The sequence below is a fragment of the Flavobacterium phragmitis genome (assembly GCF_900112575.1).
Taxonomy (GTDB): Bacteria; Bacteroidota; Bacteroidia; order Flavobacteriales; family Flavobacteriaceae; genus Flavobacterium; species Flavobacterium phragmitis.
The window spans coordinates 1-57,671 of the sequence record NZ_FOMH01000020.1; the positions used below are offsets into that span (position 1 = coordinate 1).

Genomic DNA, 57,671 nt, shown 5'->3' on the forward strand with positions numbered 1-57,671 from the left:
GCCTTGGTAGGCCGTTACCCTGCCAACTAGCTAATGGGACGCATGCTCATCTTCCACCGTTGTGACTTTAATAATGTGTTGATGCCAACTCATTATACTATGAGGTATTAATCCAAATTTCTCTGGGCTATCCCTCTGTGGAAGGCAGATTGCATACGCGTTACGCACCCGTGCGCCGGTCTCAAAAACCGAAGACCTATACCCCTCGACTTGCATGTGTTAAGCCTGCCGCTAGCGTTCATCCTGAGCCAGGATCAAACTCTTCATCGTATATTTTAATAATGTATATCCGACGCTTCTCTAGTGGTCATATTCGGATCTTCCGATTCCGTTACTCTTATTCTGTTTGTTCCGATTCTCATCGGAACGGCTGTCAATTCAATATGTCTACGAACGTAATCTCTTTTTCTTTCGCTTGTTTCTCAAAGCGGGTGCAAAAGTAGCACCTTTATTTAGATTTACAAGTATTTTGAAAAGAAAATTTTCAAACTTTTTAAAAACTTTTTCTTAACTTTCTGATAATACAAAACTTAAGAATTAAAAAACAAAAAACCTATTAAAGATTTTACCTACAATTATAGATTTCAGATAAAAAATACATCGAAATACTTGTTGATTTTATTAAGTTCATAATCTTAAACCATAAATCGTACCTAATCGTTAAAATGTGAAGTTTACATTTTAGACAAAACAGTATGGCAGATATTTAGGAAATAATTTCAGCAATCTTTCAATTGAACTTGTTACTGTTTCTATTTCAAAAAACTCAGGCAAATTTTACCGATATTGACAGTTAAAGTCTTGTCGTAGAATACTGATGCATTCTATTTTTGAAAAGTTAAAAAAGGCAAATAATAAAACACCGAAAAAGAACGACTTGAAAGTTTAGTTCGAAACATTACTATTCTATTTTACTTTGTCTTCTAAACTTTTGTCCAGAAACTGAATACTCGAAACAATTAAAAGATAAAAATCTTGAAAATGTCATATGATTTAGATTTCATTAATTAATGAGCTATTTTACTTCGACCTAATTGCTTTGATAAGTTTGGCATTACGTTTGTCTGCTTTTAAATTCTGAAGTGACAAAACAGCCCATATTGCAGCAGGAATCCATCCTATAAGAGTAATCTGCAGAATAAGACATAATAAGGCTGTTAAGATTTTTCCTCTCAACAGAAAAGACAACGAAGGAAAAAATATAGCAATTAAAGTCAACATAGGTTTTGGTTTTTAAAATAATAGCAATTAAAAGCACGAGAAAATAAAACTATCTTAAAGCATTAGTCTCCAACAAACCTTTTTTGTTTCAAAAACAACATTAAATAATTATTCAAAGTTCAGTACCCCACTCCACAAAGTGTTCATTCGAAAATCTAAACACGTTAAGGCAAATGTCTACGACTTTTTTAGACATAAATGGAAAAAAAATCAGAGATTTTTCTGAGGTATCAAATTCTAATAACTACAAAAAAAATTGCGCAAAGTCAGAGTAGACTGCGCAACTTTTCATGAGGAACTTCTTAGGAGAGCGGGGCAAAACAGTTAATACTTTTAAAATTAACCACAAATTTGGTAGTGATTTTATACAAATTACCTTCTTACAGCATTTCCTTTTTTTAACCCATCTGTTACTAAATTCTTGAAAGACATTTTAAAATTAGGCCGTTACTTAAAATGTACCATTTTTTCTAAACCAATTCATCTATTTAATTATTTAAAGTTGGCCATTTTCAAGTTAACATTTTGATTATTAAGTATCAAAAATTAACGTCATTCATTTAATAAATAGAAATTCACTTCGGGATAAAATGTCTAATTTATCCCTCATATCATTCTTGTGAAACTGAAAGAGCCACTATTCTCAATGAAAAATTAAACTTTGTTACTTTATTAAAGAAGATTCAACAAAATTAAAAATTACATCAGCAGGCACTGCCAGAGAGCAAGTACGGCTGAACCGGGCTATATTAACTCCCATAAAAGTTCCATCGTCTTTAAAAACAGGACCTCCGCACTGGTAAGGCAGCAACTTTGCATCATGAGCAAAAACAGACTCAAAATTATCAAACCGTTCACTCCTTCCTCCCTTAAATTTATTCGAAGGATGATCGCTTAAGGGAAATTTCTCCAGCACCGCGGTGCAAATAAACTCTTCTTCGTTTCTTAATCCTTTTATCGAAATAGTATCGCCGACCATATACTGCATTAATTCTTTGCCATAATCTTCGGGCTTTACAACAGCAATACCATTAATATATTTCACCTGATCCTTTACCTGCAAACCTGCTTTTACAGCTGGACTATCGGGACCTAAACTGGTAATCGTTATATTGCCGTTAATAAAATTGGCACCTGCACCCAGATAGCCTTTAGCTGGTTTAACGGTAAATTTAAAAACATTCGATCCTAAAGAACTTAATTCACTTTTATTATCACTTAAAAAACTGATAAGGAGCGTTCCAAGATTTTCAAATGATTCAGTATCTTTAGTTTTAGAGATTCCTTCCTTATCCGTTTTACTGATTTTTAAAAGTGCTAAATCATCTGGCAAGCTAGTGGCAAAAACTTTTGCATTGTATAGTTTGCCATCAATTTTAACTAAAACAGCGTTTGTCAGCAGACTGCTTTTGGTAACAATCCATGAAGAATTTCTTGATTTATTTTCAGGTATAATAAGTGTGCCAAAAGCTATTACTTTTGTCTTATCAGCCTTGCTTACTATTTCTACTATACCTTTTGTTGCTAAATTATGCGGTGCTGTATTTAGATTATTTATAAGTTTATCCTTTAAGGTATCAGATGTAAACTGTAATTTATCTGAAGGTAGTTCTGCATAATTTATCGGTAGCTGCAAATATTCCCAATATTCCCTGAAAAGGTTGATCGGTGACTCGTAATTAATATCTTCATCTATAGCTATACGGCTGTGAATTGCAATAACCCTTCCCAAATTATCAAAAAGCGGACCTCCAGAATCTCCTGGTTCCATTTTGCAAGTTGAAACCATAAATCCCCACGGATCCAGCACGGTTGCAATTTTACCTACGCGTATTGTTGGAACATCTTGATCTAGTGTTGTCGGATAAGCTATACTGACACACAAATTATCAATGCTCATGCTGTCAGACCAGCCCATTTCTGCAAAAGGATAAGTTCCTGAATCAATAATCTTAAGCATTCCTATATCTGGTCTTCCCTGCATAGATTTAATTCCCATTCTTCCCATAGCTTTAGCTCTCACTGTTTTTCCATCAGGAAAACGTACCCTGTAAAAATTACCCGGATGAATTGCATGAGCCGCAGTTAAAATAATTCCCTCTGGTTTCACGACAACACCAGAAAACTGCGGACTATTTTGTTTTGCGCTTAGACTATCGATACCCCACAGCTTTACAGCTGCAGGGTACGATTTTTCTAAAACTTTCTTGACCGTTTTGTCCTGAATTTCTGTATTCTGTGCCATTAAAACGCTGTTGGTTAACAGTACGAATACAAATATTTTTTTCAATAGAAAAAATGCTATTTTTTTACTTTTCACTTTCAATTGCTTTAGCTAGCTGGTCTTTTAAGGATTCGCCAAAACCAGTATATTTCTGAATTATTTTACCTTCTCTGTCAATTAAAAATAAAGTTGGTATACCCACAATCATAAATTCTTTTAATGTTTTTTCTTTGTCGGGGCTTAACACCTGTGGCCAAGGCATATTTTCCTGTGCCATAGCTTTGCGCCATGCTTCTTCATTAGAATCTACGGAAACACTCAGCACGTCGAATCCTTTGTCTTTATATTTAGCGTAAAGTTCTTTTACTGCAGGAATGGCTTTTCTGCAGGGACCACACCAGCTTGCCCAAAAATCAATCAGAACATATTTACCTTTAAAAGACTCTATGTTGATTACTTCTCCATTAGGAGAAGGATAGGCAAATGCTGGTATCTGACTTTTATTTTTTAACGAATTTCTAATATTCTTTTTGGTTTGATACTCTTTATCCAGATATTTCAGATTTTCGGACTGCGGATATTTTTTAAGTGCCTGCTGCATGTTTGATTCAAAAAATGCACTGTCATTATCAGTAGGATACAAACTCAGTAAATAAGCGATGGCCGGGCTGTCGGAGTTAACTTCAATAAATTTCTCCAAACGAAGCTTATTAAATTCTCCTGATTTTTTGATAAACCCGTCACTCTTTATGTATTTTCTCCAAGTTGAATCCTGCTGAGCAGTACGGTTTGCCACAAGCCATTCATCATTCAATATTTTCATTTCTTCAGAAGCTAGATATTGATTATAATCTGCCGCATTAATAATTTTAGTTGGTTTAGAATTACTTTGAAGCTCAACAAAACCTGAATTTTTCATTTTAAATTTAGACGTATCATAACCACGAGCCAAAACTTTTACGTCTGCATCGGCCCAAAAAGATGCGGTCTGCCATTTTAAAATATCTAAGGAATATAAAGTTTGTTTTTTATTCGTTTTTAGTTTGAAATCTCCCTGCTCATTTACTATTGCTGAATCGATAAGTTTTCTTTGATTTCCAATGCCTTCATATAACCAGATTTTATTGTATTTTTTAAAAATCTCTGGGTTTAGATTCTGAACATGTCCGTAAACAGCAATTGATTTCTCTGATTGTGCCTGTAAGACAAATGATGCGAAAAGGAAAAGAATAAAACATAGATAAAAGGAATATATTTTTTTTAATGGTATCATATCAATTTATTGTTTAAATATTTCTTTTAATGTTTGATCTAGTTCTTCGTGCCCAGAGCCTTTCCAACGTTTAACCAATCGCCCTTCTTTATCTAATAAAATTTGTGTAGGATATGCCTCTATACTATACATTTCAACAACATCCTGTTTTAGATTAATTTCGTTGTTAATAACATTTGTCCAAGTTAAACCATCTTTTTCAATAGCTCCTTTCCAATTTTTTTCAGCTAACTCCTGACTTTGAACCTTTTCACTTGCGACTCCTAAAATTTCAAAACCCAATGCTTTATATTTAGTATATAATTCTTTTAAATGAGGATTAGCTGCACGACACGGACCACACCAGCTACCCCAAAAATCTAACAGTACATATTTTCCTTTAAAATCTGAAAGTTTAACCAGCTTACCATTTACATCAGGTTTAGTAAAATCAGGCATCGCACCACCATCACTTATTATTTTATTGGCCTCAATTTTAGATTTTATACCCTGACCATATCTGGTATTTTTGTATGTTGGAGACAAGGCATTGAATGCCTGTTCCAACTCGCTTTCAGAATAACTTTTGGATGTTTGATTTAAGTAATAAATGCTGGCAAGTAAATCGGGATTTTCTTTAATAAAAGCATTTTTACCATCTTCAATAGCCTTTCGGTTGGCCATCATCTTTTTTACATGCTTCTCGGTCTCTTCTTTAATACCCATCATACGTATTTCTGTGAATTGCTGTTGAAGCGCCATCATTTCTTTTATGTTTTTGGCTTGTAGTTTTCTTAGTTTTGTAAAACCGTCATTATGGATATCGCCTGTTACTTCAGCCAGATGCAGTTCCTCTACATTACCATTGACAGTAATATTCGCTCCTTTACTAAGTACAATTTCTAAACCTGGAGCTGGCATATACATACCTGTTTTACCTCCTCCTAAATAGATGTTGCGATCGTAACTTGTTCGTAATTGTGTAACAATAGGCTCATCTGCAGCTTTACCACTTAATTCAAATACGTCATTTTTTGCCTGCACTGTAATATTTCCTTCAGGCCCGGGAACAATTATCTGTTCGTTGCCTTGTCCTTTAATTTTTCCTTTAATGGTAAAGTCTTGTGCACTAACTGCAACTGCCGCTGAACACATTATCATTGAAATTATAAACTTTTTCATTTATTTCGTTTTATTGTTTTTTGCTATTAATTACTTATTATTTTATCCCGATACATTTGTAGCGTATCGGGATAAAATCGATTACCTGACAATAAATGGTTTCCAAGCCATGGCTTTAATTTTACCAAAACCTGTGTATTTTTTTTCTGTACCAGCTATTATTGCCCCATTGGTTTCATTTACCCCCATTTGGTAAACCGATCCTATTTTTGTACTTTCATTATATGTTGCGATATATAAAATTTTACAAAAATTCTTAGGATCGTATATAACTCCTGTAGCTCTATTTTGATTGTAATATTTTTGCAGAGAAATTGTAGTTATGGTTTCGCCAGCCGGTGGAGTCCAAAGTTTATCTGTAGTGCCAGGCGTGTATTTAAATTGATATAAACTATTAGGAGAACTATAGTAAAACACTTCGCCGTATGCCCCTGCGGTAATAGCATTAACGCTGGCTATTTCGGGACACGAACTCATATTATATTTACCTCGTCCAATTGTAGTGGTCTCTCCGCCTATAAAATTTGCGGTCAATAAAAAATAACTGCCACCACCATCTTTCATAAGAATATGTTCAAAATTGCTGAATCCTAAATCAGAATCGATTAATTCTAAACCAACGTTCTTAACATCAAACGCTGCCGTTGCTGCCTGTGCCGTTGCAATAGGAATAATCTCTGCACCTCTGGAAACCACTTTTACAAACCTCTTATTGGTCTGGTCGTATAAAATGGCATCAAAAGCAACGCTCGTTGCAGTCGCCATCCAAGGCGCTAATTTTCCATAACTGCCGGCTAAGGCATCATTAAATGCTCTGTCTCCAGGTGCAATAATGGTATAATCAACTAAATGCAGCTGATTGTTGTTTATTAGAAATTCCTTTCTGGCTATGGTTGCAGTAACAAATTCGGGAGTTTTTACCGCTGGAGGCGTCCAAAATAATTTATCATTAAAAACAGCCATACTCCTAAATGTTGCTGGGTCAACGCGAACCGCATCATTAGAACTTTGAATATATAAGGCATGAGCTCCCGTAAGGTTAGCAAGTGAATAAATCAGTGAACCTGGTTTACCGGATATCGGAGCTCCATTAGCATTTGCATATAAGTCATAATACACCCGTTCATTAGTGGCAGTTTTAGAAATTTCATTATTAGTTATCAAACCAACATCTGTATTACCCTCTTTTTCATAGAGCACCATCCAACCTTCGGCTAAAGAAGGAGTAACAGCCACAGGAAATTTTGCAAATGTTTTTACCCCTGTATTTGTATTGGTTACCGTAAAAAGAACCTCCCAAACTAATTCATTGGCAGTAATCTCTTTATGAAGATGTAAAGTAGTTGCTAAATCATGTCTTTCCTGAATATCTCTGTTAATCTGGGCAGGGTACATTTCCCAGCTGAAACTTAACTCCTTGAATTGAGGGTTTTCAGGATTTACTTGTGTACCCTTATAGATTACTTTGGGTTGCAACGTTAAGGTATCATAACGTAAAATAGAATAAGAGGTTTCCATTTCAGAAACATCAATAGTTACTTCATCTAACTTTTGATATTCATAATTTCCTTTATCATCATAACAGGAAACCATGGTAATCATTAGAAACAAGAAGCTGTACAACTTAAATATATTTGCTTTTCTCATTTTTTAATTTTTAAAATTAGTTCCATCCAAAAATTATGGGAAAACAACTAATACATTATTTTCATCTCTCAAAGGCTGACTGTGCTCTTGATTGTACTTTATCAATTCGCTTTTACAGCGATTTTGATAATACTGGGCACGCGTATAACTAATTTCATTAGGAGGAACCGGTGTGCCTGTGTAACGAACTTTGAATACTGGCGCTTCACCGATTATCGTTGTTATAAATTGAAATTTCACGTCAGAGTAGACACCGAAAAAGGTAGACAACCTGTAATAAGGAAGCGGGTCTACATCCCAATGAGCTGGTTTACTAAATTTGTCCCTGAAAACAATTTTTAAATCAGAACGTTCTGTAATTCCTTTTTTAAAGTTTTCATTTTCTTTAAGACCAAAAACAATCTTAGCAGACTTATTTTTAAAATCGGAAGAACGATAAATATAAACAGGAAAAACATCTTGATAGGTATTTGCTTTCAGTACATAGTCCTTTAACTTATAATGAACTCCTTCTAAAATTGCAGTGGTATCTCCACCTATTGGCTTTAACCTGAAAGTTCTGTCTTGAGCACTAGCGAACCCAGTTAGTCTAACAGAAAACATTATACTGTCGACGCTGTTAAGTGATTTAAAAGCATAGTTGTACTCCAAACTATCTGGTTTCATAGTATTAGTGCCTAACCATAAGTTCAATCCACTGAAATCTTCAGGAAATACCGATTTGGGTTCCTCTTCACATGCTATAAATAGCAAGGAGCAGATTAGTATTGCAAATGTTATATTTTTCATAGTGATGAAATGTGTTTTTTAATTATTGATTATCTACTCTGCCAGGTGCGTTATTAAGCTCACTTATTGGAATTGGCAGTTTGTAACCTTTAATAGCTATTATATCATTAATCGGCGAACGAGGAATACGGCTTGAGTTTAATCTTTTATGAAAAAAGAACAGCTGTCCTTCACCTATAACATCCTTTCTAAACTCTTGTAATAAAACAGTATCAAATACAGCACGATCAATATTCATTGTGGTTAACCCTCTATGTATTCGTACTTCATTAATCATTGCTGAAGCCCTTGTAATATCTGTGTCTTTGAGAGCTTCTGCAGCAATAAAGTACATTTCAGATAATTTAAGAATTGGCATTTTATTTCTATAAGCAGTCGGCCAACTTGTACTTTCTAACTGTTCGTACTTTCTTAAAAAATAATTCCCTTCATTGTTTGCTCTGTACCAGTAGAGATATCTGTAATCGTCTGAGTTACTATCGTAATATTCGGTTCTGGTTGCAGGAAACATATAAAAAACATTACTGCCACCTGTTGTGGTAAACGAGTTTTGATAAATAGTATTCATTCGCACTATATTTAAAGCAAACAAATGTTCCGTAGAAAATGTAAGGTCTGCATTATTTGCATCTACCAAGCTATTTTGAGTAATCCAAGGGAATTTTGCAGAATTTATTACCTCCATAGCATTCGAGACTGCTTGAGTATGATCATGTTTGTAGAGATAAACTCTTGCCAAGAGTCCTTTGACCGCATAATAATTTAAATGCACCTGACGATTCATTAAATATCCATTATCATCTGCAATAGTAATTTGCCGGCCTGTTACTATAGGATCGTTTTTCAATAACTCTGCTGCTTGGTTCAAATCATTAATAACATTAGTAATTACGGCATCTACTGAAAGCTGCGGCGCAATTTCCTTACTCGCTTTTGTGAAATAGGGAATCGATAATTTGTTTGGGTTTTCCTCGTAGCTTGCCCCAAATACACGAAGAAGGTCAAAATGAATCCATGCTCTTAGCGCTAAAGCCTCTCCTTTTATAATGTCAAAATTATTATCTCTAAAGACTCCTTTTTTAGCATCAATTTCTTCTAATAATTTATTATCATTAGCTATTGCATTATACATCTGATTCCAAATAGCATCAATTCTGTTTAAGGAAGTCGTGCTGTTTTTATAATCATAGGTTTTATCAAAGTCATAAGAAATACTTTGAAAATCCCATTCAGCCCCTAAAACTCCCATTAATCCGAAAGTCATTTCTCTTCCGTATAAGGGTTCGTAGGCCAAAGTCGTGTAAACGCCTGCCAATGCCTCTTTGAAGCCACTTTCGGATGAAAATAAATTACTATCGCGAACTTGGGATTTGGGTTCAACATCGAGCCAATCTGTACAAGAACTCAAAACTAACGATAGAGTTAAGACTATTATTTGGGGAAATATTTTATATACTTTCATGATTTAAAACTTTATACGTTAATATTGCATCAGTTAAAATGATGCTTGGACAGAAAAAGAAAACGTTCTTGCAAAAGGAAAATCTAATCCTCGTTCGGCTCTAATGGTTGACATTCTTGCTAAATCGTTGCCAAATAGTGTAACTCTTAGTCTGCTTAACCTCGCTTTTTCTAAAAAGTTCTTATTTCTAAAATCATAAGAAATATTAACAGAATTCAACAGTAATTCATCAAGATCTTGGACAAAACGGGAGCTTGGGTTAGTTCGGGTTGGAGTACGTCCAATTGCTTTAAAGAAGACATTGTCTCCTGGATTTTTCCATGTATCAGTAAATACACGTTCATCCACATTATATTGAATATCCACATTCTCTACCCTATCCACTAACGTTTGATTATAATATTGAGCCCCTAGACGATATGAAAATGCGCAATTGATGCCAAAACCTTTGTATTGTGCATTAAACCCAAAACTTCCTCGAACTTTAGGGGTAGATTCTCCTACAGCCACCTGATCATTTGGATCCCAGACATAAGTTAGCTCTCCATTCTTTTTTACAAAAATTTCGCTGCCTGTAGCAGGATCAATTCCCATGGAGCGAACCGCCCAAATAGCAGTAGTAGATTTTCCTTCCTGATATCTTACAAAGGGTTTTGTAGATGTGCCTCTATCAGCTTCTAATTCATCATTAACCGAATTTAGCGCATCTGAAATTTTGACTAATTTGTTTTTATTAGATCCAACGTTTAAAAACAAATTAACAAAACTATTGCTGGAAGGATTACTCCATACTTTATAGTTTAAGGTGGCATCGACACCATTATTTCTTATTTCGCCTAAATTTTCTGAAATAGTGCTAAACCCAACTGATCCCGGCATGGACACCGGTGTAAGCAGATTATTAGTCAGACTTATGTAATAATCAAATCGTAAAGATAATTTACTCCATAACCCTAAATCCAGACCAAAGTTATAATCTTGTGTCTGTTGCCACTTCAACTGATCGTTTGCCAGACCTATTAATTTTGCTCCCACTACATTATCATAATAACTATCTGTAAAATAGTTATAAGTAGCCATGGCCTGATAGGGGTTAAAATTCTGGCTTCCTGTATATCCTGTCGATGTGCGCAATTTTAACTGCGTTATCCAATCTTGTTTGAAGAATTTTTCTTTGTGGATATTCCATCCTAAACCAACCGACCAGAAGCTTCCCCATCGGTTATCGGCGCCAAATATGCTGGATCCCTGCAAACGATAAGTAAGATCTGCTAAATAGCGGTCATCATATGAATAATTTAATGCAGAAAGCAATCCCGTTTCCCGAGTAAGAGCGTCAGAACCTGATGGTCGGCCATCTTGAGCATATTGTCTCGCAAAATTTATATAATCCACTCTGTCATTTAAAAAGCCTTGAGCATGTACTCCATGGCTTTCGCTTCCCACTTCATATAAATTCCATCCGGCATTTAGGTAAAAAAGATGCTTATTGATTGTTTTAGAATAGTTTAAAGTAAGATCTGTTTTGATAGAATGGCTTTTGCCATCGGTTATCGTATAATCACCTCTTCTATAGAAATCTGCTTCTGAATATTCAGCATAACGGGTATGATTGGCAGGATAAAAATCTTCTCTGGTTTCATGAATCTGCGTATAGCCAAAACGACCAACAATTTTAAGTGCCTTGGAAATAGACCACTCTGCCTGAAAATTATTGGTAATATCAATATAATCACTAAAATTTTTAGTTCCTAACGTGGCATTAAATAATGGATTATAATAGTTTACAGGAGTTCCTGATCCGGAATCAAACTGTCCTAATAATTTTTTAATATTGCCATTATCATCATATGGTGTCCAATACGGATTTAATCTTGTGTATTCTGAAAATGAACCATAAGGAGAATCGTAGGCATGATTGCCAGTAACCGTCAGAATATTTCTAAAAATAAAATCACTGACACGATACGATAAAAATATATTGCCCGAAGTGGTTCTTCTCCCTGATTCCTTCATAACTCCTGGTATCGAGTTATACGTTAAATCTGCTCCGTAACTAAAATTATCATCACCTCCTTCTAAAGACAATGTGCTTTTATGACCTACAGCTGTTGTTAAGGGTTGAGAAAGCCAATAGGTATTGACTCCTCTTGCCACCTCAGCATAAGTTCGGTTATACTGCTCTTTGAGTAATTGTTCACTGTAATAAAAATTAGAACTATACCTCCCAGCATTTAATTCTACCTGGAGTTTTTGTTCTGAATTGGTTAGATGATAACTGCTCAAATCTGGGGCGGTTACATTTAGATCTCCCGTGTAGCTTACTCTCAGTTTCCCTTTTTGAGGTCTTTTAGTTTCCACTACAACAACTCCGTTTGCCGCTCTAGAACCATAAATAGCTTTTGCAGCGGCATCTTTAAGAATCGTTACAGCAGCTACCCTGTTCATATCCAAATCGTAGATTTTCTGCAGAGTAGTCTCAAACCCATCCAAGATAAACAAAGGGGAATTGGGGTTATTTGCATATTCGCCACTTAAACCTGGCAAGCTGTTAGCTCCCCTGATTTGTACGTCTGGTAAAATATTAGGATTCGAGCCCGCAGCTATATTATCAATCTGAACAAATGAGGGATCTAGCACTTTTAAACTTTGAATTAAATTCTGATTTCCTATAGTTCTCAATTCAGCCGCAGTAAATGTAGATGCCGCGCCGGTAAAACTTTCTTTATTTCTGGTATAAATCCCTGTAGACACAATTTTTACAGCTTGAAGCTCCGTAACATCTTCTTCTAAAACTACTTTAATCTGCCTACTATTACTAATTGGAACTTCTTTAGTTTTATAACCTATATATGAAAATTGGAGAACATCATTTTCAGCAACTTGTATAGTAAATTGGCCATTCAAATCTGTAACTTCAGTAGACTTTGTCTTTTTTGAAGTTACACTTACTCCCGGTATAGCCAAACCCTTAGCATCTGTTACAACACCAGATATTTGAATTTCAATTTGCTGATTAGAATTACGGGGAATTGTTGCAACAATAGGTTTGATTACAATAGTGTTATTTCCAGCTAATAAAAACTCAAGCTTATTAGCAGTAACACACTTTTCAAGTAAATCTGAAATTTTAACTGTTCCCTTTTTTAAATTTACCTTGGGTGCGTTTGAAAACAAATCTTGAGAATAGATAAAATTGTAATTGGTCTGCTGGATAATTAAGTCAAAAATTTCATTAACACTAATTGTCACGTCTTTCTTTATCACAATTTTTTCATTCTGAGAAAAAGCTATTGTTGGCGACATACTAAAAGCAGTGAGGCAGCTAAATAACAATATGGTTCGAATCATAAAAATAAAATATCGATCCCGATAAGAGGGACGAAAAATGGTTTGGTTAATTTTCATAAATTTGTGTTGGTGATTGGTTATTAAAAATAATTGGTCATTGGGAATCAAAAAGGGGGATTGTTATACACCGGCCAAAGTTTATATGCTTTCCCTCTTTTTATCTTTATTTAAAAATTACAGTCTTTTCTTTTATTTCATAGGATTTAATTTGGTTAGTAGTTTTAATTAATTCTAGTATTACTTCAAGGTTTTGATTTTTGCTGAATTGTCCTTTAAATTTTTCATTTTTAATTGTTTCCTCTTTTATAATGAATTCCACATCATACCATCGGGATAAAACTTTTACAATATCCTTTAATGTCAAATTATCAAAAACAAATTGACCATTCAACCAAGCTAATTCCCTGTCTAGATTGGCAGGAGTTATTCTTAAGGAAGAAGTGGCAGAATGTATAACAGATTGCTCTCCGGGACTTAATTCTTCTTTTTTAGTACCATAATCAATAACAACCTTCCCTTCTTTTAAGGTGGTTATTAAATTTTCTTCATCTTTATAGGCTTTGATATTGAATTGGGTACCAAGTACTTCAACATTTTGTCCTTTGGTTTTTACGTTGAAACGCGACCCTTTATGAACTGTACTTGGAGATACTTCAAAATAAGCCTCACCATATACCAGTTCTACAAAACGAGGCTTGCCGTCGATAAAATGATTTGGAAATTTCAGCTGGGTTTCAGAGTTAAGCCTGACCCTTGTTCCATCAGCCAACAATAAAGAGAACTGTCCTGCACGCGGAATGGTTAGATAATTATACTCTATAGATGCATTATTATCTGAGTAGGTTACTGATTTATCATTTGCAGCTACTCCATTACCCTTATAAGTATTTCCGTTTCCTAAAACTATAGTCTGTCCATTTCCTAAAACTAAGGTCGCTTTATCTGTACCTGGTGCAATAGATGGTTTACCAGTTGCAACAGTAGTTTCAATCTTGCCTGCAGAATTGTACTGGGCAAAATAGAATACAGTCCCCAAGACAATCACTGCGACTGCGGCATACCTCCATATAGGCGGTTTAGCTACGCCAATGGCTTTTTGTACATTTTTCCAAGCCCTTTTTTTATTTATTTGTTGCGCTAATAACTGTCGCTGTCTTCTTTTTTCAGGACTGTTTATGTTTTCAAAAATGTAATCTTTATACTTTTGCTCAAAAAGATCTGTCTCTTTTAATTCTTTTGGATCTTCTTCTTTGACCAGCGATAGAGCAATCTGTCTTGAAAGTTTATAAAGTTTGTTTAGAGTCGTCATTTTAGTTTTGATTTTATACTAAGACGACTAAAAAGATAAAGTGGGTATAGAAAAAAAAAAATATTTTTTTTAATGTTTTTCAAAAAACACCTAAAAATATACAACAAAACAAAGAATTTACTGTATAATATTTAGCTATTGTTTTAATTCGGCTATAAAAGCAAATAAAAGAAAATAATCTTTTAATAAAGGACGTAAACGTTTATAAGCTATCTTTTTTTGAAGTTTAATGGTATTTATGGAAATTTTGAGTTCCTCAGCAATTTCTGGATTACTCATCCCTTTCATGCTCAATCTTATAATTTCAGCACATTTTTCAGGTAGCGCTGTTATGGCTTTTTCTAATAGATGATTTGTATCGGAGATAAGCACTTCACTATAAAAAAACTGATCTGTCTCCCATTTAGAGATGTCTTCTCCATCTAAAGAATAGGTTGTCCTCACATAAGCACTTTTTAAATAATCTAGAGACTGATTTTTAACTGCTGTATACAGATACGATTTAATAGCCTTGTCATTCTTAAAGGCAGTTTTTTCTTCCCATATCTTGATAAAAACATCTTGGACTAAATCCTGCGAGGTTTCAAGATTTTCAACATACTTATTGGCAAAGAGGCATAAACTGGTATACAAACTGTCAAATGTATACTTATATTCTTTCAATGTTAATGTTTTCATTTCTGCAGCTGGAAAATATTAGAAATTCAAAATAGTTAAAATGCAAAATGTAAGATTATACTTCCTGTTCGCGAATGAAGATAAACATTTAAAAAATTAATTAAAAATTTAAAACTTAAAATACAAAAATATACAAATTACATAAAGTTAGTAGAGTTAAATACATTACTTTTTAATATTTTTTTTTATCTAAGTAAAGCAAACATTATATAAAAACGCAAAAACCTGAAAATAAATTAAATAAAAATCACCATTACATCTTACCTCCAATCTTTATGTTTCAGAAATTTCTGAATCTGAAAATGAAACAGCCTCAGTTTTTACCACAGAAAGTTAAATTGCCTTTGCGCAACAGAAGGGAACCTGTTTGTTTAAGGACTATTTGTCATAAAGACTTAATAAGATCTTATAAAATATTGACAAACGATTTGAATTAATAATTTACTAGAGTCATTTTATTTAACACTGTTTCTATCGCCCCTTTATAATCCATTGTTATCCCTCACATATTTATAAAAAGCAGGTGTTCATTTCTTGAACACCTATTCTCTAATTCACTTTCTTTATTTAACGATCCAAAGATGAAAAATGCATAGAACATTTTGCTTGTATTATTGCTTTAGATTAAATCTTTCAGTAATTGTTTTATGCGAAAAAGCATCAATTCCAGTGACTTCTGCATACTTCACATTTGGCAACCAGAAAGAGCCTCCCTCAATACGTACAAATATTTTTTCTAACTGTATTTTTTTTTTCATTGACATTTACAAAAACATGATATTTTTGATCTGAGCCTAGTTTTTTCAACGTTAAGGACAGCTTTTTATACGATACAAATTGAAGTTCAAATTCCTCATCGTTCAAGGCTTTACTTTCTAATCCGTATGCAAATTTGCGCTGCATGTAATTAAACTCTTTTCTTTCTCCTTTTTCGGCATATCGAATCCAATACCCTTTTATAGGATTGTTTTTATCTATTTTTCCATTTTCCTGATAGTTCACAGCATAAATAGCGGTGTTTATATTTGGGTCACGCTGAATGTAAAACAGCATATTATCTATATTCTTAGGAGTTGGAAAATGCAATGACGATGGATTTTGTGATTGTGCCGATACATTTTCTGAAATTATATTTACTAAAATTACTATAACAATTAGTGATTTTTTAAAATTTTTAAATGATAATTTATTCATATGGATTTTTTTTATGTAGCCCTTGGGCTATAATTATTTTAACACAGTTCGACACCACTCAATTCAGGCTAGAAACACAGATTTAGGAATCGCAAGAAAGAGGGGGCACTTGTTTAAACAAACATAGTTACTATGCGTCAGAAGCTAATTTCATTTTGTTTCTTCTTTAGCATAAAAAAATTACACACAACGAACTTATTTATTTCTAATTTGATTCGACTACATTTTGTTTTTCTTTCACCCTGAAAACCCAATATTTGATCAGCGGATAATTAAATCCATAAGAAACAAAACTATCCGTGATTAATCTTCCGATTCTGTAATCGATTTGAAATACTTTCTGAAAAACGAGTGTACCAAATGATTTTAAGGAAATGCTTCCCAGTACAACCAGCCCAAATTTAAAAAGCTGACTATTGATACGGTTATTATAACCAGATTGATTTTTGAATACCCAAAACCTATTGATGCTAAAATTGATTATGGCGCCAACGGTTCCAGATATTAGAATAGAAAAAGTAAAATGCAGTTTAAATACTTCTGTTAATAAAATCATTAAGACATAATCCGTAATGCCGCCTAAAAATGCCGCAACTTGCGCTTGCAGAAAAGTTAAAATGGACTTTTTCCTGAACATTTCAGTCTTGATTTTTATCTTTTAAATCGCCTAGTTTTAAAAGTTTAAAACTATCTATGGTATTAATTAAAAATAACACAATCGTGATTAAGCCAGCCAAATAGGTTATTGAACCCTGAAATAAAACTTCTAGAACTAATATTAAAGCAATAATAATTCGAAGCTCTGTTGGACCAACAAAGCCAGAATCTATACTGTATTCATCTGCAATTTTATAGCGTAGCTGACTGATTATGATAGACCAGCCATACAATGAAACAAAAACAAAGGCTATTATTTCTGTGCCATTTTCAGCATAAACGTAATAGCCAAAGCCTATAAGTACAATACCAATCCAATCGGCAATAATATCGAGGGCAAAACCATACCAACGGCGAGGTATATTTCTATAATAAGCCAGTCTTCCATCAAGAGAATCACCCAGCCAATTTATAACCAAACCGATAATACCCAGAAGCAAATACCAATTTGAGAAATAAGAACCTAAAACAAAAGCTAGAAAAACCAATCCAGAACCCAGTGTACCAATTAAAGTGAGTGAGTTTGGCGAAATAAATTTAGGAACTTTGGGTAGCAAAAATACAATCGTTAACTGTTCTGCACTTTTCAAAATATTAGTTCGCTTACGGTCAGAAAATGTTCTTTGTGCAATTGTACTATAATCCTCAGCCTGTTTTTCTTTTCCCATTAGTACCTCAATATTTGCAAGCCAGATAAAATAGTCAACTCTAGTTTCGCAGTTTTTAATTTTATTTTTCTTTGCGTATTTTTAAAAAAATCTATGGTACTTTTTAGTTTACCTGATCTAACCAGATAACTAAATGCGATAACAATCAGCATAATTATTTAACAATACTTGCAAAACGTTGATAGAAAACTGTTGGACTGTTCTCATTTTTGGGAGCGTATTTTCCAGCAATAATTGGAATATAAATAACTCTTCTTCTGCTTTCCTCGCCTCGGACAGATGATTGTGCCACTCTGTGCCACAAACGGCCATCGTGAATGGTTAAATCACCAGCTTCTGGATTGATAGAAACCTCCTCTGGATCAGCTTGATGATCTAAAAAATACTTTTTACGGAAAAGCATTTTATAAATGCCCTGCTTGTGAGTTCCAGGAATGATTTTAAGTCCGCCATTTTTAGGTTTTAAAGTGCTTAAGTGAATTCCAACATTAAGCATTGGATTTAATTTTCCACCATAAAAAATATCTCGAAGACCATCTGTATGCCAGCCCATTTTAGTAAACTTACTTTCCGGACCGTTGATATAATGATTGAAAACCATTCCGTCTTTTTCTTCAGTGCCTAATCTTGCGCCATCGCCTGCCAATTTTAATAGACCGTTAAATCTCGGATCAAGTAAAAGACCACTTAAAGTTTGATGATGTTGATTGATAAAAGCAAAACGCTGTACGATAGGAGATCCATCCAAATCTTTTCCATATTTAATGGGAACACCGTTTATTTTTTGAAGATCATTTTCAATCCAATTTTGCTCTACTTGTTTGGATGCGTCAATGATTGATGAAACCGTTTCTGGGTTTATAAATTTTTTGAAATGAATGAAGCCATGTTCGTTAAAAAAAGCAATTTGCTCATTAGTTAATTGCTCTGTAAGGGTAAATGTTTTATAAGAAGATACCATGATAAATATATTTAATAAATGAAATATTAGTGTTTATAATTTTTTCTAAAAGTTTAGCAACAGCAACAACACATTCGCATGTTGGCGTGCATTCGGCTTTTAGAAGAATTAAACATATTTCTATTATTAGACATATTCTATAGAATTAGTAGACATTTATGCAAATGTAATATAATTTCTTATTTACAAAAATTATTTTCGATTTTTTTTGAAAAAAAATTAAATTTTATAAATCCCGGCGGCCGTTTTTTCGATAAATGCCTTTGGCAGTAAACGGTTGGCATAAACCGAAATGATATTTGTAAACCCCGGAATAACTTCAGATTTTTTGTTGAACATGGCATTTACAGCCATTTTTGCCACTTCATCAGGCTGCATGTTAAACTTTTCAGCCATTTTGTTTAAAGCGCTTAAACCGGCTCTTGCAGCAAAACCGGTATCAACAGGGCCTGGGCTGAAACAAGTTACAGAAATTGAAGTTTGTGAAAGTTCGAAACGAAGTGCACGGGTGAACGATAAAACAAAAGCCTTTGTAGCCGAATAAACGGCCAACGTAGGTACAGCCTGATAGGCTGCCGTACTGGATATATTCAAAATGTAGGCTTGTTTTTCATGTAAAAGTATAGGAACTAATAAATGTGAAAGTTCTACCACTACATTCATGTTTACTTGCATCATACCAAGCTGATCACCTAGAGCAGACTGACTAAAATTGCCCCACACTCCATAACCTGCATTGTTAACTAGAATGCCAACGGAATAATTATTCATTTTTATCCAATCGATTACTTTTAGCGATGCATTATTTATTGAAAGATCAATTGATAAAATATCAGAAATGATTCCGTATTTAACTTGAAGCTCATCAGATAGCGCTTTTAATTCTTCTTCACTTCTTGCAACAAGCAAAAGCGGATAACCCTTTTCTGCCAATTCATAAGCAATAGATTTTCCAATTCCTTTGCTAGCGCCAGTTATTAAAGCATACGGTTTCGTTTTTTCGCTCATTTTATCGATTTTTATCTTCAAATATAAAGATTAATTATAAACCTGCCGGGTGCAATTAAATTGTTTGCTTTTACTATGGATTATTTGCTTTTAAAAAACTTAATTTATTGATTACCTGAAACCGAAGCTATAGCTGAGACTTATTTCGTGCTTCATAAAATTGAGATCAATGTAAATTGAGATCTTTAAACTCTTGGTTATTACATAAGCAGGCACCACCAGCCGATTCAAGACAATCATAGCTGTTCCTTTTCATATTTATCTATAGTTTCAATTACCGGCATCTCTGCCGGCAATTGAATTTCTATATCTATTAAAACCGTTAGTTTTATTATGCTAACAGCTTTTAGATTATTGATATTGATTCAAGCCAATCCAAATAAGGATTGCACCAAAACAATCATAAACTTCCCCCAAAAAGCTTATCAACATCTTAAATAGAAGCGTTTTTTATAACGATTGCAAATTTGATTGATTTACTTTTATGATGAGAGACTCTAAAGGAGTAAAATATTCCTGATAGTTATAATATTTAACTTCAATGTCTTTCTTAACGATTCAATCCGAAATATACGACAGAGGTCTTTTTAATATGTCAACACAGCCGAGGGAAGGTAAGCAGTTCAGCCCGGATTAAAAACCGGCTTATCTCTCTTTTACTTTTTTGTTCTCTTTTAATCTCCTGCTTTTCTATTTCTTGCAATAAAATGTCCTTCGATATAGGTATTGTATATGTGGTCTTTAAAACTTCTGGAGACAGGAATTTTATGGTTGCCAATCTCTATTATATTTCCTTCCATCGCCTGAATATGATCAGCATTGACAATAAAAGATCGATGGCTCTGGAAAAAGTTGCGGGTCGGAAGATTCTCAGCTATCATTTTCAACGTACAGTAAACTGTTTCTTTTGAATTGGCGGTATGAATCAGAATATAATTTTCCATACTTTCTATGAATAGAATATCCCTGATCATTATCTTTTTAGCCTTCTTATCTGTTTTTATAAAAATGTAATCTGTTTGAACAGAATTAAATTCTTTCTGCTTCTGATCAAACAATTTATTGACTGACTTCAGAAAACGTTCATACGAAACCGGTTTTAAAAGATAATCGAATACATCCATTTCGAATCCCTTCAGAGCATAATGCTCATAAGCTGAAACGATGATTATTTTGGGAAGATTGGATGCTGAGCAGAGAAATTCCATGCCCGTAAGACCAGGCATTTCAACATCGAGAAAAATGACATCTGCAGATTCTTTTTTCAAAAGGCTATTAAGCTCAATTGCTGTTTCACATTCTGCTGTCAATGAAAGAAAATCCGTTTTTTCAATATATCCCCTAATTCCCCTGCGGGCCATTGGCTCGTCGTCTGTAATAATACATTTTAACTTCATATTATTTATTCTGCTTAATCATAATTAGATTTCTATTCTTTAACAGGAAGTGTAAGGATGACTTTAAAAAAATTGTCACCGTTGTTTACTGTCATCTGATGTTTTTCAGGATACAATAGTTCAAGTCTGCGTTTTAAATTACTAAGTCCTATACCGCTGTCTTGTACATTTGAAGAAACCAGTACATCAGAAACTGAGTTTGTTAATTCAAAATATACCTGGTCTTCTTTTAGTTTTAGTACGAGGGTTATTTCATATCCTCCTGAAACATATTTAAAAGCATTCTCTAAAAGCGGCTGAAGCAACAAGGGGGCTATTCGCTGTTCTTTTAGTCTATTGTCTATATCAATATTTACCTTCAGTTTATCTGTTTTCCTGAGCTGCTGAAAAGCAATGTAAGAACGTAAATAGTTTATTTCCTGATAGAATGCGACCTCTTGATTTACATCATAGAGCTGGTAACGGAGTAATTCTGATAAATATTCAATACTTTTTTTTGCTTCAGCATTATTTTCATCTACCTGGAAATAAATAGTATTCAAAGCATTGAAAAGAAAATGCGGATGATACTGCGATTTTAGAAATTCAAGTTCCGCTTCTTTTTTGTCTGTTTTCAATTTCTCCAGTGCTAGATGCTTTTCATTTGCCTTCTGCTCTGCAAGATAACCTCGAATCAAAGTGTAGAAAATAAGCAGTAGCGGTACATAGATGACATTAATCAGCATATAGTCTATCCAGCCGGAACCCATAAACAATACTCCCAGCTCCTGCCCAGCTTTCAGCAAAAGGTTCAACCAGACAATTAATTCCAAAACAACAAAAGCATAATCTTTTCCTATTCGAGTACCTTCGCCGGCTTTGAGAAGTCTCTGCTTCCATCCATAATTGAATAAATAGCAAACTAATACCGAAAGCAGCAAAGCTGTTATATGCAGTTTTATTTCGCCTTCCCAAAAAATACCATGATGTGTAAGATCTGTAACTGCCCGCAGTACATTATACATCATTATACCCCAGACAGCGGGATAAATCCATTCCGTTGCTATTTTTTTGCTTTTACTCATTTTACAGGTTCTAATTTACTAATTGATACGCTTACTTTCTTCCATATTTTCGATTTTTCGCAAGGCTTTTGAAGAATTTCCAGAATCAAATCGCCATGAAAGAGTGATTCCTGCCATACGGCTGTCCCTGCGTTCTTTGTAAAACCCTTCAATTACGCTGTTATACAAACTAATATTTGGGCGATTGGTTAAAAAAACATCATTAAAATACACATAGCAACTCAGCTTCTTCTCAAAAAAACTTTTTCGTACTCCTAATGATACAGAACCAATTGAACCAATTTTGGCCTGGCCTTCAGCCATCTCACCATTATAATATCCTGTTGCTTCAACGGCCCATTCATTAGAGAGAGAAAATTGGTTATTAAACTGAAATGCCGGAGTCCAAAGATTATTATCATACAAAGTCCCCATTTCTCTCCAGTGAAATTCCTTATAAGCCAATGAGCCATTTAAATGTAATGTCCACCATTGTTTCGGCTTTATATTATTAAGACCTGCTCTTGCTCCTAATGCGTAACTCTGCATTAAGTTTAAAGGCATGACAATAGTCACATCGCTTTCCGGTTCGGTTAAATAACTTTTGGTGACAGGATTTTTACGGGCAGTATAAAACACACTAAATACATACTGCGATTTTACTATCCATGAAGCTTCCATATTATTTACCAGTTCTGGTCTTAAAGCCGTGTTTCCTCTTTCCTGAAGGTAACGGTCATTTACTTCTGTAAAAGGATTTAGATCTCTATAATTTGGACGAACGATACGTCTTCCATACTGAAATGAAAGCACATGATTATCAGATGCCACATAATTTGCTGAAAAAGTTGGAAAAAGCTGCTCATAATTCCTAACAAGTGTCGAATCACGATTTCCTGTGGCGTAACGTGCTTTGGTCTCTGTTAATTCCAAACGAAGTCCAATCTCCGTCGAAAATCGCTCTGACCATTTCTGATTTGACTGCACGTAACTCGCCAGTACATTTTCTTTGTAAAAAAAACAGCTGCTTAGTTTTTCAACCTCAAACCATTGACCAGAATGCATCGAATTATATAATGCATTATTGTCAATATTAATTGATGAATATTTGATTCCTGAATTAAATGTAAATTTATCTGACATATCGTAACCCATACCAGACTGCAGATTTGTAATTTTAATATCTCCTTCCATATTTCCATGAAGGCGATTTTCAGTATCAGGCTCTGGTGATTGAATCATTTTACTTTTCTGATCCAGTTCTTCGTTCTGTTCAAAGACGAGAAAATTAAATGTATTTTCCCATTTTATTTTAGTGCTGAACTTATACAAGACACTCATTCCGCCTCCCAAATTGTTATGATGAGACTGCTGGTTGTTATTGGTATAAAGTGAAGAATCTTTGAAATCCGGGCCTTGAAATAATCCAGATACTGCGTTTTCATTTTTAGTTCTTCCAAACCAGTTTCCAAATACATCAGTGTTTAATATCAGATTGTCAGAAAACTGGTATTGAATGCCTGTTTTAAAATAGTTTGAATGGGACTTAAACTTTCTGTATGCATCCATATTCAAAATTGCTGCATCAGTTTTGGCTTTTAGATATTCACGTGATGAATTGATTAAGATGAAATCCTGTCCGTTGTTAAATGAATAATTGGCGTAAAATGTATATTTTTTTTCATGAAACTGCAGGGAAATATTTTGATTCTGCCTGCTGTACTTTCCCGCTTCCATATTAGACGAAAAATCAAGGTTTAAGCCTCTGTCTGTTCTTTGTCTGCTCTTAATATTAATAAATCCGCTGGTCCCTCCTGCATCATACTGGGCAGAAGGATTAGAAACCATTTCTATTTTATCGACAGCACTGCCTGGCATTGAACGAAGCATATTCAATAAATTCTCCCCGGTCAGATATGTCTGTTTTCCATCAATCATTATATTTGCTCCCGCCTTTCCATTCAGGAGAACCGTTCCGTCATTCAAGATCAATATTCCCGGAATTTTTCCAAGTGCATTTAAAAGTGACCCGTCTGATCCAATGGAGGCGGCTGAAAGTGTTACAGTGGTTTTTTCAGGCTCTGATTTAAAAGCAGGGCGTTTTGCTTTGACAGTAACTTCATTCATCGTGAAAGGCTCCATTTCCAAGACGGTTACAGGCATCTTTAAATCTTCCGAAATTATATTGATACCAATCGTTTTCTTCTCATAACCGATGAGTGAAAACAACAGTTTATAACTTCCGGGTTTCATATTTTCTATTTCATAAAACCCATCCCTATCTGTTTCGACTGCAGTTACATAACTTGAATTTTCTTTAAGAATTACAACATTGACTCCGGAAAGAGGCTCTTGATTGTAAATTGTCTGTCCGGAAATTTTTTTCTGTGCCTGCAGTCCTGTAGATATCATCAATAATACTGCATAGGCAATGCCTATTTTTGCTTTCATTTTTACTTTATTTTCATTATTGAAGGCAAAACTATCAGGACAATACTCCTTTAAGAAACTTTCTTGACCAATGGATGAAATTGCTTGACCGATAAACAGGAAATAAAAAAAGCATCTATAACATAATAAAAACTTACCAACATGCGATCAAATCCTAAAAGTGGTTATTTTTAGTTATTGTCACTTCCTTCATAACCAATTACTTTTACAAACAGGATGTCATTGTATCAACAAGGCCGTTTCGTTTTTCTTTCTCGATAAATAGTCTATTTCTCCGCAGGAATATCGAAACTCAGTATGATAAATAATGTCCTGGAACCAAAATTTAACAAGCGTCTTGAATATTGAATAATGAAAAAAACAATTCTCATTTTGTCCTTGGCATTAATTTCTGCCGTCACTTTCAGCCAGAACATTACCAAGGTATGGGAGTCAGACTCTCTTTTCTTAAAACCTGAATCGGCACTTTACGACTCTGAAAAAAACATTGTCTACATCTCCAATATAAATGGCGAATATCTTGCAAAAGACGGCAATGGATTTATTTCCAAACTTAAGACAAACGGCGAAATAGAAGTTTTGAAATGGGTTGATGGATTGGACAACCCTCAGGGCATGGGACTATATAGGCAAAAATTATATGTTGCCGATATTAACAGAGTAGTCCGGATCGATACCCGGACGGCTAAAATTGACAAAGTGTATCATGCGGATAATGCTGTATTCCTTAATGATATAACAGTAGATGCCAATGGAGACATTTACGTTTCTGACTGTTTTGGGAACAAGATTTATAAAATATCAGACGAAAAGATGAATGTTTGGATAGAATCTGATTTTCTATCCAAACCAAATGGACTGCTATGCACCAAAAATGATGTTTTGGTGTTAAATATGGAAAGCAAAAGGGCTTTTGCCATAAACAAACTGACCAAAAAATCTCATCAGCTTTTCAGCGGAATTGACAATCTGGATGGCATTGTTGCTGATGGCAGAAATGGATACATAGTTTCCGGAGCCTGGCAGGGACAGCTCTTCATTATTGATGCAGATGGAGGTAAAAAGCTGCTGGCCGATCTAGGAAAAGAAAAGATCATTGTTGCAGATATTGAATACATTGCAGATGAGAATTTACTTATCGTACCTACCCTAAATAAAACCGTTATAGGATTTCGACTGTCAGATTAGGCTTTTAATCCTGCTTAATGCTGGGAATAATGAAATTAAAGCAGTGTTTGATAAAAATGACATAAACATAATCCAAAACAAACTGCTTTCTTAACTTAAAACAAATACCACTAAAAAATAGTATGGCTGAAGTTGAAAAATTAATTCGGCACAGGACTCCTTTTTTATTTGTAGATCAAATAATATCATTTTCAAATGAAACAATCATCGGCATTAAAACCTTTGATGACAGAGATCTTTGGCTGAAAGGAAGCGTTCCTGAATCCGAATATATTCCCGGAACAAGTTTGATCGAATCAATGGCACAATGCGGAGGTGCAGGTGTTAAGCTTCTGGGAATAACAAATGGAATTTTTGGTCTTGCCACTATAGAGGATGCAGAATTTTATGCCGCTGCAGAATTTAGAGCTCAGATAAAATTTGTCGTAAAAAATATCCGTTTAAGCGAGAAGATAATCAAACAGTCCGGAATTGCATATGTGGCCGATAAAAAAATCATAAAAGCAAGTTGGATGTGCGTCAAAATTTAATATTATTCTTGAACTTGAAAGCCTTTTGCCATAGAAAGTTAAGGCGTAGTTTTAAATAACTTTCATACGGCTCGGTTTTACAATGAAAAAGTTAGGGTTTTTCGGTTCTGGAATCCCAAAAACCCAATAATTTTCCATTCTTCCTTACACCCAAAAACCTGATTTATCGAGTTATAGTCTTTTTTTATGGTTCGTTTACTATTTTTAGATAATTATTACTGGATTTCAAAAACTGCCGATGTGGCAAAAGGTATGCTTTTAGGACAGCGAATTACTAGGCCGTCAGTTCCTTGCTTCCATTCCAGTTTACCCTTATACCCTAAAAGTCTAACGGTCTCAATTTTTTTTGCATAGTACTTTGCATCTTTGCCAAGCGACTTGATTTTTATTTGCGAATCAGGGGCAGGCACATTCATGCAAAAGGCATACAGCTTTTTGTTTTTGCCGACCGTGAATCGAATATCCTGGGCATCAAATTTGAATTCAGCCTGATTTCTGCCTAATTTTCCTCCTGAAAGCATTTTTAGTCTTCCATTAACCGATCCGCCTTCGCCTGGAATTATCCAGGCATGGCTCCCATAGACACCCTCTCCATTGATCCGCATCCAATTCCCGACTTCCTTAAGCATATTTTGGCTCTCTTCATTGATTGAACCATCCGGCAACAGGGAAACGCAAATTGCCGCGTTGCCATCACGGGCAACAGCTTCAATTATATAACGGATCACCATTCCTGAATCGTAGGTGAAATCCGGAGCATAAAACCAGTCCCCCACAGGAGCTTCGGCAATCCAAGACTGGTCTTTCTTAATCTCTGCAGGAATGCCAAATTCCTCTGTATTTACCGTCCCATTGGTTTTATTGCGGAATTTAACAATGCTGAAAGTGTTTACCTGACCGCGGCGCTGCAGGGCAGTATTGTAAAAATCGGCAATAACAGACTGCATAGCATCAGCTTTAAAACCTGTTCCTGTTCCATTTCCTGTAAACGGCCCCTGGACGGTGCCATCGGTATAAATAAAATCTGGATCGTAATTTTTTACAACATCCATCATTCTTAAAGCCCAGTTTTTGGCATACCATCTGGCATACTCCAAATGATGTCCGAATATTCCCGGTGGCGGTGGCGACCAATCCGTATTAGCGTTTTCCTCTACTCCCTTGTACTCTCTTAAATCGATGCCATACAGCATTTTGGGATCGTATCCTTCCCACCATTTTCCTTTACCATCAGCAAGTGTGAGATTCCCATCATAAGGAATTCCTTTTTTACTGCCCTGTTTATCAGTTCCAAATGCACTCTGCCACCACCACCAGGTATACTCATGGTGAAAAGTCACTCCATATTTCATTCCGGATGTCTTGCAGGCTTTTGCCCATTCGCCGATCAAATCTCTTTTGGGACCAATATTTACTGAATTCCAGGGCTGGTATTTGGAATTCCATAAATCGTAATTATCATGGTGCACTCCCTGAACCATTAAAAAACGGGCGCCGGCATCCTTGTATATCTTGGTAAGTTTATCCGGATCCAGATTTTTAGGATTCCAATCACGCAGAACTTCCTTATATCCATATTCCGAAGGATGTCCATATCTTTTAATATGATTCTGGTAAGCCTTGTTATCTGATTTATAAAGATTTCGCGCATACCAATCACCGCTTTCTCCGGCAGCCTGCGGTCCAAAATGAACCCATATGCCAAACTTTGCTTCACGCAGCCAGTCAGGTTCTCCGGGATAATTTTTCTCTATAGACTCCCAAGTGGGTTCAAAAGGACCTTTAGTGATAGACAGTCCTAGCTTTTCTTCAGTAAAGGTTTCTGAATCCCGCATTTCTTGACTATTAACAGGCAAGGGAACCGTCGGGAAAGGCATCGAATTTTTCTCTTGGGCGTAAACACCAAGAGATAATGTCCACAAGACCGTTAAAATTTTAGTTCTCATATTTTTCATTTGTATTGCACTTATCACATAAGATGTAAATGGTGTTGCTGGCAGTAAAGCCCTATTATACATTTCCGTTTTCCTTTTTTTCAAAAAATTAAAAAAAACATAAAAAGAAAGAAGTCCCTCCAATCTAAAGAAACAACAAAAAATTATAATATCGGCTGATAAATTAAAATACACCTACATTTTCAAACATATACTTTTACTATCTATATTATTTTATTATTTATGTTCATCACAGCAGAACAAACTTATAATTTACATAAATTAGTCGCATTATTCAAAAACGCTTTTTTTTTATCCAAAAACGTTTTTTTTATGATTAGAGAATATTTTACAACCAATTATGATCAAAACCACTTTCAAATATTCACTTTCACTGATGCATATCGACTATGTGAAACTTAATCAGGAATGGAATTACAGCAATGTAATCAGCCCCTATCACAGACTATACTATATTGATGAAGGCATGGGATCTATTTCGGATAATTCGGAGCTGATAATTTTAGAACAGGGATATCTTTATCTGATTCCAAGCTTTACTGTCTGCAACCTAAATTGTGATGAGCATCTGAGCCAGTATTTTATTCAATTTTTTGAAGAATCATCCGATGGTGTTTCCTTATTCGCCAACCATCGATCTGTTATTAAATTAGAGGCTCTTGAGACCGACATCATCCTTATAAAAAGATTGTTGAAATCCAATCCGGGAAGAGGAATCAACCGTTCAAGTAATCCTAAAGCGTACGAAAAGGAAGCATACTACCAAGAATATCAATCCCTTAACAATGGACTTAAGGCATATCTAAAATTTGAAAATCAAGGAATTCTGTTACTATTACTGTCTAGATTTTTAAAGTCAGTAACTTTCCCGTCTGAAAACTCCCAAACGACATCTCCCAAAATAATAGATACCATTAGCTACATACAGCTTAATTTAAATAAAAATCTTAATGTAGGAGAATTGGCCGCCAGAATCAATCATAGTCAGGACTATTTCTCAAAACTGTTTCTATATCATACAGGAAAGAGACCGTTGAACTATATCCATGAAAAAAAAATTGAAAGGGCCCAATATCTAATTGCTACAACAAATAAAAGTTTTTTGGAAATCGCTTTAGACACGGGATTTTCCAATTTGCCTCACTTTTCTAAGATTTTCAAGCGTATACTGAACCTAACCCCTGGACAGTATCGTTTTCAAAACAAACAATTAAAATGACTTACCATACATTTAAATCTTATAGGATGAAATCAACTAAACCAGCTAAAACCATTTTCAGCCCCGATAACATTTAAATTCTTTTGAGCCAGGGATAAGCACAAAGGATTGGAACGTATAAGTGGAAAGAGCTGCCAAAAATAATATAAAGCACGCCACACTGATATGATTGCATTTTAATGACCGGGAATTTTGCAAGGTCAGATCTTCCATTATTATTTTGTTGCTGTGATAAGCCAAAAAACTGATTAATCCCCAAAACTATCACGGACAAAAATTCACTTGTTGCTTCAAATTAGAGCTTCTACTAGTATGAATCTATTGGCATAAGAGTTACATTTATTCGTAAATCCTGATTATGTTTCTGTTATTAAAAGCAAGCACTATTGAACGCGTTTTTTGGGCCTAAAGCAAACGAAAAAGGTTGTTCCCTCTCCTATTTGGCTTTCCGCCCAGATTCTTCCCCCTATTTTCTCCAGCATTTCGTGACTTATTTTTAGCGCTATTCCTGCACCTCCTTTAACAGAATCCTGATAAGAAGCCGAATCAGCCTTAAAAAGCGAATCCAGCGCCTCTGCCCCCATTCCTTTCCCTTTATCTTGAACAGCGAACACATCCATCTGGTTTTCAGTATAAACACGTATTTTTATGGTGCCGCCTTTGGCAGAATATTTTGTTGCATTATGTATCAGATTCCTTAAAATGAATAGGGCTATCTGGCGGGGCGCATAGAACATGAAATTTTCGGGAACGTCAAATGCGGTATGCACAGCATTTTCTTTCTGTGTGCTTTCAAAAAACTGATTGGCCTCGCGTAAAATTTCCAAAGCCATCAGCTCCTCTGCAGGAAGGCTGTAATTTTCCTTGCGTGATCTGATCCACAGTAGCAGGCCGTCCATAAAACTGATGCCCTGAACGGTGATTTTATACAGCTCGCTCATCACTGTTTTCATCTCCTGTTCGGTGCTGATCATCCCCTCATTGTAAAACTTGGTGATCATGCTGATGTTAGAAAAGGGCTCCCTTATATCATGCGCCAATATGGAAATCAGCATCATATTGAACCGGTCTGACATCTCCAGCTCCCTGTTCCTTTCAAGAGAAGCATTATGGAGCTTCTGCTGCGATTCCAGATATTTTTTTCTGCTTGTCAAGGCTAGCCAAAGGGCAAAGCAAAGCAACAGCATAGCCAGCACGGCAAGAGCCAGAAACAAAGCAAGTCTTTTCTGCTCCCTATATTTTATTTTCGTTTTCTCCAGCAGGCTTTCCTTTGACACGTAGGACAAGTAGTTATAGCCAGATTCTTTTACCGATTCCGCATACTGGCTCTGTTTGGACAAAAGCATGGAGGCATATTCAAATGCTTTGTCAGTATCTTTTCTTTCCTTGTAAAAATTATAGAGGCGTTCGGCAAATGCAAGATAGCGTTCGGTGTATCCAAATTTTTCGGAGTCCATCATCCCAAGCTCATAATAGTTGATACCCTGTTTATAGCGCTTTAGATCCAGCATCATTTCCCCCAATGTCATATAGGCGGAAACCTTTACATATTCACTTCCCTCACGTTGCGCAAGCTTTACGGACTGGGTCAGTATCCTTACCCCTTGCAGTTTTTCTCCTTTATTGTAGAGTTCGGTTCCCAAATTATTCTGATAGGAAATGATCATGGGATAGTCTTTGTATTTTTGAGCCACGGCTAGCCCCTTTTTAAATATCCGGTCCCGTGCTTCATTTGTAAGAGAACCATCCATGGTCAGTATGTCGCTCAGGATAATCGATTGGATGGAGTCCCTGCCTGAAATTTTACTCTGCTCATAAGCCCTGTAGATATATTTTTTTGCTTCTGTCCGATTGTTGTCCACAAACATCAGCACGCTCATATTCATTAGAAGCTGAGCCTGGTTTTCCTGATCTCCAATCATCCTATAGATGGCTAGGGCATCATTAAAGTATTTGGCAGACAGATAATTGTTTGTGGACAGATAGTAAATGCCCTGACAGTTCAGCGCATCGGCGGTTCCTTTAAGGTAATTGATATCGTTGGCTATCTTGAGGGCCTTTAAAGAATAATAATGGCAGGAATCCCGGAAACGCATCTGCGAGAGCATGGCCAGTCTGTTGTATTTGTCCACCAGCACTTTCCTATCTGATACCTTTTTCAGACTGAGCTGCAAGGCATTTATTTCCTTTGTCTGGGATACAGATGTGCCGGCAATTAAAAAAAATATAATCGCTAAAGCGATTCCTTGAAGATTTCGGTATGGACTGGTCATAAAAAAACAAACGCTTTTTAGATAAAAATACATGAAAAGAGATGCGCCAAAACGGCATTATGAAAGATCTATCCCTGTATTTTTAAAAGTTTTTCTTGCGGATTAATAAATGGTAATTATTTTGAATAAACGGATTTATTTTTTGAAATTTAGATTTAATATGATTAATTCATCATCAATTCTGTTGAAATCATCTTGCCACCATCGGGCGGCATTGCAACAGGCACATATTCCTTGACGGTGTGTCATTGCAGAAATAAAATCCTGAAGCAATCCTCCACAACCTGCCCGCAATGTTGGCCAGCACTATCCTGCAGTCTCTGGCGCATTGCTGGGCTATTTAAAATCACAGCCCATCATTGCTTTGGATCTTCTGATCCAATCCGCCTGAATTTCCTTTTGAGAATCAATAGGCTTAATCTCAGATGGTCATACAGCAGACCCGATACTAGGACTGCAGCTCCTGCCAGCATCGCGCCCAATCCAATATGGGAATAAAAAACCCCGCCAGCAATGCCGCCAGCAAAGAAAAAGCCAATAATAGCAATGTGAAGTTTCACCGAACGCAAAAGCTTTCTTCTAAGGGCAGGCTGCCGGTAGAAAAAAAGTTGGGACAGCTCTATTCCAAGATCGGTAAAAAGCCCCGTAAGATGGGTAGTTCTGACAACAGCGCCAGAAATACCTGTTACAAGCGCATTCTGTAGCCCCATCGCAAAAAGCAGGAAGCAGGCAATAAATTCTTGATTTTCAAACACAAAACCCACATCCAGCATCCCTATTGACAGCAGAATCACGCTCTCAAGTGCCGCCGGGGTGCTGTAGGCATGCTTTTCATTTTTGCGCATAAGAAATTCCACCAGCAAACTGGAAACAAAAGATCCCAGAAAAAAGAAAAAGATATATAAAAAATAAACCAGTGCTTTATCAAAGTGCATCTTAAAGATTTCATCGGTGAAAAAAGCAAAATGCCCCGTCACATTTGTAGTTAATCTACGGACTGCTAAAAAACCGGCCACATTTACCAGTCCCGCTACAAAGGACAGCAGAGAAGCTATTTTAAGATTGTGTTTTAAATTCCTATTTTGGCCCTGATGTCTGAACATTGCAATGATTCAAGTTTGGTTAACAGCACTTCCAGATCAGACACTTGCCTCCATGGCGTACTGGAAGCAACCACCGACAAGAAAAGTGCACACCCATCCAACAGCATGCGTTTTTTACTTGGCGTTTTTAGCTGAAATCTGAAGCTGGGTTATCTTTTTATTTGAGCTTTCCTCCCTCATGCAGCTCCTGTCAGTATCAGGATTTAGCTCAAGGAGCCCCTGATCATCTAAAATAAGCAGCTGATCCAAGACTTCAGCCTGGTTCAACCTATGGACATCGGGATTACCATTATCCGCTGAAGGCCGCACCAGAGAGGTCAATTCTTCCAACGTGAAATGCTTGTCAAAATTTTCAGAAAGGATCGCCAGAATTAGATCAGATAAATTTTCGTCCATAAAATTATTTTTAGCCGAAGATACTACATCGGAGCATAAAAATTATCCTTAATCCGTCCCAAGCGATAAAAAGATCTGCCGTGCGAAACAGATACCGGAAAAGGCAACACGGTTTGTTTAACCAGGATTATCATATCCTTAGATTAAGCTGCATTATTTTTGCGCAAATCCCTTGCGGATGCTAAAACTCTCATGACGAAGGCTAGGGCGGTATCGCAAATTATGTAACCTTGCGCTGTAATTCTATAATTAGAAAGAAGCAGACAGAGCATATTTTTGAATCCGGTAAAATACTTTTATACATAAAGCAATAAAAAAAGAAAATATGAAATCCTCTATACAGAAGACCAGCCCTATTCCGTATGCCGGCATACAGTCCGAAATTCATTCCGTAAAAGATTGTGATGCCGCATTCCCTGGCAAAAATAGCCAAAAGGTCCAGCTGCTGGCTTTATACGGTAAAGACAATGATGAGCCAGATTTTGACTGTGAATTTTTAAATGCAATCCATTCAGGGCGCGTTGAAAACACAATTGATTTGGATTCGGAAGATGAGCAGTCTGACCACTTCAATGACAATCAATGGGACGCAGAGATCTATGACCCTTACCAGGAATCAGCCTGTTATTAAGCACCGATAATCCTATAGCATAAAAAAGTTTGCTTATATAGCTGTTGGCCTATTTACAGCATCAGTTTTTCAGCGATAGGATTTTAAGTGCTGTATTACTTTCCGCAAGGGAACTCCCGAAAATGATTGCGTTTGGCGGTAGATTTTCAAAATTGTATCCTTGAGGGCACTCCAATTTTACAGAATAATCATATGATTCAAAAATTATTTAAGCACGTCCTTCTGGCAGATGATGATTTGGACGACTGCGAATTTTTTTCCGATGTTTTTAAGACAAGCTTCCCTGAAGTGAAGTTGACGGTTTCCAATGACGGCAATATACTGATCAATTTGCTTGAAGCTCCGCCGATTCCGCAAGCAGATCTCATTTTTTTAGATCTCAACATGCCCGTTCTATCTGGTCCGGAGTGTTTGGAAAAGATAAGGGGTTCACTGGAACTCAACAAACACATCGTTGTTGTCTTCAGCACCAGCAGCAATCCTTATGACATAAAGAAAATGTATTCGCTGGGCGCCAATTACTTCATCACAAAACCTTCTGACTATAATCATCTGTCAAAGCTGATAGGCAAAGCAATGTCCCTAGTATCTCTGAACGGCGGCGAACAGCCTGCGTTTGAAAACTTTTATATTAAAATTTAATCATTATTTTCTAAAAGCATGAAGGATCTTCCATACTCACTAAAAGAAACCATCTTACGTAATGTTATCGATACGGCCCCTTTCCCAATTGGAGTGTATACGGGGCATAAGATGAAAATTGTTCTGGCCAACCAATGCATGATCAAAACCTATGGAAAAGGCCCTGATGTGATTGGAACCAATTATACTGAAATTCTTCCTGAACTTGAAAACCAGCAGATATTTGACCAGTTGCGTGAAGTGTTGCACACCGGAAAGCCGTATGAAGCAAAAAACGCAAGAGTGGACATCGTTGTGGAAGGCGTGCTCAAACCGCATTACTTCAATTACAACTTTACCCCTATTTTTGATTCGGAAGGAGAAATTTTCGGGGTAATGAATACGGCTGCCGATGTTACAGAGCTTAATGTAGCCAGACAGCAGACATTAGAGATTGAAAAAAAATTAAGGCTGGCGGTTGAATCCTCCCAGCTCGGAACATTCGAAATTGACATCAATAAAGGTATTGTAGCTGGCTCTAGGCGTTTTGCAAGCTTTTTTGAATCAAAAAATAGGGAACTGGATCTCAATGTCATGGTCGCGATGATCCATACCGATGACCAGCCAATCTGGCATCAGGCAATTAGGGAGCTTTGGGAAACAGGAGACTTGCACTGCGAAGTGAGAGTGGCCAGCAATGGCATAATGCATTGGATGAGATTCTCCGGAACACTTTCTGACAGCGATGATAAAGAAAATGTTATCGTGGGCATCGCTCAGGATATTACCGAGCAGAAAAAAAACGCCCAAGAGCTTTTGGAGCTGGTTGAACAGAGAACTGTAGAACTGAGACGCTCTAATGATGATCTCAAACAGTTTGGCCATGTCGTGAGCCATGATTTAAAAGAACCTGTGCGCAAAATGCTGATGTACTCGAATATTTTAAAACAAAACACTGTGGAGGGAAAGGATCCACGAATAAGCCAATATGCCCATAAAATAAACAAGAGCGCCCTACGGCTTACAGAGATGATCGATTCCATCTTGAACTATTCCTCCTCTGGAAGTCCGGATCTTGAAGAAACCGTGGACTTAAATGACATAATAGAAAGCATAAAGGAAGATCTTGAAATAAAGATTGCGGAAAAAAGTGCCGTAATCGAATATTCAAAAATGCCGGTTGTGAGAGGATCAAAAATTTTAATGCACCAGCTGTTTTATAATCTTATTGCCAACTCGCTGAAGTTCTCCCGCGACAATTTCAATCCACACATCAAAATAAACCACACTGCGGATGCGGAAAGTTTAAAAATCACAGTTGCGGACAATGGCATAGGTATTGCCACTGGAGATTCGCAGAGAATCTTTAATGCTTTTGAGAGGCTGCATTCCAAAGACCAATATGAAGGGACAGGTCTGGGGCTCGCGCTGTGCAAGAAGATTGTAGAACGCCATGGAGGGAAAATGAGGAATATTGATTCTGAAAGCCAGGGTGCGGTTTTTGAAATCACCCTACCAGCCACACTGTATCGCATTGACAGAAAACCGCATCAATACAATAGCGCAATTACCTAAACAGCGCCAAGCGCCTTTTCGATCCACTGACTTTAAAAACGGGAATCTAAATCAAAGAATCTGAAAAAAAGCGCGGAGCCAATGTTGGATAGATTAGTATCTTCTTTTGAACTGCCTTAAAATTTTTAGGCAGATCGCGCCAGCTTATCAAATCAAGCGAAATTGCTGTATGGACTTTACATTCCAGTCCATTTTCATGATCTGATCAACAAATGATCTCATAAGGTGCTGCAGGCTGTCCTCGATACTTTTTCCGGTTCCCTCCGCCAAATGGTCGTAACATTAGGAGAAATTCAACTTTCCTCTCCAAAGCCGTTTTCAGCTCCGAAAATTCATTTTCCAGAATTTGCAAGGAATAAATTAACAAGAGGTACAAATAAAAAAAACTGCAAAAAATATGCAGTTCCTAATTTTAATATCTTTTATCCAGCCTGTTGTTTGCCTCTTTTTGGATTTCTGCTATAGTCTTAATTCGTCCGGATTTAATCCAGTCAAGTATGTCAGTCTTTTGAAAATATAGCCATTTACCATTTTTACTTACAATTGAATAAAAAATAGCTAAATAATAATCTTTTGGAAAATTCTTGCATATTATACAAGAACATAATTACGTAAGTAGTTATGTCAAAAGTAAAAAAATATTCTTTAATCATTTTACATTTAGCACTGAAGTTGATTTATAATTAATACTTTTCTAAATGTAATTTTCAACAAAAACTATTTTCTTCCCATATTTCATCACTCAGTTAAAGGAATCCTGATTTGACAAAATGCTTGCTAAAAACCGCTGAGTTGAAAAAATAATGGTTAGCCCTAATCATCTAGATTCTAGACGTTTTAAAATCAGGTTTCGCAAACGTACCTCATGTTCATCTCCCCAATTGCCGATAACTGAAATTACCGGAATTAATGTTTTTCCAAAATCCGTCAGGCTGTATTCTACCTTAGGAGGTACAACAGGATAAACAACCTTTGAAACCAGTTCATGCTCCTCTAATTCCTTCATCTGAATATTTAAAACCCTGCGAGAAGCATCAGGTATTTTACGCTGAAGTTCGCTTGGTCTTTTATATCCTTCATTGATAAACCAAAGCAAACGTATTTTCCATTTTCCGTACAGAACTTCCCCTATCAGGTCAAGTCCACAATTTAGGTTCGGGATTATTTTTCTTTCATACATATAACAAAAGTAAACCTATGTTCCGATTTATGCAATAGGGGAAAAATTTATCCCTATCTGAATCGTAACTCCATACTTGTGAGAAAGTTGCATACTTCTGAAATTTGTACAAAAGAAATTTAAAACACGATATAAGATGGATTATCAAAATGAATTATCAGACAAAATTGCCCTAGTAACAGGTGGTACAAAAGGTACCGGAAGAGCAATTGCAGAAAGACTGGTTCAAGCTGGCGCAAAAGTCATCATTACCGCAAGAAACACACCTGAAAAAGAAAACAACAATCTACATTTCATTGCGTCAGATTTAAGCAAGGCAGAAGGCACTCAAAAAGTTATCAGTGAAGTGCTGGCAACTTACGGGAGACTCGATATTCTTGTGAACAATCTCGGCTCATCAACCACACCTGCAGGCGGCTTCAGCGCATTGAATGATACGGACTGGATATCAACTCTGCAGGCAAATCTGCTTGCTCCAGTCCGACTGGACAGAGGTTTTTTACCTCAAATGATAGATCAGAAGAATGGCGTCATCATTCATATAGCTTCAATTCAGGGCAAATTGCCGTTATACGATTCTACTCTGCCTTATGCGGCCGCAAAAGCAGGGCTCATAAATTACAGCAAAGGCTTATCTAAAGAAGTATCTTCAAAAGGCATACGTGTGCTCACCGTTTCGCCAGGATGGATCAATACAACAGCATCCAAAGCCTTTCTGGGCGAGATCGCTAGAAATGCAAACAGTACAATAGAAGAAGCGCAGCAAAGTGTCATGGATGCATTGGGTGGGATTCCTTACGGCAGGCCAGCCGAACCGGAAGAAGTGGCTGAACTGGTTGGCTTTCTTGTCTCACCAAGAGCCAGTTATTTAACCGGAACTGAATTTGTAATCGATGGCGGAACTGTACCAACCATTTAATAATCTTTAAGAATAAAAATATGAATTTGCCTCAAGTTTTAACAGTTTTGATTAATGCATAAAACAACTTTGATTGCATTGTCTATGCCGAATGTTTTTCTGAAAATGCCATTGTATCTGATGAAGGCAGAACACACGACGGAAAATTTGAAATCCAGCAATGAATAGACGAATCAAACAAAAAAATATAAATCAGTGATTGATATTGTTGAAGGACAAATTCAGGATAAAAAGTGACAGGATGAAAAAATAAAAGAGAGTCTCTATTTTAGACTGCACCCAAAAGTTTAGACAAATTAATAATTAAGTTTTATAATAATGAGCTCGATATTGTATCGGGCTCATTCCTTTTAAATTAAGTTTGATTCTTTCACTATTATAATATCTTATATAGTCGATAATCTCTTGTTTCAATTGATTAATAGAAGTGTATTTTTTAAGATAAAACAACTCTGATTTTAATATCCCAAAGAAGTTTTCAATTTTCGCATTATCAAGACAATTCCCTTTTCTGGACATACTTTGTTTAATTCCTTTTTTCTTTAATATCCACCACCCGACGACAATCGCCGGCCAAAATCAAAACAATCTACAATCTAAAAGAAATGTAGGAAAGCCAACTAACTTTTGTATCATTTCCATCTTTTCTTAAAATAAAAGTTAAAACGCTTTTTTAGGTTTTGAATAATTAAAAATGTCATCAAAATCGAAAGCATGACAGCTTTATTTTTAGTTCCAACTAAATTTCTTTACAAGACTCAAACATTTCTATCGGCTGTTCCGAATTTTGAATCACAAATTATTTTAAACTGAAATTCAAACAGTTGAAACTTCAATAAGAGATTCAATCCAATTATTCCCGCTTATTTCAAATGCTATGAATATTAAAAAAACGCTTTTGCAAATGTGGTGGTACAAATCTATTTTTGAAAACTATTTGTATTTAGTCTAAATAATTATAGATTTGCACCCAAAAATAAATAACCGCCATGAAGTCAACTTTCTCCTTACTGCTGCTTGCCTTTTTAAATATCGGTCTTGCACAAAATGCCAGAATTACAGGAAAAATCGTTTCCGAAAACAACGAAGCCGTCTCTTATGCCTCTGTATCCATAAAAAGCCTTAAAAAGAATACCGTTTCCGATGACAAGGGAAATTTTGAATTCACAACTATTGCCGCTGGAAACTATATCGTATATTTCTCTGCAATGGGATTTGCAACTCAAGAAAAAAAAGTTGAACTGCATGAAAATGAAAACCTTGATATAACGATTACTTTACAAGAAAACGTCAATACGCTGCAGACAGTGGAAATTACAGGACGAAAAGAGAAATCCTACCGAAATACCAAATCCTTTATTGGGGCCAAAACAGAAATCGCCCTAAAAGATTTACCTCAGGCCGTTTCCTATGCTACAAAGGAATTAATAGCCGATCAGGGAGCTATTCGCGTAGGCGAAGTGGTGAAAAATTTCAGCGGTGTAAGCCAGTTTACTTTTTATGATGATATTTCGATTCGAGGTTTTAGAATAAACGGGGGAAGTAATACCCAATTGTTGAATGGTATGCGAACATCTACAGGATTCTGGAAACAGCCTCTGGCCAATTATCTGGAACGTGTTGAAGTCTTAAAAGGACCATCATCTGCTTTATTTGGAAATGCTTCTCCTGGAGGAGTTCTAAATCGTGTGACGAAAAAGCCATTAGATCAGGCTGCCAACAGTGTGAGTTTTTCTACTGGAAGCTTTAATACCTTAAGAGCTTTAGCGGATTTTACCGGACCTTTGACCGAAGATAAATCGCTTTTGTACCGTTTGAATCTGGGTTACGAAAATGCCAATTCATTCAGGGATCTGCAATATGACAAGAATATTGTTGTAGCCCCTTCCCTTTCATTTCTTCCGAATGATAAAACAAGCGTAAATTTTGATTTAATTTACAGTAGTTCGAATGGAAATCTGGACCGTGGACAATCTACTTATGAAAATAGTCTTTATTCTACAAAAATTTCAAATTCGTTAAACTCAACAAACGATTATTTAAAAGAGGAAACCTATATCGTTACAACTTCTTTAAATCACCAGTTTTCAGATCGCTTATCCTTTTCAGGATCTTATATCAGAACGGGGTATAATGAAGATCTTTTAGAGCATCGCGGTGCCAATAAATATGCTTCTGCCGGAGACGGGTCTACAATTCCAACTGCAATTGAAATGCAGGTTTTTCAACGTAAACGCAAGCGTTATATCGATAATCTTTCTACTTTCTTTAAATATCAGGCTAAAACAGGTGTTTTAGGCCATAATTTAATTGCAGGTTTTGATTATGCTCAGGAAGAGGTTCCTTCTGGCGGCTCGCAATTAACTGCAAGCGGTTACCGAAATGCTGCCAACAATGGCTTTATTGCCACTTATAACCCTGCAAATAAATCCAATTATTTGCTGGATTCCAAAGGAAATCCTGTGCCAAACGTAGCTCATTTTGATTTGAGCAATCCGTTTGCATCGCAGCAGTTAAAAGACATGAGCAAATATTTTTATGTGGCCCGTCAGGTTGACCCAACCTATTATTCATTATATGGAATTTATATTCAAGACCATATTAAATTTGGCGCTTTTCAGGCTTTAATTGGTATTCGTTACGATGAATATTCAGATAAAGTAAATTACAAAAAAGCCACAGAAACAAAAGTAAAACAGCATTCGTTTTTACCACGTTTTGGTCTTACTTATACCCTTAATCCAAATATTAACTTATACGGAACTTATGTTCAGGGTTATAATCCTCAAACAGCATCTACGCTCGCAAATCCAAATGCAGGAGGGCCATTTAATCCGTTAGAAAGTAATATGGTTGAATTTGGAGGAAAATCGTCTTGGTTTAACGAAAAACTTTTTGTGACAGTTGCTTTATTCAAAATACAGCAGAAAAACACATTGTATCCTGCAAACGATCCGTCGAATCCAGATTTAATGAGATCTATTGGTGAGGAGGAATCCAAAGGGATCGAAATTGATCTGAATGGAAATATCACCCGCAATTGGAGTATTTCTGCCGCTTACAGTTATAATGAAGCTTTTATTACTGAAAGTCCAATTGAAGTTGAAATTGGAAGACAAAAACCAAATACGCCGCGACAACAGGGTAATATCTGGACTCGCTACAATTTTACAAATGGCGCTTTAAAAGATTTTGGAATCGCAATGGGGTCTAATTTTGCAACAACACGCACCATGAGCCAAACCACTACAGAAACTCTTCCCGGATATACGTTATTCAATGCTGCCTTTTACTACAATATCAACAAATTCAAAATCCAGCTGAATGCCAATAATATCCTAAACAAAACCTACTGGGTTGGAGGATACGATTATATCCGTCTGTTCCCCGGTGCACCTTCGAACTGGCTTTTGACTTTAGGCTACTCTTTTTAAAAGCGTCGATCACATTTGAAGATACTTTTTACAGCCCATTTATATCAATAAAAAATGGGCTTTTACATTTATGGCTTGGACTTATGTCCGAGCTTATTGTATTTATGATAATCCCAATTATAACTATTTTAGTTTTTAAAGACGGAATCGATGTTTCATCAATCCTGATTTTTTTTAAATTCTCAAACATCGGAATAAAAAAAACACCTATTGATTTGTTTCAATGCTATTGAAAAAATACCGATCTATAGAATTGTAACCTAATTCAGACTTATGATGATTAAGAATTAGAAAAAGTCGTTAATACCTTTTCTGAAAGTAAAGATAATTAGTTGTTGTGCCCGCATCTCGCAATCGTATCTGAGAATTATTAAATTCAAACAGCTTCCAGTTGAAATTTAATTTAGAAAGCAGGCCAGTAGCAAAACTTATATTTACTGTTGTAATCCCATTTTGGACTGAACTTTCCCACTGTCCAGTTTCTGAAATTCCTGCTTTGCTGGCAACTACAGATTTATCCGCTTTAAATACAAATGAATAATCGCTGTAATTTGAAGTCTTAACAGTGCCATCATAAAAATAGGGTATTTCCCAAGAACCTTTTGTGATGGCTGTTGCAAAATCTAATGGCACGAGGTTATTTTCAGGACAATAGTCTATAGCAAATTTTATGGCATTTTCAAACTCCAGATTATTTGAAATCGATTTTATCTGATTATTATAATCCGTAATTGCAATAGGATATTTTAAAGAAATATATTGGCTTTCATTCAAATTTTTAATGAAATTAAAAAAAGCCTGATCACTTATTATAGATTGAGAACTTGCTGTCTGGCTTATGCTGTTATAGATATTAATTGTTATGGGATAGCTGATGTTTAATCCGTTGATTTTGGATAAAAGATCCGGATAGAGATTCCAATAATCAATTAAAGAATCGAAATCTGCCTGATTTGGAATCAATTTTTCGATGTAATTATAATACACCATCGTTACAGGAAAATCTATTTTTACAATATCATTATCATAATTGCTGGCGTTGATATTATCCAAAACTTTTTGATAATCGGCAGTAGTATTTACTGCAATCTTCTCATTGTTTACCGTAACCGTATATGGGAGTTTTATGGTGCAATAACTTGATCCGTCAATCATATTATCTTGTACGGTTTTAACCATCGCAACCCTTTGCAGATAAGTCGTAAGCGGAGAAACACTAGTAATTGTTCCCTGCGAATTATTGTTTTCCTCCTCTGTTTCACTTTGACAGGAAAACAGCAAGAATAAGAAAACTGCAATTGATAAATATTTTTTCAAAAGGAACATATTTATGTTTTTACAAAGGTAATAAATTTTAAAAGAAACTGTTTTTTAATAAACTAAGACAAAGTTTGATAATCTTATTCTATACTAAATTATCAAAAACCAATAGCATTTTATTCTTCTATAAAACAATCATCTTTACTTTTACCCTACTTAAATTAAAAACAAATACTTTTACGCTGAAAAAATTGAAACTCTAAATGCCAGATCAAAACCAATCTAATACTTGTGATGAAATCATTTTTTCGTCTTTCTTCAAGAGTCATGTAAAAGCTCTTCGAAATTTTCTATTTTACAAATTTGGAAATGCAGAACAAGCAGAAGATATAACTCAGGAAGCATTTGTTAAGCTTTGGCAAAATTGTGCTTCTGTCCCTTTAGAAAAAGCAAAATCATACATTTACACCATTGCTAACAACAGCAGTCTCAACCAGATTGCACACCAAAAAGTGGTTTTGAACTTTGAAAAAAACTTTACTGGTTTGGACAAGACAAATGAAAGTCCGGAATATCTCTTGGAAGAAAAGCAATTTCAGGCAAAACTATTAAAAGCAATCGAAAACTTAAACGAAAAACAGCGCACTGCTTTTTTGATGCATAGAGTTGACGGAAAAAAATACAGCGAAATTGCCGTTGAGCTAAAAATAAGCGTAAAAGCAGTTGAAAAACGCATTCATTTGGCATTGGTAAGCTTGCGCAAAGAAATTGATTTATAAAAAGTAGGGTAAATTTAGTTCTAATTGTTTTAATTAAATAATACGATAAAATGAAAAAAAATCGCTTATTAGCAAAATGGCTCAACGACGATTTATCTCCAGATGAATTAGCTGCTTTTGAGGCAAGTCCCGATTTTGAAAAATATCAAAAAATTAAAAAATATACCGCTCACCTGGATGCTGGTGATTTCGATGAAAATAGTATGCTGTCTAACATTTTAAGCCAGAAAAAAGCAGCACCAAAAGTAGTTCCGCTTTACAAAAAATGGGTACCTAGAGCTGTAGCTATATTTGTTCTTGCTCTTGGAATTACGTTTGCCATGAAAGTTTTCATCCCTCAAACAGAAACTGCTGATTTTGGAAAAAAGACCGCTTTCTCATTACCCGATAATTCTGAAGTGGTTTTAAACTCAGGTTCTGAAATAAACTATAAAAAATGGAATTGGGACAGCAACAGGCATTTGGAACTTAAAGGAGAAGCTTATTTTAAAGTTGCAAAAGGAAGAAAATTTGAAGTGCAGACACGTCTTGGAAAAGTAACGGTTATAGGAACGCAATTTAACGTTAAAGCCAGAAAAAACAGGTTTGACGTGGTGTGTTACGAAGGCCGTGTAAAAGTAAATTATGGTAAAACTGAAATTCTATTAACCCACGGACAAAGCGTTCGTTTTGAAAATGGAAAACAGATAAAAATGACTGTAAGTTCATTACAGCCAGAATGGATGAATGACCAGATATGTTTTTATAAAGAAAACATAAGAACCCTTTTAGATGAAGTTGAAAGGCAATATAATATTAAGATCGATTTAAATACCAAAGACACTATTTCACTGTTTACAGGAAAATTACCCGCAAAAGATCTAAATACAGCTTTGCAGATTATCAGTACAACGTATCATTTAGAAGCGAGAAAAGTTTCGAACAACAAAATAATTTTTGACGAAAAATAAATGTTCCGCCCCAAACAATTTCATTTTTTGTTTTTTCTCTTCTTTATTGTCCTGAATCTTTTTGCTCAGGATAAAGGAAAAGTCATGCCTTTTAAAAAAATAATAATTGATATTGAAGCACAGCATGCCGTTAGTTTTAATTATACCGAAGATAATATTGAAGGACTAGAATTCAATCCTCCCAAGAAATCGCTTTCATTAGAACAAAAACTGGAATATCTAAGAAAAAAAACCAATTTATCTTTTGAAAATATAGGAAATAAATTCATCAATATCTATAAAATAGATACTGTATCAAAAATGGTTTGCGGTTATGTTTTATCTTCGATAGATAAAAAACCTATTGAGAATGCCAATATCATTTTAAATAATAAAAACCACTTTACTACTGATTCAGAAGGTTATTTTGAGTTTAATGAAGAAAACAGAAATACTTTTGTAATCAGCCATGTCGGTTTTGCATCAAAGAGAATTACGGCAGGAAATACAAATACCAAAGATTGCATTCAAATCCTACTGGAGCCTGAAATTACAGAATTGCATGAAATTAAAACTAATGCTATTCTGGCTTCTGGCATTTCAAAGAAAACTGACGGATCTCTTGAAATTAAACCTAAAAAATTTGGTATTCTTCCCGGACTTATTGAAGCCGACGCCTTGCAGACCATGCAGCAGATTCCTGGTGTAAACAGTCTCGATGAAAGTGTCTCAAGCATCAATGTTCGTGGCGGTACGCATGATCAGAATTTATTTTTGTGGAATGGAATACGAATGTTTCAAACGGGACATTTTTTTGGTTTAATATCGGTTTTCAATCCAAATCTTGCACATACAATTTCGATCTACAAAAACGGAAGTTCTGCTTTTTATGGAGAAAGCGTTTCAAGTGTAGTTGACATTTCTTCTACTCCCGAAAAAGCAGAAAAAAATTCATTCAGCGCCGGAATCAACATGATTAATGCTGATGTTTACGCCAAGTATAATCTTTCAAAAAAAAGTTATATCGAAATTTCGGCGCGTAAATCGATCACTGATTTTGTAGAAACTCCTACTTATAGAGAATATTTCAACAAAGTATTTCAAAATACTACAATAACAGATTTTTCGCAGAGCCAAAATCTCAATTATAAAAGCGATAAAAAATTTGGCTTTTATGACGCTACAATAAAATATGCGCAGAAAATAGGAATCAAAGATCAATTAGTACTTGATTTAATAACCATAAAAGACAATCTGGAAGTCAACAAAAGTGCCACTTCATATAATATAAACAAATCACAAAACAATATTTTACGCCAGCAGAATTATGGTGCAAATTTGTCATGGAAAAGAAACTGGAATAACTTCAATACCACAAAAATCAATGTTTACAACTCTTCGTACGAACTTTTAGCCAATCAATATACAACTTACGAAAACCAAAGAGTAGTTCAGGAAAATACAGTAAACAACAATGGAGCTAATTTGGAAAACAATCATATTCTAAACTCTAAATTTAGCTTTAGTGACGGGTATCAATTTAATGAAATTGGCATCACTAATTTAGAGCAGGTAACCAATCCCGATTTCTATCGCAAAGTAAAAGATGTTTTAAGAACTCATGCTTTAATTTTTGAAGGAAAATATAACGATACCGTCTCCCGAGTTTATTTAAAAGGCGGAATGCGTCTTAATTATATTGAAAAATTTAAAAAATATATTGCAGAGCCAAGAATTCAATTGGGTTACGGAATTAGCAAAAGTGTGACTTTAGAATTACTTGGCGAGCTAAAAAGCCAAAACTCCCAACAGATTATTGATCTGCAGAAAGATTATTTTGGCATCGAAAAAAGACGCTGGATTGTTTCGAATAATGGCACAATTCCGATACAAAGAAGCAAACAGCTTTCATTAAACCTATTCTACCTAAAAAACAACTGGCTTCTGGATATCGAAAACTTTTACAAAAAAGTAACAGGAATAACAACCTCTAGTCAAGGTTTTCAAAATCAGCTGGAATTTGTCAGAACTACTGGCGATTATGAAATATGGGGAACAGAAATGCTGATCCAAAAAAAAATAAATCACTTTCTTACGTGGTTAAGTTATACATACAATGAAAACAATTATGATTTTCCTGATTATGAATATCAACGTTTTCCCAATAACTTTGAACTGACCCATACTTTATCATGGGCAGGAATTTATGAGAAAAACAATTTCAAAATTGCTTTAGGAACAAAATGGTCTTCTGGAAGACCCAAAACATCTCCAGACTTATCCCAAATTGATCTTTCTGATCCTGTACTGGTTTATAATAGGCCAAATAACAGTAATCTGCACATATTTTCGCAGGTTAATCTTTCCTCAACTTACAAATGGGAAACCGCACACGGAATTCAATACAAAATAGGAATCTCTATCCTAAATATCCTAAACAGAAGAAATGAAACTAGCGAATATTACAGAATTAATTCTTTGACCAATTCTATTGAAGAAGTGGACACTTTTTCGTTGCAAAGAACACCAAATCTGAGCTTTAGGGTTTCATTTTAACATCTTTTCTGCAAGAGTTTTTAAAACTCGCATTCTTCATTTTTATTTTTTTTCAAAAAATCGCAATTTTTTGGTAGGGTAATCTGCACCAAAGCTGTTTCACTATAGAATCATCATTTGATTTGATACAGTTTTAAAGCATGAATACACCAAAAAACGCCACATCTTATATACAGCAGGTCAGATTTGCATCAAAATGCAAATCTGAAATTGCATCCATTATGGACGCCATTTACATGATCAGCGGAAAATGGAGAATTCCAATATTGCTGGCACTTATGGAAGGCAACAAACGATTTTCTGAAATTCAAAAAGAAGTGCACAAAATTGCTTCCAAAGTTTTGGCCCATGAGCTGAAAGAAATGGAACTAAACGGATTTGTTAAAAAGAAAACAGATGATCAAAGCCACGCCAAAACCGAATATCAATTAACAGATTACAGTTCATCACTAAAACCTATCATTAAATCATTACGAGATTTTAGCATTCAGCATCGAAAAAAAATGCGGGAAGAAAGCTATGAAACAAAAAACTCGCTGGCCGATTATTAAGCATCAAAAAACAAAACAGAATATGAATAGAAGAAAAACAATAATTGCAACTTCAATAGTGCTGGTAATAATTTCAGCCGGCATCTACTTTTATTACGGAGTCATTTTTAAAGAAGCTCGCAATATAGCATCAGAAACACCATATTTTAGGATAACGGCCAAAAAACTTATCGAAGATTATACCGCAGATCCTAAAAAAGCAGATTCGTTATACCTCAACAAAACTATAGAAATAACGGGCAAAGCAACCAAAGAAACCGACTCTGCAATTGTAATGGAAAATACGGTTTTCTGTCTCTTCAAAGAAAAATTACACACAAAAATGATGGATAAAAAAACTACGATTAAAGGCAAATGCATTGGATATGACGAACTATTTCTTGAAGTCAAAATAGATCAGTGCAGTGTTAAATAAACCAAACAAATAATAATTAATTTATGAAGAAAATTCTAGTTCCGTTCTGCCTGTTTTTAGCAACACTGGCCTATTCTCAGGATGATTTACTAAAGAGCATTGATTCTACTCAGGTAGATGAAAGCTATTCTACAGCAACCTTTAAAGCTTTACAGCTGGTAACGTTGCAGACCACAAAAATGCCGGCCAAAAAAGAATTTTATTTTGTGGTTTCACATCGTTTTGGCACTGTAAAAGATGGCTTTGACAGTTTTTTCGGCCTTGATAATGCTACCACAAAACTAGGAGGAATTTATGGCATTACAGATTGGTTGTCAGCGAGCCTTTCCAGACATACTTTAAACAAAATGTATGAAATCGGATTAAAGTATCGAATGGCAAGACAAAACGATAATTTTCCTCTTGACATTGTTGGATATAGTGTCGCAGACATCAATACTTTTTTAGAAAAAGACCAATATCCGGGCTTGGAATTTAAACATCGAATGACGTATGTGCAGCAGCTTCTAATATCCAGAAAAATAAGTGAAAAATTCTCATTAGAATTAGTGCCATCTTTTATACACAAAAACCTTTACAATCCTGATATAGAAAGAGATAATCAGTTCTCTTTCGGAGGTGGCGGACGCTATAAAATCACGAAGAGATTGTCTGTAAATTTAGAATACATGCACAATTTTGACAAACCGGACTTTTATAAAAATCCATTGTCTGTGGGACTTGATATAGAAACTGGCGGACACGTATTTCAATTAATTTTTACCAATTCACAATCTATGAGTGAGAGCGGGTACCTTACCAATGCTTCTGGCGATTGGGGTAAAGGAGATTTCTTCTTTGGTTTTAACTTATACAGAGTATTCTAACAATTAAAAACGATAAATCATGAAAAAAACAATCGTACTTACAATTTTGCTGGCTGTATTGGCAAGCTGCAGTGATTCTGATACCATTCAGGATATCGAAACACCGACAAGTCCAACGAACCCTACAAATCCGACGGATCCCACAAATCCAACAACTGCTGTTACCTACAATAAAGATGTGAAATCTATTATTGATGCCAACTGCATAAGCTGCCACTCAAGCGGAAGATCTGCCGCTTTCAGACCTCTGACAACTTTTGCACAGGTAAAAGCTGCAGTAGAAAACGCTGGCCTATTAGGTCGAATCCAGCTTCAAAACGGTCAGCAAGGTCTTATGCCACAAGGTGGCAGAATGGCTCAAGGTAATATTGACCTAATTGTAAAATGGAATACTGATGGCCTAAAAGAAAACTAATTTTTATGAAAAAATCATATATTATTTTTTTAGCGCTATTGCTTATTATAGCAGCAAATACTCAGGGAACTGCGCAAAAACTAATTACAAAAACAGGCAATATAAAATTTCAGGCATCTATGCCATCTTACGAAGAAGTTGCCGCAGAAAACAAATCAGTGTCGGCTGTTCTGGATCAGACAACGGGAGATTTTGCCAGTTTGGTTCTTATAAAAGGTTTTCGATTCAAAGTGGCGCTGATGGAAGAGCACTTTAATGAAAATTATATGGAATCTGAAAAATTTCCAAAAGCCACTTTCAAAGGTAAAATTGAAGATTTTGATAGTTCAAAAATTACAAGTTCGCCTAAAAATTTCACTTTAAAAGGAGATCTTACTATTCACGGAAAAACAAAACCAGTCTCAGTGATTGTAAAAATTTCAAAGGCTCAAAATGGTCTTAATGCCATTGGTACATTTGAGGCAAAACCTGAAGATTTTGATATTGAAATACCAAGTCTTGTCAGAAAGAAAATTGCTGACAAAATAAAGATCAATTACAATTTTTTATTAATTAAATAATCTTCTTAAAGAATCCGATTTATTCAGATTTGAAAGAGTATTAAACGTGACTAATGTTCTGGAGGCCGGTAAACTGATTGCGCCGGTCTCTTTTTTAAACTTAAATCACATTAAAATGATATGTAAAAATTATGTTGTTACCGGCGAAGATGTAAATGATTATATGGTAATGGAAGATACCGCATACATTTCATACACTATGCGATTGTTATATCATTTTTTGTTTGATAACGGTTTTTCCAAAGAGAAGCTTAATTATATGCATTTAGGCTTACAGGAAGGAAATCACGAACTAATCTTTCATAGGAAACTAATGTTCACAGAGCATTTTTTTGTTAGAATAAAATACTGTAATATCGAGGATAAAATAAATATTAAAAGCTATTTTTTTAATTCAAAAAATCAGTGCTGTGCAGAAGTGATAAAAGAACTAGAATGGTTTGATTCTTTAAACAAAAAAATTATTCCCGCACCAAGAAAAATAAAAAAACACTTTAACTCCAATTCACTAAAATTGAATGCCTGAAATAATATTTGAATTTTCTAATCATATCAGTCTTAAAAATTTTACTTATTGGGTTGATTTTATCGCTAGGACTTCACACGATCCTGTCGCATCTTCCATATAAATTACAGATAAATCAGTTACCCTAAAAATTGAACCAAACATCATCAAATATTCCAAAAAACAATTGAACAAAAAAAACATTCAAAATGTTAATTACCAGTATTTTAACTATTTCATTTATTTTTTCTTTGCGTTTCTTTGCTCCTTCTATTTGCCGATGCAGAAATTAGCAATCCTTATTTAATAAGGAGTTAGCAATGGCGAGGTACAAATAAGGTACAAATTTTTACATAGAAAAATACTCCAAAATAGATACGGGAAAATGTCCTCTAATGGAAAATTATTGCAGAGTGTAAAAAGAACTTATAAACTAAGTAGTTGCGCCAAATTTAAAAAAATATTCTTCAATTCTTCTAAAATACACTAAAAATTAAGCAGTTAATGAGAGTAATGATTGTTATTTGAAGAACATATTCGGTTAATTTTAATAAATGACTATTTCCTTTCTAACATCTTTGCTATCTACCATCCAAAATTTCGTCACAATTTAAAGATTGAAAAATCACCTCATGGCTATTTTGTTCTTAAGTAAGATTTTTTAAAAATTTTTCTAAGTATTTTATTTTCGAAAAACTAAGATAGCATAGCTTAGTGGCTTTAATTTACAAGCAGCCACAAAAATGGAGTCGTGTCCAAAAATGCTATATAAATATTGAAATAATTTATTTTAATCTGGGTGCAGAATCGGTGCAATTATATTGAAACTTAACTTAAATTACTAATATAAAACTATTTGAATACATAGGTTCGAATCATTGCTAAAAACCTATAAAATTAAATGATTTATGAGGTTAGCGTACTTATACGATGATAATTACTAAATTCAGATCCTATTCTATCTAAAAAAAGAGCACTTTACTAAGTATAAAGCTCTTATTTTTATCTTCTGCTTTTCAATCGTTTTTTTCAAAAAATATACTGCATGTAGGTATTATTGCCTGTTGGTCGAATTAGGTCAGTAATTGGTTTATTTCTTGCAGAACCAGCCCTTAAAAATGTCTGCTTTTATTTGTTTAAATCCTTCCCTGTTCATTTCGCCCCCAAAAATGTTCAACTCACCCCATTGCACAAAAGGACGCAACCAAAGCAAATGCATCTTTGCATTGAATTTAAAACTCAATATCAATGCAAAAGATTATTTTAATGGCAGCCGGGCTGCTTTTCAGCCTTAACATTTCAGCCCAGACAACCAATGATAAAATTTTGGGTAAATGGACAAACGAAGACAAAACCCGTATCATCGAATTTGTAAAGAGCGGTAATGCTTATGATGCCATCATTCGAAAAGCCGAAGACAATAGCTTAGTTGGTAAAAAGCAGATAACGGCTCTGCAAGCAGCTGGTACGACTTCATTTTCGGATGGCACGCTGCACATTATCAAAAAGGGAAAAACGGCAAAATGCACGGCTTCACTTTCTGGGGATACTACGCTCTACATTAAAGGTAGCTACGGTATGATGTCCAAATCCATAACCTGGACTAAGCTCTAAATTATTCCAGGCAATGAAAACTATTATTTTAGCACTATTGGGTTTCACCAGCTTCAATGCAATGGGTCAGGTACTGTTTGGCTCATTGCAGGAAGTGCTGGCTTACGCAGATAAAAATGCCATCTCTATCCAAAGTGCGCTGCATCAGGAACAAATAGCCACCGCAAAAAACAAAGCATCAAAAACAGCCTTATTACCTGCTATAAATGCATCTGCCGGATTTAATGATAACATTACTCTACAGCCAACCTTGGTTCCGTCTAATTTATTCAATCCTGCTGCACCGGAAGGCACCTTCAACGAATATACTTTTGGAAAGAGATATGTTTACAACTCCGGCCTGCAAGCCAATTGGGATGTTATTAACTTTCAGAAGTGGTTTGACATAAAGATTTCCCAAGCTGCTTCACAGTTAAACCAAGCCAATACCATCAATACAAAGTATCAGGTTTACAACCAGCTGGCTCAGACTTATTTTTCCATTTTGCTAACGGAAAAATATTTGAAAATAAGCAAAGAAAATATTGCAACGGCAGATAACATTTACCAAATAGCAAAAGATAAATATGACATCGGAATTTTCACGGAAGAAAACCTGAACCGCAGCAAGATTCAACTGGTACAGGCAAATCAGCAGGTAAGCAGTCTGGAGTCTTCTTTGGAACAACTCTACAACCAATTGCAGTCACAACTTAACATCGATGAACCACTCATTTTAAAAGATGAACTTCTTGATAAAGAAATGGATACTGGTAATGAACTTGTAATAACAACATCTCATCCGGAGGTATTGGTGCAGGAAGCACAGGTACAACTAAGCGAAAAGCTGCTGGCCCAAACCAAATCATTGCATTATCCAACCCTTACATTGGGTTATCAATATAATTATAATTGGGCAACAGATAAGATGACGGATTTTTCGCAAGCCAATAACCTGCCACAACAATTTTGGGGACTAAAATTGAGTGCACCCATCTTCAACGGCTTCAGTACCAAATCAAAAATCAAACAGTCAAAAATCCAATTGGAACAAGAGCAAATGGTGCTGGACAGTAAGAAGCTGGCAGCAAAAAAAGATGATGACAATCTGCAAATTCAGTACAGGCAAGGAGCTGACGATTTTAGAAAGCAGGAAGAGGTTTTGCAATTACAGAATAAAAATGATACACATTCCAAGAATCGCTACGATAGCGGCATCATTGGTTTAGATGAGAGATTGGATAAATTCAAGGATCTACTGGAAGTGCAAAATCAATATATGCAAAGCCTCAGCAACCAATATATCAGCTATTACAAGCTTTATATCCGCAGGCAGTTTTAAGCATAATCATAAATGTTATTATAAAATATCAATGAAAACAAATAAAATAATTGTTGGGTTATTCCTTCTTCCAATATCTGGCCTATTGTCTTGCAGCCGTCAGCAGGAAATAACACCACAACACAAGACTATACAGCAGGCTGTTTTTGCAAGCGGGAACCTGGAGCAGGAAGATGAATATTTAATTTCAGCGGCTGCCGATGGCATTATCCGGGAACTGGGCATTCGTGAAGGTGATTATATTTCTAAAGGAGAATTACTGGTAAGGATTGACAGTGACGTTTCCGATACGCAGCTGCAGGAAGCGCGGGTAGTTTATAACGATGCGAAACAAAATTCGTCGGCTAGTGCACCGCAATTACAGCAGATAAAATCACAGATAAACCAGTCTAGGAATCAGCTCAATCTGGACAAAATCAACTATCAGCGTTATGCCGATCTGCGCGGGAAAAATTCTGTATCGCAGTTGGAATATGAAAAAGCAGAACTACAATACAAAGCCTCACAAAGTAGTCTGCAGGTATTGGAGAAGAGTTACAAACAAGCACAGGATGCATTACAATTAAATGCTGACCGTAGTCTGCAACAGGTAAAAACACAGCAGGCCATTTTAAACGATTACAGCATACTGGCAGATAAGGACGGTATTGTGCTTGATGTTTTAAAAAAGAAAGGCGAATTGGTACGGAAAGGCGAGGTGATTGCCAAAATCGGCAGTGGTAAAAACATCCTTAAGCTATTTATTGCAGAAGATGATATTACAAAACTTTCCATAGGCCAGCGAGCGATTGTGCAGATGAACAATTATCCCGACACAACATTTACCGCATCTATCACAAAGATACTTCCAGCGTTTGACGAGACAGAACAATCATTCACAGCAGAGGCAGCCTTTGTAAATCCGCCACAGCTTTTACTTTCAGGCACACAGCTTCAGGCAAATATTAAGCAGCCAGGCACAAAGAAAGTTTTAGTTATTCCATCAACAGCGGTCATCCGTGGCAAATATGTAGAGTTAAAAAATGGTGAAGAAAAAGAAATAAAGACAGGACAAAAATCAGGCAATTGGGTGGAAGTAAAACAAGGCTTGACCGAAAAAGATATTATTCTTTTACCAAAGGGAAAGGATAATCAACAAGATGTTACAAAGCCAGTTACGGAGTAAAGAATATACAGGTATGGGCTTGCACTTTGGCGCACGACATCTTCATATTTCTAATGGCAATACAAAAACACCTGAAAGAAACCCTTCACACGACAGCAACGGATTATTTGCTGGATTAAGCTGGGATTTAAAAAAAGAAAGAAATGGCAAATATAAATAACAAAATTTCCTGGACACATCTTACTTCCAAAGTAAAACAGTTGATTGTAGCAGTATTAAGCGTAACATTTGGAATATCGATGTACGTTTTTATGAACAGCTTTATGAATGGTGTAAATAATGCCCAAACCGATATCACATTTACCTCAATGTCACACATAAGAGTATATAATGATCCTGCAGGAGAACCTGCAATACTGCTGTCGCAAAAGAGTACTTCGGATACATTGACTATGGTGAGCAATGCCAAACACATCAATTATACAGAAGGTATGATTAATGCCGATGAAGTAAAAGAAGTACTGCAAAAAAACAAAGACATTGTCGCTATTACCGAGCAGGTCAATCAAAATGTATTTTTCAGAAATGGCGTAACCAAAGTAAGCGGTTCACTTTCTGGTGTTGATACAGCGAACGAAATTCAGATGTTTAACACCACAGAATATATAACCGAAGGCAGTTTAAATGATTTAGACAAGCGTTCGGATGCTGTGGTACTGGGCACTGGATTGGCGGATAAGTTAAGTGCGTCAATGGGGGACAATATATCGCTTACTACAGCCGATGGCGTAAATAAAGTTTTTAAGGTCGTGGGACTAATAGAAACAGGGAGCGGAAGTGTCGATAAGAGCCGTGCGATTATTTCCATTAATACAGCGAGACAGTTATTATCCAAGAATAAAAGTTATGCCACAGATGTGATGGCAAATGTAAAGGACTACAACGATGCGAAAACTATTGCTGATGAAGTGCGTTCAGATATTAAATACAAAACAGAAGCCTGGCAGGAAGGCAATGCCCAATTAGAATCTGCAAATACCCTGCGGGACATCATAGCGATTGCTGTTTCCCTTACCATACTTATTGTGGCGGGTTTTGGAATTTATAACATTATGAATATGACCGTGAGTGAAAAGATACGGGAGATTGCCATCCTGAAGGCGATGGGTTTTGATGGCAGAGACATCGTGTACATTTTCCTTGTTCAATCTGTTATCATCGGGTTAATAGGTGGTTTTATAGGCTTGTTATTAGGTTTTGCTGTTGCTTCTATTGTAGACAGAATTCCATTTAAGATTGCATCATTTGATACATTGCCCATTACCTATCTGCCTGCAGATTATATTTTGGCAATGATTTTTGGCCTGGCCATTACGTTTATTGCCGGCTATTTACCTGCGAGAAAGGCATCCAAAATAGACCCTGTACAAATTTTAAGAGGATGATGAAGAAATATTTTAAACAGATATTTCCACGTGAAGAAGTAGAATTTATTATGTCGATCCTTCTTTTAGGAGTATCAGCTTTAATTCTCGGCTATTATAACTATTACTGCTGTAACTGTTACAACTATTACTGCTATTATTACCCAAATAGCTATGAATGTGAGTATTATTGGTATTACGATTATTACTATGGGTGTTATTAAAAATAATAAAATGAAAGCATTAACTGCAAATAAAATTACAAAATACTTTCACGACCCTGAAACGTTTCAGGTATTGAAAGACGTGAGTTTTGACGTAAACAAAGGAGAATTTGTCTCCATTGTTGGTAAATCAGGTTCGGGTAAATCTACCCTTCTGTATCTTCTCTCTACAATGGATACATCTTACGAAGGAAACATCACTATCAATGACACAACGGTTACCGGGCTAACACAAAACCAATTAGCAAAATTCAGAAATGAGCATATCGGATTTGTATTTCAGTTTCATTATCTGCTCCCGGAATTTTCCGTTTTGGACAATGTAATGCTGCCGGCATTGAAGCTTAAAAAGAAATCTAAAGAGGAAATAGAAGCAAGGGCAATGGAATTATTGACATTACTTGATATTAAAGGACACGAAACTAAAAAAGCATCTAAAATATCGGGAGGCCAGCAGCAAAGAGTTGCTATCGCAAGAGCTTTGATCAACGAACCAGCCATCATTATGGGAGATGAGCCTACTGGAAATCTGGATAGTAAAAATACCAAAATTGTGTTTGACATTTTTCGCCAGTTAGCCAAGGAAAAAGGGCAAACCATTATTGCCGTTACCCACGATGACGAATTTGCCGCCAATTGTGACAGGATTATTGAAATGGTGGATGGAAAAATCATTCAATAAGAGGGTTTTATTATAAACCCGGTACTAAAAAACTTAATGTCCGTTAATCCATGGATTAAAAAAAAACTTAAATATTAAATAAATACTATTATGAAAACCATTCAAGAATTCTTTACCAAATTCACTTTCACGATAGCCCTTCTCACTGGTCTATCATCCAACCTGCAAGCGCAGCGTATTGTAAGGGTTGTGCCGCGGAACAATACTGTGGTAGTTTACAGCGGTGTTTCTTATCGCTATGCGAACGGGTGCTATTATAAACCGCATCCCAGCGGCTTTGTCGTGGTTACGCCTCCAGTTGGGCTGCGTGTGCGCGTATTGCCAGTGGGATATACCAACGTGGTAATAGGTGGAAGAGCTTATTTTTATTTCGGAGGGGTTTACTACGTACAGCTGCAACCTAATAGTTACGAAATTGTCGAAATTCCGAAAGAAGCCTCTCTAACTGGTCTTCCTGATGGAGCCGAAACCATAACAATCAATGGTAAGAAATATTACAAAATTGGTAATACATATTACGAAAAACTTATCTCCGAAAACGGCACAGAACGATATGTAATGGTAGGGGAAAAAATACAATAGTACCACCTACAAAAAATCAAGATGAATAAACACAAGCTCCTTTTACTAGCGACACTCTTATTTGCCAATATCTTATTTGCCCAGGACAGGGATTTATTAAATGTCAGCTATGCCGTTTCGACATTAAAATATAACGACACTGCTGCTAATGCCAATTCATTTGATCTGAAACTCAAACTGCCGGTGTTACAAAAAAAAGAGAATACCATTGTCGGAATAGTGGGTTACAAAAATCTATCGCTGCAGAATTTCCCGGCGGAATATACCGGTAATTTACACGGCATCACTCTACAGGGAGCCTGGATTTATAAATTATCCGATAGAAAAGGCCTGACCTTTTTTGCCCAGGCAGGATTGTTTACAGA

At 35.6% G+C, this 57,671-nt stretch carries 50 protein-coding genes, 1 rRNA gene and 1 pseudogene (1 of these 52 running past the window's edge); 25 read left to right on the top strand and 27 right to left on the bottom strand.

What is annotated here, in order from left to right; translation table 11 throughout:
- The 20 genes from BM289_RS24625 to BM289_RS24715 all read right to left on the bottom strand — a co-directional run.
- Positions 1-270, bottom strand: a 16S ribosomal RNA gene (locus BM289_RS24625); the annotation flags it as partial.
- A gap of 750 nt (positions 271-1,020) precedes the next feature.
- Entirely contained in the window at positions 1,021-1,221 is a 201-nt protein-coding gene (locus BM289_RS24630; RefSeq protein ID WP_208610284.1) for a YqaE/Pmp3 family membrane protein, read from the bottom strand.
- A gap of 664 nt (positions 1,222-1,885) precedes the next feature.
- Complete coding sequence (locus BM289_RS24635) at positions 1,886-3,466, bottom strand: trypsin-like peptidase domain-containing protein (RefSeq protein WP_091499069.1); 1,581 nt, start codon at positions 3,464-3,466, stop codon at positions 1,886-1,888.
- Between the two features lie 64 nt (positions 3,467-3,530).
- Entirely contained in the window at positions 3,531-4,718 is a 1,188-nt protein-coding gene (locus BM289_RS24640) for a TlpA family protein disulfide reductase (RefSeq protein ID WP_091499070.1), read from the bottom strand.
- Between the two features lie 6 nt (positions 4,719-4,724).
- Complete coding sequence (locus BM289_RS24645; protein WP_091499071.1) at positions 4,725-5,879, bottom strand: TlpA disulfide reductase family protein; 1,155 nt, start codon at positions 5,877-5,879, stop codon at positions 4,725-4,727.
- 81 nt (positions 5,880-5,960) lie between these two features.
- Positions 5,961-7,526 carry a PKD-like family lipoprotein gene (locus BM289_RS24650; RefSeq protein WP_091499072.1) on the bottom strand — a complete coding sequence of 522 codons (1,566 nt, stop codon included), beginning with the start codon at positions 7,524-7,526 and terminating at the stop codon, positions 5,961-5,963.
- A 33-nt stretch (positions 7,527-7,559) separates the two neighbouring features.
- Positions 7,560-8,192 carry a DUF4843 domain-containing protein gene (locus tag BM289_RS24655; RefSeq protein ID WP_167365498.1) on the bottom strand — a complete coding sequence of 211 codons (633 nt, stop codon included), beginning with the start codon at positions 8,190-8,192 and terminating at the stop codon, positions 7,560-7,562.
- Between the two features lie 145 nt (positions 8,193-8,337).
- Positions 8,338-9,777 carry a RagB/SusD family nutrient uptake outer membrane protein gene (locus BM289_RS24660; RefSeq protein ID WP_091499074.1) on the bottom strand — a complete coding sequence of 480 codons (1,440 nt, stop codon included), beginning with the start codon at positions 9,775-9,777 and terminating at the stop codon, positions 8,338-8,340.
- A 33-nt stretch (positions 9,778-9,810) separates the two neighbouring features.
- On the bottom strand, positions 9,811-13,083 hold the full coding sequence (locus BM289_RS24665; protein WP_167365499.1) for a SusC/RagA family TonB-linked outer membrane protein: 3,273 nt from the start codon (positions 13,081-13,083) through the stop codon (positions 9,811-9,813).
- 208 nt (positions 13,084-13,291) lie between these two features.
- Entirely contained in the window at positions 13,292-14,437 is a 1,146-nt protein-coding gene (locus tag BM289_RS24670; protein ID WP_091499078.1) for a FecR family protein, read from the bottom strand.
- A 135-nt stretch (positions 14,438-14,572) separates the two neighbouring features.
- On the bottom strand, positions 14,573-15,115 hold the full coding sequence (locus BM289_RS24675; RefSeq protein WP_091499079.1) for an RNA polymerase sigma-70 factor: 543 nt from the start codon (positions 15,113-15,115) through the stop codon (positions 14,573-14,575).
- Between the two features lie 611 nt (positions 15,116-15,726).
- Entirely contained in the window at positions 15,727-15,879 is a 153-nt protein-coding gene (locus tag BM289_RS25695) for a DUF4833 domain-containing protein (RefSeq protein ID WP_317043585.1), read from the bottom strand.
- Complete coding sequence (locus BM289_RS24680) at positions 15,830-16,309, bottom strand: DUF4833 domain-containing protein (protein WP_244165452.1); 480 nt, start codon at positions 16,307-16,309, stop codon at positions 15,830-15,832. The genes BM289_RS25695 and BM289_RS24680 overlap by 50 nt, the downstream gene beginning before the upstream one ends.
- Positions 16,310-16,514: 205 nt before the next feature.
- Positions 16,515-16,946 (bottom strand): GtrA family protein, encoded by a 432-nt coding sequence (locus tag BM289_RS24685; RefSeq protein ID WP_091499080.1) that lies wholly within the window; start codon positions 16,944-16,946, stop codon positions 16,515-16,517.
- A gap of 1 nt (position 16,947) precedes the next feature.
- Positions 16,948-17,634 carry a CDP-alcohol phosphatidyltransferase family protein gene (locus BM289_RS24690; RefSeq protein ID WP_091499081.1) on the bottom strand — a complete coding sequence of 229 codons (687 nt, stop codon included), beginning with the start codon at positions 17,632-17,634 and terminating at the stop codon, positions 16,948-16,950.
- Between the two features lie 154 nt (positions 17,635-17,788).
- The gene (locus BM289_RS24695) at positions 17,789-18,595 is read right to left on the bottom strand and encodes a phytanoyl-CoA dioxygenase family protein (protein ID WP_091499082.1); all 807 of its coding nucleotides are present in this window, start codon (positions 18,593-18,595) and stop codon (positions 17,789-17,791) included.
- A gap of 219 nt (positions 18,596-18,814) precedes the next feature.
- Positions 18,815-19,603, bottom strand: a complete 789-nt coding sequence (locus BM289_RS24700; protein ID WP_091499083.1) for an SDR family NAD(P)-dependent oxidoreductase — start codon at positions 19,601-19,603, stop codon at positions 18,815-18,817.
- Between the two features lie 674 nt (positions 19,604-20,277).
- A complete protein-coding gene (locus BM289_RS24705) occupies positions 20,278-21,000 on the bottom strand; it encodes a LytR/AlgR family response regulator transcription factor (protein ID WP_091499084.1) in 723 nt (240 codons plus the stop codon).
- A gap of 32 nt (positions 21,001-21,032) precedes the next feature.
- Positions 21,033-22,064 (bottom strand): sensor histidine kinase, encoded by a 1,032-nt coding sequence (locus BM289_RS24710; protein ID WP_091499085.1) that lies wholly within the window; start codon positions 22,062-22,064, stop codon positions 21,033-21,035.
- A gap of 18 nt (positions 22,065-22,082) precedes the next feature.
- A complete protein-coding gene (locus tag BM289_RS24715; RefSeq protein WP_091499094.1) occupies positions 22,083-24,494 on the bottom strand; it encodes a TonB-dependent receptor domain-containing protein in 2,412 nt (803 codons plus the stop codon).
- Between the two features lie 372 nt (positions 24,495-24,866).
- On the opposite strand from BM289_RS24715, the gene BM289_RS24720 reads away from it, so the two are divergent.
- Entirely contained in the window at positions 24,867-25,682 is an 816-nt protein-coding gene (locus BM289_RS24720; protein ID WP_143102127.1) for an SMP-30/gluconolactonase/LRE family protein, read from the top strand.
- Positions 25,683-25,804: 122 nt separating this feature from the next.
- Complete coding sequence (locus BM289_RS24725; RefSeq protein ID WP_091499101.1) at positions 25,805-26,212, top strand: hotdog family protein; 408 nt, start codon at positions 25,805-25,807, stop codon at positions 26,210-26,212.
- A gap of 215 nt (positions 26,213-26,427) precedes the next feature.
- Here BM289_RS24725 and BM289_RS24730 read toward each other — a convergent pair whose 3' ends face one another.
- Positions 26,428-28,230 carry an alpha-L-fucosidase gene (locus BM289_RS24730; RefSeq protein WP_317043586.1) on the bottom strand — a complete coding sequence of 601 codons (1,803 nt, stop codon included), beginning with the start codon at positions 28,228-28,230 and terminating at the stop codon, positions 26,428-26,430.
- Between the two features lie 277 nt (positions 28,231-28,507).
- Here BM289_RS24730 and BM289_RS24735 point away from each other — a divergent pair, with 277 nt between their 5' ends.
- A complete protein-coding gene (locus BM289_RS24735) occupies positions 28,508-29,386 on the top strand; it encodes a helix-turn-helix domain-containing protein (protein WP_091499103.1) in 879 nt (292 codons plus the stop codon).
- 383 nt (positions 29,387-29,769) lie between these two features.
- Here the strand turns inward: BM289_RS24735 and BM289_RS24740 are convergent, their stop codons facing one another.
- The 3 genes from BM289_RS24740 to BM289_RS24750 all read right to left on the bottom strand — a co-directional run bounded on the left by BM289_RS24740 (position 29,770) and on the right by BM289_RS24750 (position 33,158).
- Positions 29,770-31,659: a tetratricopeptide repeat-containing sensor histidine kinase gene (locus tag BM289_RS24740; RefSeq protein ID WP_167365500.1), complete on the bottom strand. Its 1,890-nt coding sequence runs from the start codon at positions 31,657-31,659 to the stop codon at positions 29,770-29,772.
- Between the two features lie 356 nt (positions 31,660-32,015).
- The gene (locus BM289_RS24745; RefSeq protein WP_091499109.1) at positions 32,016-32,762 is read right to left on the bottom strand and encodes a YoaK family protein; all 747 of its coding nucleotides are present in this window, start codon (positions 32,760-32,762) and stop codon (positions 32,016-32,018) included.
- A 114-nt stretch (positions 32,763-32,876) separates the two neighbouring features.
- Positions 32,877-33,158 carry a hypothetical protein gene (locus BM289_RS24750; RefSeq protein ID WP_091499112.1) on the bottom strand — a complete coding sequence of 94 codons (282 nt, stop codon included), beginning with the start codon at positions 33,156-33,158 and terminating at the stop codon, positions 32,877-32,879.
- A gap of 325 nt (positions 33,159-33,483) precedes the next feature.
- On the opposite strand from BM289_RS24750, the gene BM289_RS24755 reads away from it, so the two are divergent.
- The 3 genes from BM289_RS24755 (at position 33,484) to BM289_RS24765 (ending at position 35,985) form a co-directional block, all read left to right on the top strand.
- On the top strand, positions 33,484-33,789 hold the full coding sequence (locus tag BM289_RS24755; RefSeq protein WP_091499125.1) for a hypothetical protein: 306 nt from the start codon (positions 33,484-33,486) through the stop codon (positions 33,787-33,789).
- 192 nt (positions 33,790-33,981) lie between these two features.
- Positions 33,982-34,431, top strand: a complete 450-nt coding sequence (locus tag BM289_RS24760; protein ID WP_091499273.1) for a response regulator — start codon at positions 33,982-33,984, stop codon at positions 34,429-34,431.
- 18 nt (positions 34,432-34,449) lie between these two features.
- Positions 34,450-35,985 carry a PAS domain-containing sensor histidine kinase gene (locus BM289_RS24765; protein WP_091499128.1) on the top strand — a complete coding sequence of 512 codons (1,536 nt, stop codon included), beginning with the start codon at positions 34,450-34,452 and terminating at the stop codon, positions 35,983-35,985.
- An 817-nt stretch (positions 35,986-36,802) separates the two neighbouring features.
- Here the strand turns inward: BM289_RS24765 and BM289_RS24780 are convergent.
- Positions 36,803-37,165, bottom strand: a complete 363-nt coding sequence (locus tag BM289_RS24780) for a winged helix-turn-helix transcriptional regulator (RefSeq protein ID WP_091499154.1) — start codon at positions 37,163-37,165, stop codon at positions 36,803-36,805.
- A 136-nt stretch (positions 37,166-37,301) separates the two neighbouring features.
- Between BM289_RS24780 and BM289_RS24785 the strand changes: the two genes are divergently transcribed.
- Positions 37,302-38,084 (top strand): SDR family oxidoreductase, encoded by a 783-nt coding sequence (locus BM289_RS24785; protein ID WP_091499157.1) that lies wholly within the window; start codon positions 37,302-37,304, stop codon positions 38,082-38,084.
- A 303-nt stretch (positions 38,085-38,387) separates the two neighbouring features.
- Here the strand turns inward: BM289_RS24785 and BM289_RS24790 are convergent.
- A pseudogene (locus BM289_RS24790) lies at positions 38,388-38,630 on the bottom strand (transposase); the annotation flags it as partial.
- Between the two features lie 443 nt (positions 38,631-39,073).
- On the opposite strand from BM289_RS24790, the gene BM289_RS24795 reads away from it, so the two are divergent.
- Positions 39,074-41,518 (top strand): TonB-dependent receptor, encoded by a 2,445-nt coding sequence (locus BM289_RS24795; RefSeq protein ID WP_091499162.1) that lies wholly within the window; start codon positions 39,074-39,076, stop codon positions 41,516-41,518.
- Between the two features lie 300 nt (positions 41,519-41,818).
- Here BM289_RS24795 and BM289_RS24800 read toward each other — a convergent pair whose 3' ends face one another.
- Positions 41,819-42,844, bottom strand: a complete 1,026-nt coding sequence (locus BM289_RS24800) for a hypothetical protein (protein ID WP_091499167.1) — start codon at positions 42,842-42,844, stop codon at positions 41,819-41,821.
- Positions 42,845-43,041: 197 nt separating this feature from the next.
- Here BM289_RS24800 and BM289_RS24805 point away from each other — a divergent pair, with 197 nt between their 5' ends.
- From BM289_RS24805 to BM289_RS24885, 17 genes are all read left to right on the top strand, one after another.
- Positions 43,042-43,557, top strand: a complete 516-nt coding sequence (locus BM289_RS24805; protein WP_091499180.1) for an RNA polymerase sigma factor — start codon at positions 43,042-43,044, stop codon at positions 43,555-43,557.
- Between the two features lie 50 nt (positions 43,558-43,607).
- Positions 43,608-44,507, top strand: a complete 900-nt coding sequence (locus BM289_RS24810) for a FecR family protein (RefSeq protein ID WP_091499183.1) — start codon at positions 43,608-43,610, stop codon at positions 44,505-44,507.
- Positions 44,508-44,591: 84 nt separating this feature from the next.
- Entirely contained in the window at positions 44,592-47,042 is a 2,451-nt protein-coding gene (locus BM289_RS24815) for a TonB-dependent receptor (RefSeq protein ID WP_244165453.1), read from the top strand.
- A 140-nt stretch (positions 47,043-47,182) separates the two neighbouring features.
- Positions 47,183-47,593 carry a winged helix-turn-helix transcriptional regulator gene (locus BM289_RS24820; RefSeq protein ID WP_091499189.1) on the top strand — a complete coding sequence of 137 codons (411 nt, stop codon included), beginning with the start codon at positions 47,183-47,185 and terminating at the stop codon, positions 47,591-47,593.
- Positions 47,562-48,008: an OB-fold putative lipoprotein gene (locus BM289_RS24825; RefSeq protein ID WP_244165454.1), complete on the top strand. Its 447-nt coding sequence runs from the start codon at positions 47,562-47,564 to the stop codon at positions 48,006-48,008. The genes BM289_RS24820 and BM289_RS24825 overlap by 32 nt, the downstream gene beginning before the upstream one ends.
- A 23-nt stretch (positions 48,009-48,031) precedes the next feature.
- Positions 48,032-48,874 carry a DUF5777 family beta-barrel protein gene (locus tag BM289_RS24830; protein WP_091499198.1) on the top strand — a complete coding sequence of 281 codons (843 nt, stop codon included), beginning with the start codon at positions 48,032-48,034 and terminating at the stop codon, positions 48,872-48,874.
- Between the two features lie 19 nt (positions 48,875-48,893).
- Positions 48,894-49,289 (top strand): hypothetical protein, encoded by a 396-nt coding sequence (locus tag BM289_RS24835; protein WP_091499199.1) that lies wholly within the window; start codon positions 48,894-48,896, stop codon positions 49,287-49,289.
- A gap of 5 nt (positions 49,290-49,294) precedes the next feature.
- A complete protein-coding gene (locus tag BM289_RS24840) occupies positions 49,295-49,849 on the top strand; it encodes a YceI family protein (protein ID WP_091499200.1) in 555 nt (184 codons plus the stop codon).
- Between the two features lie 115 nt (positions 49,850-49,964).
- Positions 49,965-50,375 carry a thioesterase family protein gene (locus tag BM289_RS24845; RefSeq protein WP_091499278.1) on the top strand — a complete coding sequence of 137 codons (411 nt, stop codon included), beginning with the start codon at positions 49,965-49,967 and terminating at the stop codon, positions 50,373-50,375.
- Positions 50,376-51,602: 1,227 nt separating this feature from the next.
- On the top strand, positions 51,603-51,968 hold the full coding sequence (locus BM289_RS24850; RefSeq protein ID WP_091499201.1) for a DUF2147 domain-containing protein: 366 nt from the start codon (positions 51,603-51,605) through the stop codon (positions 51,966-51,968).
- A 13-nt stretch (positions 51,969-51,981) separates the two neighbouring features.
- Positions 51,982-53,289 carry a TolC family protein gene (locus tag BM289_RS24855; protein WP_091499202.1) on the top strand — a complete coding sequence of 436 codons (1,308 nt, stop codon included), beginning with the start codon at positions 51,982-51,984 and terminating at the stop codon, positions 53,287-53,289.
- 31 nt (positions 53,290-53,320) lie between these two features.
- On the top strand, positions 53,321-54,454 hold the full coding sequence (locus tag BM289_RS24860) for an efflux RND transporter periplasmic adaptor subunit (protein WP_167365501.1): 1,134 nt from the start codon (positions 53,321-53,323) through the stop codon (positions 54,452-54,454).
- Positions 54,429-54,614, top strand: coding sequence for a hypothetical protein (locus BM289_RS24865; RefSeq protein ID WP_091499205.1), 186 nt, complete (start codon positions 54,429-54,431; stop codon positions 54,612-54,614). The genes BM289_RS24860 and BM289_RS24865 overlap by 26 nt, the downstream gene beginning before the upstream one ends.
- Positions 54,598-55,839 (top strand): ABC transporter permease, encoded by a 1,242-nt coding sequence (locus BM289_RS24870; RefSeq protein ID WP_091499208.1) that lies wholly within the window; start codon positions 54,598-54,600, stop codon positions 55,837-55,839. The genes BM289_RS24865 and BM289_RS24870 overlap by 17 nt, the downstream gene beginning before the upstream one ends.
- 213 nt (positions 55,840-56,052) lie before the next feature.
- Positions 56,053-56,724: an ABC transporter ATP-binding protein gene (locus BM289_RS24875; protein ID WP_091499281.1), complete on the top strand. Its 672-nt coding sequence runs from the start codon at positions 56,053-56,055 to the stop codon at positions 56,722-56,724.
- 189 nt (positions 56,725-56,913) lie between these two features.
- On the top strand, positions 56,914-57,306 hold the full coding sequence (locus tag BM289_RS24880) for a DUF6515 family protein (RefSeq protein WP_143102128.1): 393 nt from the start codon (positions 56,914-56,916) through the stop codon (positions 57,304-57,306).
- 21 nt (positions 57,307-57,327) lie between these two features.
- A protein-coding gene (locus tag BM289_RS24885) for a DUF6268 family outer membrane beta-barrel protein (RefSeq protein WP_091499216.1) crosses the window boundary here: on the top strand, positions 57,328-57,671 show its 5' end (the start). Its footprint extends 538 nt past the window's final position; 344 of the gene's 882 nt are visible here — the first part of the coding sequence; its start codon is at positions 57,328-57,330; its stop codon lies beyond the right edge, outside the window.

What these genes read in the sequence shown, in the direction of transcription:
- BM289_RS24870 (WP_091499208.1), top strand. Translation starts at nt 54,598, where the DNA reads ATGGCAAATATAAATAACAAAATTTCCTGGACACATCTTACTTCCAAA.
- BM289_RS24825 (WP_244165454.1), top strand. Translation starts at nt 47,562, where the DNA reads ATGAAACAAAAAACTCGCTGGCCGATTATTAAGCATCAAAAAACAAAA.
- BM289_RS24665 (WP_167365499.1), bottom strand. Translation starts at nt 13,083, where the DNA reads ATGTCGCCAACAATAGCTTTTTCTCAGAATGAAAAAATTGTGATAAAG.
- BM289_RS24640 (WP_091499070.1), bottom strand. Translation starts at nt 4,718, where the DNA reads ATGATACCATTAAAAAAAATATATTCCTTTTATCTATGTTTTATTCTT.
- BM289_RS25695 (WP_317043585.1), bottom strand. Translation starts at nt 15,879, where the DNA reads ATGTCAATGAAAAAAAAAATACAGTTAGAAAAAATATTTGTACGTATT.
- BM289_RS24725 (WP_091499101.1), top strand. Translation starts at nt 25,805, where the DNA reads ATGGCTGAAGTTGAAAAATTAATTCGGCACAGGACTCCTTTTTTATTT.
- BM289_RS24800 (WP_091499167.1), bottom strand. Translation starts at nt 42,844, where the DNA reads ATGTTCCTTTTGAAAAAATATTTATCAATTGCAGTTTTCTTATTCTTG.
- BM289_RS24710 (WP_091499085.1), bottom strand. Translation starts at nt 22,064, where the DNA reads ATGAGTAAAAGCAAAAAAATAGCAACGGAATGGATTTATCCCGCTGTC.
- BM289_RS24850 (WP_091499201.1), top strand. Translation starts at nt 51,603, where the DNA reads ATGCAAAAGATTATTTTAATGGCAGCCGGGCTGCTTTTCAGCCTTAAC.
- BM289_RS24690 (WP_091499081.1), bottom strand. Translation starts at nt 17,634, where the DNA reads ATGGGAAAAGAAAAACAGGCTGAGGATTATAGTACAATTGCACAAAGA.
- BM289_RS24785 (WP_091499157.1), top strand. Translation starts at nt 37,302, where the DNA reads ATGGATTATCAAAATGAATTATCAGACAAAATTGCCCTAGTAACAGGT.
- BM289_RS24835 (WP_091499199.1), top strand. Translation starts at nt 48,894, where the DNA reads ATGAAAAAAACAATCGTACTTACAATTTTGCTGGCTGTATTGGCAAGC.
- BM289_RS24650 (WP_091499072.1), bottom strand. Translation starts at nt 7,526, where the DNA reads ATGAGAAAAGCAAATATATTTAAGTTGTACAGCTTCTTGTTTCTAATG.
- BM289_RS24865 (WP_091499205.1), top strand. Translation starts at nt 54,429, where the DNA reads ATGTTACAAAGCCAGTTACGGAGTAAAGAATATACAGGTATGGGCTTG.
- BM289_RS24755 (WP_091499125.1), top strand. Translation starts at nt 33,484, where the DNA reads ATGAAATCCTCTATACAGAAGACCAGCCCTATTCCGTATGCCGGCATA.
- BM289_RS24685 (WP_091499080.1), bottom strand. Translation starts at nt 16,946, where the DNA reads ATGTTCAGGAAAAAGTCCATTTTAACTTTTCTGCAAGCGCAAGTTGCG.
- BM289_RS24630 (WP_208610284.1), bottom strand. Translation starts at nt 1,221, where the DNA reads ATGTTGACTTTAATTGCTATATTTTTTCCTTCGTTGTCTTTTCTGTTG.
- BM289_RS24855 (WP_091499202.1), top strand. Translation starts at nt 51,982, where the DNA reads ATGAAAACTATTATTTTAGCACTATTGGGTTTCACCAGCTTCAATGCA.
- BM289_RS24805 (WP_091499180.1), top strand. Translation starts at nt 43,042, where the DNA reads ATGCCAGATCAAAACCAATCTAATACTTGTGATGAAATCATTTTTTCG.
- BM289_RS24700 (WP_091499083.1), bottom strand. Translation starts at nt 19,603, where the DNA reads ATGAGCGAAAAAACGAAACCGTATGCTTTAATAACTGGCGCTAGCAAA.
- BM289_RS24695 (WP_091499082.1), bottom strand. Translation starts at nt 18,595, where the DNA reads ATGGTATCTTCTTATAAAACATTTACCCTTACAGAGCAATTAACTAAT.
- BM289_RS24845 (WP_091499278.1), top strand. Translation starts at nt 49,965, where the DNA reads ATGATATGTAAAAATTATGTTGTTACCGGCGAAGATGTAAATGATTAT.
- BM289_RS24740 (WP_167365500.1), bottom strand. Translation starts at nt 31,659, where the DNA reads ATGACCAGTCCATACCGAAATCTTCAAGGAATCGCTTTAGCGATTATA.
- BM289_RS24830 (WP_091499198.1), top strand. Translation starts at nt 48,032, where the DNA reads ATGAAGAAAATTCTAGTTCCGTTCTGCCTGTTTTTAGCAACACTGGCC.
- BM289_RS24795 (WP_091499162.1), top strand. Translation starts at nt 39,074, where the DNA reads ATGAAGTCAACTTTCTCCTTACTGCTGCTTGCCTTTTTAAATATCGGT.
- BM289_RS24655 (WP_167365498.1), bottom strand. Translation starts at nt 8,192, where the DNA reads ATGAAACCAGATAGTTTGGAGTACAACTATGCTTTTAAATCACTTAAC.
- BM289_RS24745 (WP_091499109.1), bottom strand. Translation starts at nt 32,762, where the DNA reads ATGTTCAGACATCAGGGCCAAAATAGGAATTTAAAACACAATCTTAAA.
- BM289_RS24860 (WP_167365501.1), top strand. Translation starts at nt 53,321, where the DNA reads ATGAAAACAAATAAAATAATTGTTGGGTTATTCCTTCTTCCAATATCT.
- BM289_RS24750 (WP_091499112.1), bottom strand. Translation starts at nt 33,158, where the DNA reads ATGGACGAAAATTTATCTGATCTAATTCTGGCGATCCTTTCTGAAAAT.
- BM289_RS24810 (WP_091499183.1), top strand. Translation starts at nt 43,608, where the DNA reads ATGAAAAAAAATCGCTTATTAGCAAAATGGCTCAACGACGATTTATCT.
- BM289_RS24730 (WP_317043586.1), bottom strand. Translation starts at nt 28,230, where the DNA reads ATGTATAATAGGGCTTTACTGCCAGCAACACCATTTACATCTTATGTG.
- BM289_RS24680 (WP_244165452.1), bottom strand. Translation starts at nt 16,309, where the DNA reads ATGAATAAATTATCATTTAAAAATTTTAAAAAATCACTAATTGTTATA.
- BM289_RS24735 (WP_091499103.1), top strand. Translation starts at nt 28,508, where the DNA reads ATGATCAAAACCACTTTCAAATATTCACTTTCACTGATGCATATCGAC.
- BM289_RS24670 (WP_091499078.1), bottom strand. Translation starts at nt 14,437, where the DNA reads ATGACGACTCTAAACAAACTTTATAAACTTTCAAGACAGATTGCTCTA.
- BM289_RS24875 (WP_091499281.1), top strand. Translation starts at nt 56,053, where the DNA reads ATGAAAGCATTAACTGCAAATAAAATTACAAAATACTTTCACGACCCT.
- BM289_RS24715 (WP_091499094.1), bottom strand. Translation starts at nt 24,494, where the DNA reads ATGAAAGCAAAAATAGGCATTGCCTATGCAGTATTATTGATGATATCT.
- BM289_RS24765 (WP_091499128.1), top strand. Translation starts at nt 34,450, where the DNA reads ATGAAGGATCTTCCATACTCACTAAAAGAAACCATCTTACGTAATGTT.
- BM289_RS24660 (WP_091499074.1), bottom strand. Translation starts at nt 9,777, where the DNA reads ATGAAAGTATATAAAATATTTCCCCAAATAATAGTCTTAACTCTATCG.
- BM289_RS24760 (WP_091499273.1), top strand. Translation starts at nt 33,982, where the DNA reads ATGATTCAAAAATTATTTAAGCACGTCCTTCTGGCAGATGATGATTTG.
- BM289_RS24820 (WP_091499189.1), top strand. Translation starts at nt 47,183, where the DNA reads ATGAATACACCAAAAAACGCCACATCTTATATACAGCAGGTCAGATTT.
- BM289_RS24840 (WP_091499200.1), top strand. Translation starts at nt 49,295, where the DNA reads ATGAAAAAATCATATATTATTTTTTTAGCGCTATTGCTTATTATAGCA.
- BM289_RS24645 (WP_091499071.1), bottom strand. Translation starts at nt 5,879, where the DNA reads ATGAAAAAGTTTATAATTTCAATGATAATGTGTTCAGCGGCAGTTGCA.
- BM289_RS24675 (WP_091499079.1), bottom strand. Translation starts at nt 15,115, where the DNA reads ATGAAAACATTAACATTGAAAGAATATAAGTATACATTTGACAGTTTG.
- BM289_RS24705 (WP_091499084.1), bottom strand. Translation starts at nt 21,000, where the DNA reads ATGAAGTTAAAATGTATTATTACAGACGACGAGCCAATGGCCCGCAGG.
- BM289_RS24635 (WP_091499069.1), bottom strand. Translation starts at nt 3,466, where the DNA reads ATGGCACAGAATACAGAAATTCAGGACAAAACGGTCAAGAAAGTTTTA.
- BM289_RS24780 (WP_091499154.1), bottom strand. Translation starts at nt 37,165, where the DNA reads ATGTATGAAAGAAAAATAATCCCGAACCTAAATTGTGGACTTGACCTG.
- BM289_RS24815 (WP_244165453.1), top strand. Translation starts at nt 44,592, where the DNA reads ATGCCTTTTAAAAAAATAATAATTGATATTGAAGCACAGCATGCCGTT.